This is a genomic window from Streptococcus oralis (assembly GCF_003943415.1).
GTDB lineage: Bacteria > Bacillota > Bacilli > Lactobacillales > Streptococcaceae > Streptococcus > Streptococcus oralis_BJ.
In genome coordinates, this window is record NZ_RJPK01000001.1 from 403,700 (window position 1) to 461,370 (window position 57,671).

Consider the following 57,671-nt stretch of genomic DNA (forward strand, 5'->3'; position numbering starts at 1 on the left):
ATAAAGCAATCCATAGTGCTAGTTTTGATCACCACTGGGGCTACCAAGGAGAGCTAGGTTATAGCCTTTCAGATTATCAGACAAGCTTTAAACTTTGGGCTCCTACAGCTACAGCTGTACAGGTGCTTGTCTATGAAAATACCAGCAACGACGCTCCGATTTGGAAAACCTTTAATCTAGAGCGTGGAAATAGCTATTCATACAGTCATAAGTATAATACCATTGGTGTGTGGAGTCTAGACTTAGATGAAAATCTTGCTGGTAAGGCTTATCAGTATCAAATTGAATTTCCTCACCACCAGACTTTGACAAGAGATCCTTATACAACTGCAACTAGTCCTGACGGAAAACGTTCTGTTATTCTCTCACACAAAGACAGACAAGTAGAAGGATTTGAGGTCAAACATGGAACAGATGCTCCTTGGCGTTTAGATAATCCATGTAAAGCGGTTATCTGTGAAATGCATATCCGAGATTTAACCAAATCTCCAACATCTGGAGTGGCAGAGCATCTCCGTGGAACCTTCCTTGGAGCTGCCCAGACTGGAACTGTAAACCAATTTGGCCAAGCAACCGCCTTTGACTATATCAAAGCACTTGGATGCAACTATGTTCAACTCCAGCCTATCTTTGATCGTCATAAGGAATACGACGAGGATGGAAATGTAACCTATAACTGGGGCTATGATCCTCAAAACTACAATGCACCAGAACCAAGTTTCTCTAGTAATCCAGATGATCCAGGACAAGTCGTTCGTGATCTGAAAACCATGATTCAGGCTTATCATGATGCAGGAATTGGTGTCATCATGGACGTGGTTTATAATCACACCTTCTCAACGGTTGATGCGCCTTTCCAGATAACTGTTCCAGATTATTACTACCGCATGAACCCAGATGGAACCTTCCAAAATGGTACAGGTGTAGGAAATGAAACAGCGAGTGAACATGAAATGTTCCGTAAGTACATGATTGACTCTCTCCTATACTGGGTGAAAGAGTACAATATTGATGGTTTCCGTTTTGACTTGATGGGTATTCATGATGTCAAAACCATGCAAGCGATTCGTTGGGCGCTAGATGAGGTTGATCCCCGTATTATCACCTATGGAGAAGGTTGGGATATGGGAACAGGTCTTGCACCTTATGATAAGGCCAAGAAGGACAATGCCTACCAAATGCCAAATATCGGATTCTTCAATGATGATCAGCGTGATGCGGTCAAAGGAGGAGAAGTTTATGGTGCAATCAAGTCAGGATTTGTAAGTGGCGCAGCCACTGAGCCAATCATTGCCAAGGCCATTCTTGGTAGCCGAGAATTGGGTTCTTATCTCAGTCCAAACCAGGTTCTCAACTATGTTGAAGCCCATGACAATTACAATCTACATGATTTGCTGGCAACTCTTCATCCTGATCAAAGTTCAGACCAGATTATGCGCAAGGTCGAGACAGCGACAGCAATGAATCTTCTCATGCAAGGAATGTCCTTTATGGAAATTGGGCAAGAATTTGGTCGAACCAAGTTAATTCCGACAGGCGAACACGGAGAACTTACTCCGGCAGACCGAGAACGTGCTATGAATAGTTACAACGCTCCTGACAGTGTCAACCAAATAAACTGGGATTTGATCAATGAAAGACAAGAAAGCATTGACTTTGTCCGTCAAATTATTCGACTGAAGACAAAAACTAGCGCCTTTTCTTATCCTACATACGAAGAAGTCTACCGTCATGTCTTTGTCCACACAGCTGCAGAAAATAGCGGATGGATTGTTTACGAGATTCACGGGGGACCCGAACATCTATTGGTAGTATTCAATGCCAAGGGAACTTCCTTATACTTTGAAAATGCAGGAAATCTAGAAATGCTTGTGACCAATAGTAGTTCGAAACAAGAAAATGTCATTGATGATACTAGTGTCGCAGTGCTAAAAGTACTCTCTTAAATGTATAAACTAAAAAGGGTTAGATTGTCTAATCCTTTTTATCATTTATAAGTTTTCAATGAAGAGTAGAATCAAGTGTCAAACTATTTGACGAATCAAGTTTGTGAAAATAATCTCAATTTTTTCACAAAAAGGGTTGTAATTTTCTGAAAATTTGATAAAATAAGTTTTAATCATTTTCAGGAGGAAGAAAATTGGTAAGATATCAGAATTTAGTAAATGGAAATTGGAAATCATCTGAAAAGGAAATTGCAATCTATTCACCCATTAATCAGGAAAAGCTGGGGACAGTACCAGCTATGAGTCAGGCAGAAGTTGATGAGGCTATGAAAGCTGCGCGTGCAGCTCTTCCTGCATGGCGTGATTTAGCACCCGTAGAACGGGCGGCCTATTTGCATAAGACGGCAGATATTTTAGAACGTGACAAGGAAGTAATTGGAACGATACTTGCCAAGGAGGTGGCAAAGGGAATTCAGGCAGCTATCGGAGAAGTAGTTCGTACAGCAGATTTGATCCGTTTTGCCGCTGAAGAAGGTCTCCGTATCACTGGACAAGCAATGGAAGGTGGCGGTTTTGAAGCTGCCAGTAAAAACAAACTAGCCGTTGTCCGTCGTGAGCCAGTTGGTGTCGTTTTAGCTATCGCGCCATTTAACTACCCAGTCAACCTTTCTGGATCTAAAATTGCTCCGGCTTTGATTGCAGGAAATGTCGTTATGTTTAAGCCACCAACGCAAGGATCTATTTCTGGTCTCTTGCTAGCTAAGGCTTTTGATGAGGCAGGTATTCCAGCAGGAGTATTTAATACGATAACTGGACGAGGTTCTGAAATTGGTGACTATATCATTGAGCACAAAGAAGTGAACTTTATCAACTTTACCGGCTCGACTCCAATTGGTGAGCGAATCGGTCGTTTAGCTGGAATGCGTCCTATCATGCTTGAACTTGGTGGGAAAGATGCAGCTATCGTTCTCGAAGATGCAGACTTGGAACACGCAGCTAAACAAATCGTCGGTGGAGCCTTTAGCTATTCAGGGCAACGTTGCACAGCTATCAAGCGTGTCTTGGTTGTGGAAAGTGTAGCGGATAAATTGGCTGAATTACTTCAGGCAGAAGTTGCTAAGCTAACAGTTGGTGACCCATTTGACAATGCTGATATCACACCTGTTATTGACAATGCTTCAGCTGATTTTATCTGGGGATTGATTCAGGATGCGCAAGATAAAGGTGCCAAAGCACTCAGTCCAACCAAACGTGAGGGCAATCTCATTTGGCCGGGACTTTTTGATTATGTCACAAGAGATATGAAATTAGCATGGGAAGAACCGTTTGGTCCTGTTCTGCCAATTATCCGTATTTCCGATTCAAATGAAGCGGTAGCAATTGCCAATGAATCTGAGTTCGGTCTTCAATCATCCGTGTTCACAAATGATTTTAAAAAAGCATTTGAAATCGCTGAAAAACTTGAAGTCGGTACTGTTCACATTAATAATAAAACACAACGTGGACCAGATAATTTCCCATTTCTTGGTGTAAAAGGTTCTGGTGCAGGAGTTCAAGGAATTAAATATAGTATCGAAGCGATGACAAATGTAAAATCCATTGTTTTTGATGTGAAATAATTTCTAAAATCAGGAAATAACATTCCTGATTTTTATTTTTACTAAAAAATCCAGTTAAAAATTGAAAAATAACGAATGTTTTGATATTATACTAAGAAAATATATGCAAATCGTTTATTTTTTTCAACAATTAAATGAAAAATTATATAATGTTAAGATATATTTTCTAAAATTTTCAAGATATTTTTTAAGAAATTCCGTAAACTGCTTGAAAGTTCTTTTAAAAGATAGTATAATAGACATATAGAAAACGCTTACATTGAGAAAGGGGATTGGATGAATAATCAAGAAGCATTGAGAACCTTTACTACTGGAGAAAATTTTCATCTTCAGCACTATCTAGGAGCACATAAAGAGGAAAAAGACGGAGAAATTGGTTTTACTTTCCGTGTTTGGGCACCTAACGCTCAGGCTGTGCACTTAGTTGGTGATTTTACAAACTGGACAGAGCACCAAATTCCTATGGTACGGAATGAGTCGGGTGTTTGGGAAGTCTTTACGAGCCAAGCTCAGGAAGGTCAGATTTATAAATATCATATCACGCGTGCAAATGGTCATCAGATTATGAAGATTGACCCATTGGCAGTCCGTTTTGAAGCCCGCCCAGAGACGGGAGCTATCCTGACTGACATACCAGACAAGAAATGGAAAGACGGGCTTTGGCTAGCGCGTCGCAAACGTCTGGGATTTTTTGAGAGACCAGTCAATATTTATGAAGCCCACGCTGGATCTTGGAAGAGAAATCCAGATGGTAGTCCATACAGCTTTGCACAACTTAAGGAAGAACTCATTCCATACCTTGTTGAGATGAACTACACTCACATCGAGTTTATGCCTTTAATGGCTCACCCACTTGGATTGAGTTGGGGCTACCAGCTTATGGGTTACTTTGCTATGGAGCACTCTTATGGGCGACCAGAGGAATTCCAAGATTTTGTTGAGGAATGTCATTTAAACAATATCGGTGTAATTGTGGATTGGGTTCCAGGTCATTTTACCATCAACGATGACGCTCTAGCTTATTATGATGGAACACCGACTTTTGAATACCAAGACCACAATAAGGCCCATAACTATGGTTGGGGAGCTCTTAACTTTGACCTTGGGAAGAATGAAGTCCAGTCCTTCTTGATTTCTAGCATTAAATTCTGGATTGACTTTTATCATTTAGACGGTATTCGAGTGGATGCAGTTAGCAATATGCTCTACCTAGACTATGATAATGCTCCTTGGACTCCAAACAAAGACGGTGGCAATCTCAACTACGAAGGCTACTATTTCCTTCAACGTTTGAACACTGTTATCAAGTTAGCTCATCCAGATGTGATGATGATTGCAGAAGAAAGCTCATCAGCAACAAAGATTACTGGTATGAAAGAAATGGGCGGTCTTGGCTTTGACTACAAGTGGAATATGGGCTGGATGAATGATATTCTCCGTTTCTACGAGGAGGACCCGATTTATCGTAAGTATGATTTTAACTTGGTAACCTTCAGCTTCATGTATGTTTTTAATGAAAACTACCTCTTACCTTTCTCACATGATGAAGTCGTGCATGGTAAGAAAAGCATGATGCACAAGATGTGGGGTGATCGCTACAATCAATTTGCAGGTTTGCGAAATCTCTACACTTATCAAATTTGTCATCCAGGTAAGAAACTCTTGTTCATGGGAAGCGAATATGGTCAGTTCTTAGAGTGGAAGTCTGAGGAACAGCTAGAATGGTCTAACTTGGAAGATCCAATGAATGCTAAGATGAAGTACTTCACTTCTCAACTCAATCAATTCTATAAAGAGCACCGTTGCCTTTGGGAAATTGACACCAGCTACGACGGCATCGAAATTATCGATGCGGATAATAGAGATCAGAGTGTCCTTTCCTTTATTCGTAAGAGTAAAAAGGGTGAAATGCTAGTCTGTGTCTTTAATATGGCGCCTGTTGAACGAAAAGACTTTACAATCGGACTTCCTGTCGCAGGAGTTTACGAAGAAGTTTGGAATACAGAATTGGAACAATGGGGTGGTGTCTGGAAAGAATACAACCAAACGGTTCAAACTCAAGAAGGATTATGGAAGGATTATGAGCAGACCTTGACCTTTACCTTGCCAGCTATGGGAGCAAGTATCTGGAAGATTAAACGTCGCTTGAAACCAACTAAAACTGTCACAAATAAAACCCAAAAAGGAGTAGAAAATGAAGAATGAAATGCTAGCTTTGATCCTTGCCGGTGGGCAAGGAACACGTCTCGGAAAACTCACTCAAAGCATTGCCAAGCCAGCAGTGCAATTCGGTGGGCGCTACCGTATCATTGACTTTGCGCTTTCAAACTGTGCTAACTCTGGGATTCACAACGTCGGTGTTATTACGCAGTATCAACCTCTTGCCTTAAACAACCATATTGGAAATGGTTCGAGCTGGGGTCTGGATGGAATTAACACAGGTGTTTCTATTCTTCAACCCTACTCTGCAAGCGAGGGAAATCGTTGGTTTGAAGGAACTAGCCACGCTATCTACCAAAATATTGACTACATCGACAGTGTCAATCCTGAATATGTTCTGATCCTTTCTGGTGACCATATTTACAAGATGGACTATGATGACATGCTCCAATCACATAAGGACAACAATGCCAGCTTGACAGTAGCTGTCCTAGACGTACCTCTCAAAGAAGCTAGTCGCTTTGGTATCATGAATACAGATGCCAATAATCGTATCGTTGAATTCGAAGAAAAACCTGCTCAACCTAAGTCTACAAAGGCTTCTATGGGGATTTATATTTTTGACTGGAAACGACTTCGCAATATGCTTGTTGCTGCTGAAAAGAGCAAGGTAGATATGTCAGACTTTGGTAAAAACGTTATTCCAAATTACCTTGAGTCTGGAGAAAGTGTCTATGCTTATGAATTCAAAGGCTACTGGAAAGACGTTGGTACTATCGAGTCTCTATGGGAAGCAAATATGGAATACATTGATCCAAACAACGCTTTGGATAGTCGTGATCGTCAGTGGAAAATCTACTCACGCAACTTGATTTCACCACCAAACTTTATTGGAAAACACGCTCATGTAGAAGATTCTTTAGTTGTGGATGGCTGTCTCGTGGATGGAACTGTTAAGCATTCCATTCTCTCAACAGAAGCGCAAGTACGTGAGGGTGCTGAAGTAGTAGACTCTGTAATCATGAGTGGTGCCATTATCGGAAAAGGTGCAAAAATTAAACGTGCTATCATTGGTGAAGGTGCTGTTATTTCTGAAGGTGTCGAAATTGATGGAACAGACGAAGTACAAGTAGTAGGATATGATGAAGTAGTGGGGGTAGCAACAGATGAAGATTGATAAATATTCAGCCATTTTAGGAAACACAGTTGGTTTTCATGATATGTCAACGTTAACAGAACACCGTCCGGTAGCTAGCTTGCCTTTCGGCGGGAAATACCGTTTGATTGACTTCCCCCTTTCCAGTCTTGCAAATGCAGGTGTTCGTAGTATCTTTGGTATTTTTCAACAAGATAATATCAGTTCAGTCTTTGACCACATTCGTTCAGGTCGTGAGTGGGGCTTATCTACCCTTCTCAGTCACTACTATCTAGGAATTTACAATACTCGTGTTGAAAGTAGCACAGTTGGGAAAGAATATTACCAACAGCTTCTCACTTATTTGAAACGTTCAGGATCAAATCAGACGGTTGCACTTAACTGTGATATCGTGGTGAATATTGACCTCAATCAAGTATTCCATTTACATACTACTGCTGGTCGTCCAATTACAGTTGTTTATAAGAAATTACCTAAAAAGGATATTTCAGATGTTAATGCCATCTTGGAAGTGGATGAAACAGACCGTGTTCTTTCTCATAAACTTTTTGATGCCAAATCAACAGATGAACTTTTCAACATGTCTACAGATATATTCGTCGTTGATACTCCGTGGTTGATTAAGCGTTTGGAAGAAGAAGTTCAAAAAGAATACCCAGAAAAATTACGCTATGTTTTACGTGAGTTGGCAGCTAAAGAAGGTGCTTTTGCTTATGAATACACTGGCTACCTAGCCAATATTCACTCTGTTCAATCCTATTATCAATCCAATATTGATATGCTGGAGTCTCAAAAATTCTACTCTCTCTTCTCACCTAACCAAAAGATTTATACCAAGGTTAAGAATGAAGAACCAACCTACTATGCGAATACTTCAAAAGTAAGTACTTCTCAGTTTGCTTCTGGTAGTATCATTGAGGGTGAAGTAGTTCAGTCAGTCCTATCTCGTAACATTTATGTTCACAAAGATAGTGTGGTGAAAGACAGCATTTTATTCCCTCGTGTTGTGATTGGCCAAGGTGCCCAAGTTGAGTATGCAATCTTGGACAAAGGGGTTGAAGTTGCTGACGGTGTCGTTATTCGCGGTACTGCAGAACACCCAGTTGTAGTCAAAAAAGGCGAAAAAGTTACAGAGGATATTCATTCATGAAAATTTTATTCGTAGCAGCAGAGGGTGCGCCCTTTTCAAAAACAGGTGGTTTGGGAGATGTCATTGGCGCTCTTCCCAAATCACTGGTAAAGGCAGGGCACGAAGTTGCGGTTGTCTTACCTTACTATGACATGGTAGAGGCTAAGTTCGGCGACCAGATTGAGGATCTTCTCCACTTTGAAGTGAGTGTAGGATGGCGTAGACAGTACTGTGGTATTAAGAAGACCGTCTTGAATGGTGTTACCTTCTACTTCGTAGACAATCAAACGTATTTCTTCCGAGGTCATGTTTACGGAGATTTCGATGATGGTGAACGTTTTGCCTTCTTCCAACTGGCTGTTCTTGAAGCCATGGAGCGAATTGATTTCATTCCAGATATTCTCCATGCCCATGATTATCACACCGCTATGATTCCTTTCCTCTTGAAGGAAAAATACAGATGGATTCAGGCATATCAAGGAATCAGAACCGTCTTAACTATTCATAATTTGGAATTCCAAGGTCAGTTTTCTGAAGGAATGTTGTGGGATTTGTTTGGAGTCGGTTTTGAACGTTACGCTGATGGGACCCTTCGTTGGAATGATTGCCTCAACTGGATGAAAGCAGGTATTCTCTACGCGGATCGTGTCTCAACCGTTTCCCCTAGCTATGCGCACGAGATTATGACCAGTCAGTTCGGCTGCGGTTTGGACCAGATTCTTCGGATGGAGTCAGGTAAGGTTTCAGGTATTGTCAATGGTATTGACGCAGATCTTTATAATCCTCAAACAGACCCACTTTTAGATTATCATTTTGATAAGGAAGATTTGTCTGGAAAATCACAAAATAAAGCAAAATTGCAAGAGAGAGTTGGTCTACCAGTACGAGCAGATGTTCCACTAGTTGGGATCGTCTCTCGATTGACCCGCCAAAAAGGTTTTGATGTTGTCGTAGAAAGCTTGCATCGTTTCTTGCAAGAAGACGTTCAAATCGTTCTTTTAGGAACAGGGGATCCTGCTTTTGAACATTCTTTCTCATGGTTTGCTCAAGTCTATCCTGACAAGCTATCAGCAAATATCACTTTTGACGTCAAACTTGCTCAAGAAATCTACGCAGCTTGTGACCTCTTCCTCATGCCGAGCCGTTTTGAACCATGTGGCTTGTCACAAATGATGGCCATGCGTTATGGAACACTACCATTGGTTCATGAAGTGGGTGGACTAAGAGATACAGTTCAATCCTTCAATCCGATTGAAGGAACTGGTACTGGATTTAGCTTCGACAATTTAACACCATACTGGCTTAACTGGAGTTTCCAAACAGCCTTGGATGTTTATAAGAACCAGCCAGACGTTTGGAGAAATCTACAAAAACAAGCTATGGAATGCGATTTCTCATGGGATACAGCCTGCAAGTCTTACCTGGACTTGTACCATAGTCTAGTCAACTAATAGATAAAATCGTATGATTCTTTCATACGATTTTTGGGCTGTTTAGAAAAGAGGAGAAGTGATGACTCAAGTAATGGGGCTCTGTGTTATGGATGTTGATGGCACCCTGATAGCAGAGGAAGTGATTGATCTTTTAGGAAGAGAAGCAGGTTGCGAAGAAGAAATATCGCAGCTTACAAGCCAGGCAATGCGAGGTGAATTGGACTTTGAAAGGAGTTTGCGAGAGAGAGTGGCTTTGTTAAAAGGTCTTCCGATTTCGGTCTTTGATACTGTCTTCAAATCCATTCATCTGTCCAAGAATGCTCAAGAATTTATCACCACACTTCAAAAGAATGGCATTCCAGTCGGTCTAGTGTCTGGTGGCTTTACACCAATAGTTGAGAGATTAGCAAAATCCCTTGGTATCTCCTATTTCTCTGCTAACCAGTTGGAAGTCAAAGACGGCTTTTTAACTGGAAAATTAGTTGGTGAAATTGTGACAGGTCAAGTAAAACAAGCTACTCTTGAGAATTGGAGAAAGGAACTAGGACTTTCCAAAGAAAGAACGATTGCCATCGGTGATGGAGCTAATGATCTCTTGATGTTAAAGTCAGCAGGTCACGGTATAGCCTTTTGTGCCAAGGAGGTCGTAAAAGCTGAGATAGCTTGTCATGTAGATACGAGGGATCTTTTAGAAGTTTTGCCTTTGATTGATTTCTTAGAATGAGAGGGAACTATGAAAATTGTAATTGCACCCGATTCTTTTAAAGAAAGTTTGACGGCAGAACAGGTCGCTCAAGCTATAAAAAAAGGCTTCGAACAGTCAATAGCGGATGTAGAATGTCTGCTCTATCCTGTTGGTGATGGCGGGGAAGGAACCGTAGATGCTATTCGACATTCTCTTGACCTCGAAGAAAAATGGCAAGAGGTTACGGGACCTTTTGGTCTAAATGAAGCAATGCGCTACTTTCAAAAAGGCCAAATAGCTCTCTTTGAAGTTGCTGACTTGGTTGGTCTTGGAAAGATTCCCCAAGAGAAACGAAACCCTCTTCACATCCAAACCAGAGGTATTGGAGAGTTGATTCACCATCTCATTAATCAAGGGATGAAAGAAATCTATATCGGAGTTGGTGGTACGGCTAGTAATGACGGTGGGATAGGCATTGCTGCTGGTTTAGGTTATCGTTTTTATGATAAGAAGGGAGAAGAATTGCCAGCTTGCGGTCAGACTTTGCTTGAGTTTGATTCAGTTTTCAAAGCTGAACTATGCAGGATTCCTGAAGATGTGAAAATCCGCATTTTAGCAGATGTCGTGAGCCCTTTATGTGGTCATCAAGGAGCAACCTACACATTTGGTAAACAAAAGGGATTGGCCCCTGCTTTGTTTGAAACAGTAGATCTGGCTATGCAGCGATTCTATGAAAAATTCTCACCTTCAACCCTATCTCTTAAAGGAGCAGGAGCTGGAGGTGGCATTGCTGCTGGACTCTGTGCCTTTGCTGAGGCCAGTATTGTATCTGGGATTGACACTTGCTTGGATTTGATAGACTTTGACAAGAAAGTTTCAGATGCCGACTTGGTTATCGTTGGAGAAGGTAGACTGGACAGTCAAAGCTTTGTTGGAAAAGCTCCTATCGGTGTAGCAAAAAGAACCCCTAACGGAGTCCCTGTTATTGCTATTTGTGGAAGTCTTGCTAACGATTTGCCTTCCCTACCATTCGAAAATATACAAGCTGCCTTTTCTATTTTAGAGAAAAGTGAACCTTTGGAAGACAGTCTGAAAAATGCAAGTCTCTATTTGGAGCACACAGCTACTAATATTGGCCGTTTATTAAACATGAGAAACCATTAACCAAACCATTTTTTCCAGATAGATTTTTTAGGAGCCTCTGCCTTTTTCTCTTCCCAGAGGTCTGAGAAAGCAAGTCTAAGGTCCTTCTCGTCCACTTGAACAGGTTCATTTGTGTGAATGACAAGACCAAAAGGAGAGGTGATATGATCGTCTGAAACAATAGTCGCCTGGCAGTTGCTTTCCTTTGCTTGTCTTAAGTAAAAAACCTGTTTGTCAAACTCGATATTTGGAGAAATCTTCACAAAAAGTTCCTCTACCTTTTCTTGAAAACTTTCTAAAATAGAGAAAAATCCATGTTCTAATTCAGAACTATTGGCCGTCTCAACATCCGCATATCCAAGAACTCTTTCCTCGAAAGTGCCGAGGTAGCGACGTTGTTCATCCGGGTTTAATTTCGGCCCACCATGAGCTTTTTCTAGTAGTTGTTTTGATAAATCTGTCATAAAAACAGTATATCACAAAAATCGCAAGAAAACAGACAAAAGAAAGCGATTACTTTATAAAGTTAAGGAAAATTTGCACAAAGATAACGTTTTTTCTTGAAAAACGCTTATTTTTAAGGTATCATAGAGGTGTAAAAAATTTAACTCAAAGGAGAGTAAAAAATGTCAATTATTACTGATGTTTACGCTCGCGAAGTCCTAGACTCACGCGGTAACCCAACACTTGAAGTAGAAGTTTATACTGAATCAGGTGCTTTCGGACGTGGTATGGTTCCATCAGGAGCTTCTACTGGTGAACACGAAGCAGTTGAACTTCGCGACGGTGACAAATCTCGTTACGGTGGTCTTGGTACACAAAAAGCTGTTGACAACGTAAACAACATCATCGCTGAAGCAATCATCGGCTACGATGTACGTGATCAACAAGCTATCGACCGTGCTATGATCGCTCTTGACGGTACTCCTAACAAAGGTAAATTGGGTGCAAACGCAATTCTTGGTGTGTCTATCGCTGTAGCTCGTGCTGCTGCTGACTACCTTGAAATCCCACTTTACAGCTACCTTGGTGGATTCAACACTAAAGTTCTTCCAACTCCAATGATGAACATCATCAACGGTGGTTCTCACTCTGACGCTCCAATCGCTTTCCAAGAATTCATGATCGTACCTGCTGGTGCACCATCATTCAAAGAAGCTCTTCGTTGGGGTGCTGAAATCTTCCATGCTCTTAAGAAAATCCTTAAATCTCGTGGTCTTGAAACAGCCGTAGGTGACGAAGGTGGATTCGCTCCTCGTTTCGAAGGAACTGAAGACGGAGTTGAAACTATCCTTGCTGCGATCGAAGCTGCTGGATATGTTCCTGGTAAAGACGTATTTATCGGATTTGACTGTGCATCATCAGAATTCTACGATAAAGAACGTAAAGTTTACGACTACACTAAATTCGAAGGTGAAGGAGCTGCTGTACGTACTGCTGCAGAACAAATCGACTACCTTGAAGAATTGGTAAACAAATACCCAATCATCACTATCGAAGATGGTATGGATGAAAACGACTGGGACGGTTGGAAAGCTCTTACTGAACGTCTTGGTGGTAAAGTTCAATTGGTTGGTGACGACTTCTTCGTAACAAACACTTCTTACCTTGCAAAAGGTATCGCTGAAGGCGCTGCTAACTCAATCCTTATCAAAGTTAACCAAATCGGTACTCTTACTGAAACTTTCGACGCTATCGAAATGGCGAAAGAAGCTGGTTACACTGCCGTTGTATCACACCGTTCAGGTGAAACTGAAGATTCAACAATCGCTGACATCGCAGTTGCAACTAACGCAGGACAAATCAAGACTGGTTCACTTTCACGTACAGACCGTATCGCTAAATACAACCAATTACTTCGTATTGAAGACCAACTTGGTGAAGTAGCTGAATACCGTGGATTGAAATCATTCTACAACCTTAAAAAATAATCTAGTTCAGTGAACTATTTTATCCCGAACCTTTAAATTCAACAGTTCGGCCGTTGATTTAACAACGTTATAAGCCCTTCGGATTTTATCCGAAGGGCTTTTTTCTGTTCAGGGGGAAAAAAGGGGGCAGAGTTTATGGTATAATAGACAAAAACACTTGTATTAGAAAGCAATTATGTCTAAAGAAATTGATATTGAGTATTACCACCAGCTAGCCTTGCAAAAGCAGAAAGAGCATCGTAAAGTGTTAGCCAATTTAAAGAAAAAGCCACCAAAAAATCTAGATAAGATAGCTCAGCAGATCCACCAAGAAGTCTTTTCTGAGATCGATTGCACTGCCTGCGCTAACTGTTGCAAGACATTGGGGCCCGACTTCAAAGAAGCAGATATTACCCGTATTGCTAAGTACTTTAAGATGAAATTACCAGCTTTTGAAGCGGAATTTCTGCAGGTGGATGAAGATGGCGATAAGGTTTTCAAATCCATGCCTTGCCCCTTTCTAGGTGGAGATAATCTCTGTTCCATCTATGACGTTCGTCCAAAGGCCTGCCGTGAATTTCCCCATACAGACCGTAAAAAGATCCATCAAATTAACCATCTGACGATTAAGAATACCTTGACCTGCCCAGCAGCCTATCTCTTTGTTGAGAAATTAAAAGATAAGTTATAAAGATTTGAACCTTTAAACCTTGTACAAATATTCTAGGGCGGAAGTATCTTGTATTTGTTAGAATATAGATAGAATTGAACACGGACTAAAAGCTATGCGAAAAAGAAAAAATTACCTAGAACCAGCGTTAATTTTCCTATTTTCACTTTGCTTTTAATGACCTTTGTATCTTATGGAGGTAAGAAGAAAAGAATATGATGCATCAATTCAATCGAACCATGGATTATTTGGAGCAGCAACTGACTGGAGCAGTGGATATGAAAAGATTTCAGCAACTATCAGGCTATTCTTATGCTCTCTTTAGCAGGCTCTTTTCCATCCTAGCAGATATGACTTTAGCAGAATACTTGCGCAATCGCAGGCTGTCAGAAGCTGTGACGGACTTGCGGGAAAGCTCTGAGAAAGTCATTGACATAGCGATGAAATACGGCTATGAGTCTGCGGATGCCTTCAGCGCAGCCTTTAAGAAATTCCATGGTGCAACCCCCTCAGAAGTTAGGAATGGAAAACCTTATCGGGTCTTTCCTAGACTTCAATTATCCTTAAAGATTACAGGAGGAAAGAATATGGATATCAAGATTCAAAAGAAACCTGCTTTTACTGTAGCAGGCGTCCTATTGGAAGCTATTGACAATAGCAAATGCCCGTCTGCTTGGGAGCAACTCTATGCCCATCACAGTTTTGAAAGCTTAGAAAGTATGGGCAGTGGCCAATCCTTTGGCGTCTGCTCGGATGTCAAAGAAGGTGAAATCATCAACTACATGGCTGCTTATGATGTGACGGATAAAACTAAAGCAGAAGAACTAGGTCTGTCAATCAAAGACATCCCAGCAGCTGAATATGCTATCGTCCCAGTCAAAGGTCCTATACCAGCTAGCATTCACAATGCTTGGAAGTATGTTTTGGAGGTTTTTTTCCCAGAAACAGGCTATCGCCACTCAGGCTCACCAGACTTTGAAGTCTATACCGAAGGAGATATGTCGTCACCAGACTACCAAATGGAACTCTGGATACCAGTCATCAGGGACTAGATCATTTTCTGATTTTTTATAAAGATGCAAATCCGACTCTGTAGAAAGAACCTCTACAGAGTCTTTTATTGTGAAAATTCATATTCGTAAAGCAAATATACCCTATTTTTTGTTTTGATTTTATGGGGTATGAGTAAAGTTATCTCGGTATAATAGTCCCATAGAAGATAAGGAGGTATGAATATGCAGATGTATTTTGGAGATGTGTCACTTTGCTATAGCTATTCATTGGCAATGGCGCTCGACGCCTATGGTTATGACTTTAAAGCAGAGTTTTTAGAGGCAATTATGGTGATGGGAAATGGCGCTAGTATCGTAAAGGAAGATGACCAGCACCCTCTAGTATTCTTTGATAATGGAATGCCAGACCTTTCCATCTCCCATTCCTTAAAAATACTAGGTTTTGACTATGAGGATTTCTATCTAAAAGATGGAACTGAAGTAGATTTGGAAGAGGTTAAAGGAAAATTGGAAATGTTTCTGTCCAATGGACCAGTCGTACTGGGACCTCTTGATATGGGTCATCTGACTTACAATCCCAATCACACAATCCTTTATGGTGTGGATCACTTTGTAACCGTGTATGCTCTTGATGGTCAGTATCTCTATTTGCATGATCCAGCTGGTTTTGCCTGTATGAAGGTTGCTTTTAATGACATTTTAGAAGCTTGGAAGGCGGAGGCTATTGACTATAAGCGTGGAGCTTACTCCATGTGGGGAAATTTTAAGAAGGTTAAGAGTCCTAGTCAGACTGAAATCTATCAAGAAACAGCAAGGATTATGAAGACCCGATATCTGAATGGTCAAAGTGGTGTGTTGGAATACTATGCAAAAGCAGTTGCTGAAAATGGCTTAAATACAGAGCAAAAACAATTGCATCAGTATTTCAGCTTCAAACTTGCGGATGTTCGAAATCTCTATCTCAGTAAATTCTTAAAAGACCATGATCCCGAAGGGGCAAGATTAAAAGAAGAATTGGCTACTCTATTTGGCCAAGCCCACCTTTCGTGTTTAAAAGAAGATTACCAAGAACTATCCCTCTTGCTCTATCAGATAGCTAAAGTGGATGGTCGCTTTAGAGATTTATATGTAAACTAGTGACTATATGCATAAAATAACTAGTCAGTAAAAGCAGTTTTTCGTAACATGAAGAACTGCTTTTTGATTATGGTTATGGTATAATGAAGTAAGAAAATAGCTTATTCTACTTAAAAATGAAGGGAGAACTCCTATGCCTAGACCAAGAACAAAAGAGGAGCTAGTGCTAGCCTCTAAGGAAAACTATGAAAAGCTCAATCACTTTATATCTAAATTAAGTGAAGAGGAACTACAGACTCCTTTTGATTTTTCAAAAGACCAAAAGAAAAAAGAAGCTCACTGGAAAAGAGATAAAAATCTACGGGATGTCCTGATCCATCTCTATGAATGGCATCAGTTACTTTTGACCTGGGTACATTCCAATCAAAAGGGTCATGAAAGACCTTTTCTCCCTGAACCTTATAATTGGAAAACTTATGGGGAAATGAATGTCGCTTTTTGGAAGAAGCACCAGAGAACGTCCTTAGAAGAAGCGACCAAACTCCTCAATCAATCACATAAAGAGGTTTTAGAGTTGATGGAAGACTTCAGCAATGATCAACTCTTTACCAAAGGTGTCTATAAGTGGACGGGTGGGACAAGCCTAGGCTCCTACTTTGTAAGTGCCACTTCCAGTCACTATGATTGGGCTATTAAAAAGCTTAAAGCTCATCAGAAAAATTGTAAGTGTCGCTAGTTGGAGTGCTATTGAAATTCACCAAAGGTTCTTCTAAGTTTCGAATAGCTTAGTGCTCGTGATTTTAGAGCTCTTCTAGCTTTAGAATCCTTCAAAAATTTAGATTTAAAGCAATCAATGGCTTAGAATAGTACGAAAACATTTATTTTATAGTAATTCTAAGTTTAGAATTGCATTGATATTAAAGGAATTAAGCTGTTCGATGCTTCGAATGGCTTTTTTCTGATATAGGATGATAGATAGATGGGTGAGATGATGAACATACAAAAAGAGAAAGTTAGAAAAGAGTTGATGTCCCTCTGTTTGGGAGAGTTTACAGCCGTCCTATCCTTTTGGTTTTCTTTTTTCCTTTTAAAAAATCGGCTTGCTGATTGGAATAGTCTAGTAACCATTCTCTATCCTCTGTCTTTACTGACATTTATATTGCTTCAAGGTTCAATCTATTGGGCGATTTTGATGAGAAGACTCTCGAAACCTCAGTTCGGAAGCGCTAGTGTCCCCAAACTATATGGTGGTTTCAGAATACTAGACCTTGTTTTACTTATTTCAGGCTTTCCTTTTATTGTCTGGAATACACAGAGTTTTCAAGTGGCTATTATAGCCACACTAATACAGCTTTTTGCACTAATCGAATGGATCAATTATTTCCTCCTACGCTTATCCTATAGTCTGAATCCTCTTGTTTTATGGAAACGAATTACCAAGGGAAAACTTGAAAAGAGTAGAATAGCCAAGGAGTTGGGGTAGGGGAGAATAAAGAGGTTACCCATTCGTTTTGTAATATGCTATAATTAATCTATCAAATTTTTTGAATAACTACTTGAAGTGAGATAGATATGCAAATAAACTACAATAGAAAACAGAAATCAGATATTGTTATTTTAAAACCTTCAGCCATTGAAGTTGAAAAATACTTAAAATCGTGGAAAAATCTTAAAAATTATAAGTTGCAAGAAGATGCTTTAGATAAATTGTTTTTTGAGCTATTACCAAGTAACGAAGAAATTTCTGATATTTTATTAAAGGTTGCTACATTAAATGATTTTTATAGCACAAATATTTTTTCAGTTTATCCAGTTGCAGAGCATATTCTGAGTCTTAAAATTGACGAGAGATTGAGACAAGGTGATGTAACTTTAGTCAATGAAATTCAGAATGTTACTATCAATGGAGTCACTAGAAAGTTCTATTCTTTTTCTACTAAATACTGTTCCCATCATAATCCTAAAGAATACCCTATTTATGATAGCTATGTAGAAAAAGTATTGAAATATTTTAGAAAAACAGATAAATTTTCCAACTTTAAGAATGCAGATCTAAAAGATTATCAAAAATTTAAAAATATAATTATTGCTTTTAGAGAATACTACGGATTAGAAGAATTTAATCTTAAAGAGATTGATCAGTATTTATGGCAGTTGGGAAAAGAATATTTCCCAAATAAATATTAGCGACTTTTTCTCACTCAGAAAGGAAATTTAATGTCCTACAAATTTTTACTCTTCGACCTCGACCACACCTTGCTTGATTTTGATGCTGCTGAGGATGTGGCTCTGACGCAACTTCTAAAAGAAGAAGGGGTTGCAGACATTCAAGCCTATAAAGACTATTACGTTCCTATGAACAAGGCTCTCTGGAAGGATTTGGAGCAAAAGAAAATCAGTAAACAAGAGCTGGTTAACACGCGCTTTTCACGTTTGTTTGCTCATTTTGGGCTAGAGAAAGATGGGACTTTACTGGCCCAGCGATACCAGTTTCTTCTAGCCCAGCAGGGACAAACTCTTTCGGGGGCTCATGAACTTTTGGACAGTCTCATTGAGCGTGATTATGAGCTGTACGCTGCGACAAATGGGATAACTGCTATTCAAACAGGGCGCTTGGCTCAATCAGGTCTGGCTCCCTATTTCAACCAAATCTTTATTTCCGAGCAGTTGCAAACGCAAAAGCCTGATGCACTATTCTATGAAAAAATCGGTCAGCAGATTGCTGGATTTGATAAAGAAAAGGCCCTGATGATTGGAGATTCCCTAACAGCTGATATTCAAGGTGGCAATAATGCTGGTATCGATACTATCTGGTATAATCCCCATCATCTGGAAATTAAGACGCAAGCCCAGCCGACTTACGAAGTCCATTCTTACCTAGCTCTACTAGAACTCTTAGATAAACTGTAAAAAGTGGTTTCAATAGCCACTTTTTGCTATAATAGAGGCAGGAAAAACGAAGGAGTTGGCTATGCAACACTCATCTTGGCATGCTTTGATTAAGGAGCAATTACCTGAGGGTTATTTCAGGAAAATCAATCAATTTATAGAGCAGGCATATGCACAGGGAACTGTTTATCCACCCAAGGAAAAGGTTTTTCAGGCTCTCTTGACTACTCCTCTGGAAGAGGTTAAGGTGGTGATTCTAGGGCAAGACCCCTATCACGGGCCAGGTCAAGCTCAGGGCTTGAGTTTTTCTGTACCGGATACCATTCCAGCTCCGCCATCCTTGCAAAATATTCTGAAAGAATTAGCAGATGATCTTGGCGTTAAGAAATCTCATGATTTGACATCTTGGGCTGAGCAAGGAGTTTTACTTCTCAATGCTTGCTTGACGGTTCCTGCTGGCCAGGCCAATGGTCATGCTGGGCTGATATGGGAGCCTTTTACAGATGCTGTGATTCGGGTTGTCAATAATCTAGACAGACCTGTAGTCTTTGTACTCTGGGGTGCTTATGCACGCAAGAAGAAAGTCTTGGTTACCAATCCTCATCACTTGATTATCGAATCAGCCCATCCCAGTCCTTTATCGGTTTATAGAGGATTTTGGGGTTCCAAGCCTTTTTCCAAGGTTAATGCATTCTTAAAAGAGACCGAACAAGAGCCAATCGATTGGCTTAGATAAGGAGAGAATATGCCTCAGTTAGCGACGATTTGCTACATTGATAACGGGAAAGAACTACTCATGCTCCATCGCAATAAGAAACCCAATGATGTCCATGCTGGTAAATGGATTGGCGTAGGTGGGAAGCTAGAGCGAGGGGAGACTCCACAGGAATGTGCAGCGCGTGAAATCCTCGAAGAAACAGGGCTCAAAGCCAAGCCAGTTCTAAAAGGCGTTATCACTTTTCCAGAATTCACACCTGATTTAGACTGGTACACCTATGTTTTTAAGGTGACGGAGTTTGAGGGTGACTTGATTGACTGCAATGAGGGGACCTTAGAATGGGTTCCCTATGATGAAGTTCTAAGCAAGCCAACCTGGGAAGGTGACCACACCTTTGTTGAGTGGCTTTTAGAGGACAAACCCTTCTTCTCAGCCAAGTTTGTTTATGATGGGGATAAATTGTTGGATACCCAAGTTGATTTTTATGAATAAAGGAGAGAGCAGATGCTACTAATCAAAAATGGTCGTGTAATGGATCCCAAGTCTGGTTTGGATCAAGTGTGTGATGTTTTGGTACAAGATGGGAAAATTGTCAAAATTGCTGCCGAAATCAAGGAAGAAGGAGCAGAGCTAATTGATGCTAATGGGCTTGTGGTTGCACCTGGCTTGGTTGATATCCATGTTCATTTCCGTGAACCTGGTCAGACCCACAAGGAAGACATCCATACTGGTGCCCTAGCGGCTGCTGCAGGTGGTTTTACCACTGTCGTCATGATGGCTAATACCAGTCCAACCATTTCAGACGTGGATACTTTGCAAGAAGTTCTCCAGTCAGCTGCTAAAGAAAAGATCAATGTCAAGACGGTTGCGACTATTACCAAGAACTTTAATGGCCAAGATCTAACTGACTTTAAGGCACTTTTAGAAGCTGGAGCCGTTGGATTTTCTGATGACGGTATTCCACTTGAAAGTAGCAAGGTTCTCAAAGAAGCCTTGGAGACTGCTAAGAAACTTGGCACCTTTGTTTGTCTACACGAGGAAGATCCAGGCTTGAATGGGATTCTTGGATTTAACGAAAACATCGCTAAAGACCACTTCAAGATCTGTGGTGCGACAGGGGTGGCAGAATACGCTATGATTGCGCGTGATGTCATGATTGCCTATGCAACTAAGGCCCATGTTCACATCCAGCATTTGTCTAAGGAAGAAAGTGTCAAGGTAGTGGAATTCGCTCAAGGTTTGGGAGCGCAAGTCACAGCAGAAGTGGCGCCACAGCATTTCTCTAAGACGGAAGCTCTCCTTTTGACACAAGGAAGCAATGCCAAAATGAATCCTCCTTTACGTCTAGAATCAGACCGTCGTGCCGTGATTGAAGGTCTCAAGTCGGGCGTCATCACTGTGATTGCGACAGACCACGCGCCTCACCATGCAGATGAGAAAAATGTAGAAGATATCACCAAAGCACCATCTGGTATGACTGGTTTGGAAACCTCTCTATCTCTCGGCTTGACTTATTTGGTGGAAGCTGGTGAGCTAAGCTTGATGGAATTGCTTGAAAAAATGACTGTCAATCCAGCCAAACTTTATAACTTTGAAGCGGGCTACTTGGCTGAAAATGGTCCAGCGGATATCACCATCTTTGATGACAAGGCTGATCGTACTGTTGGTCCAAACTTTGCTTCAAAATCAGCTAATTCTCCATTTATCGGCGAAACCTTAAAAGGGCAGGTCAAATATACCATCTGTAAGGGACAAATCGTCTATCAAAACTAGATGGGACTCTGCTCTATAAACTATAAGAATAGAGAGCATATATGTATCCAACCCATCAATTTAAAGATAAGTTTGTCTTATTTCTTAAGATATTTTTCCCTATCCTGATTTATCAGTTTGCCAATTATTCTGCCTCTTTTGTGGATACAACCATGACTGGGCAGTACAATACCATGGACTTGGCGGGTGTTTCAACTGCAACGAGTCTATGGAATCCTTTTTTCACCTTTTTAACAGGGATTGTTTCGGCCATGGTTCCCATCATCGGCCATCATCTAGGAAGAGGCAAAAAGGAAGAAGTAGCATCTGACTTTTACCAATTTATTTATTTGGCCTTGGGTCTATCTGTGGTCTTACTGGGACTGGTACTTTTCTTGGCACCTCCTGTCTTAAATCATATCGGACTAGAAGCTCAAGTAGCGGCAGTTGCAGTTTCTTATCTTTGGTACTTGTCTATCGGAATTATTCCCTTGTTGCTTTTCAGTGTTATCCGATCGCTACTTGATTCACTCGGTCTGACCAAGCTATCTATGTACCTCATGCTCTTATTGCTACCTTTAAATTGTGGATTTAACTATTTGTTAATTTACGGTGCCTTTGGGTTTCCAGAGTTAGGTGGAGCAGGAGCAGGCTTAGGAACTTCCCTAGCTTACTGGTGCCTCCTTGGAATCTCTGCCATCATCCTTTTAAAGCAAGAAAAGTTAAAAGAGTTTCATTTGGAAAAACCGCTTCCGCTTGACCTAGTAAAGATCAAAGAAGGGATTCGCTTGGGCTTACCAATCGGTGGTACTGTTTTTGCTGAGGTGATTATTTTTTCTGTCGTTGGTTTGATGATGGCTAAGTTTTCGTCTATGATTATTGCCAGCCACCAGTCAGCCATGAACTTCTCAACTCTCATGTATGCCTTTCCGGTGAGCATTTCTTCTGCCATGGCCATAGTTGTTTCTTATGAAGTTGGGGCTAAGCGTTTTGATGATGCCAAGACCTATATCAAAATTGGTCGTTGGATAGCGTTGATATTTGCAGGTTTTACCTTAAGCTTCCTCTATATCTTGAGAGATATTGTAGCCAGTTTATATGGAAATAATCCTGACTTCATTGAATTAACATCTACCTTCCTAACTTATAGTCTATTTTTCCAGTTAGCTGACACCGTTGCAGCTCCTTTACAAGGAATACTGAGAGGCTATAAGGATACGGTTGTTCCCTTCTATCTAGGAGTAATTGCTTACTGGGCTGTTTCCATTCCGTTAGGCTTATTCCTAGACCAAGTGACAACTTTGGGAGCCTATTCTTACTGGATTGGTCTAATAGCGAGTTTGGTCGTTAGTGCTATCCTCTATCAAGGGCGCTTGCAAACAATTATGAAAAGATTTGAAGTTTCCAATGTCAAATAAACTTTGTGAAAAAATGTTTTAATTTATAGAAAATCCCGATAAACTGGGGTTTTCTTTTTGTATTTTGTGAAAGAATCTAAGCATATATTTTGACAGTGCTTTCATAATGCGATAGAATGAGGATATAAAACTTTAAACCTAGAAAGGCGAGATTATGTCAACTTTAGATAGAAATCTCTTGCTAGAGATGTTCCGTAAGATGGAAGAAATCCGTCGAATGGACTTAAAAATTGCACAATTAGTAAAAAAAGGGAAAGTTCCTGGTATGACTCACTTTTCTGTTGGAGAGGAAGCCGCTAACGTCGGAGCTATGCTGGCTCTCAATCCAGATGATCTGATTACCTCAAACCACCGTGGTCATGGACAGGCTATCGCCAAAGGAATTGACCTCAACGGAATGATGGCTGAAATCCTTGGGAAATACACTGGAACCTGTAAAGGAAAAGGTGGTTCCATGCACATTGCAGACCTTGATGCAGGTAACCTTGGTGCCAATGGTATCGTAGGTGGTGGTATGGGAATCGCTGTCGGTGCAGCCCTCAGCCAGCAAATGAAAAAGACAGGCAAGATTGTTGTCTGCTTCTTTGGTGACGGTGCTACCAACGAAGGTGTTTTCCACGAAGCTGTTAACATGGCTTCCATCTGGAACCTTCCAGTCATTTTCTACTGCATTAACAACGGTTATGGGATCTCTGCGGATATCAAGAAAATGACCAATGTAGAGCATATTCATCAACGTAGCGCTGCTTATGGAATTCCTGGAATGTTTATTGAAGACGGAAACAATGTCATTGATGTTTATGAAGGATTTAAGAAAGCTGTAGACCATGTTCGTGGTGGCAATGGCCCAGTCTTGATTGAAAGTGTAACCTATCGTTGGCTTGGTCACTCATCATCTGACCCTGGTAAATATCGTACCCGTGAAGAAGTGGAATTGTGGAAACAAAAAGACCCAATCGAAAATCTTCGCAAATACCTCATTGAAAACAATATTGCAAGTGCAGAAGAATTGGAAGAAATTCAAGCACAAGTCAAGGAAGCAGTAGAAGCCTCTGTTAAATTTGCAGAAGAAAGCCCATTCCCACCGCTAGAATCGGCCTTTGAAGATATTTACGCAGACTAAGGAGAAAGAGATAAAATGGAAACAAAAACAATGTCGTTCCGTGACACCATTATCCTTGCTATGTCTGAGGAAATGCGTCGCGATGAAAATGTATTCTTGATGGGAGAAGACGTCGGTGTCTTCGGAGGAGACTTCGGAACTTCTGTTGGAATGCTTGAAGAATTTGGTCCAGAACGTGTCCGTGACTGTCCTATTTCTGAAGCTGCTATCTCTGGAGCAGCAGCGGGAGCAGCCATGACGGGACTTCGTCCAATCGTCGATATGACCTTTATGGACTTCTCAGTCATTGCCATGGACAATATCGTTAACCAAGCTGCTAAAACACGCTATATGTTTGGTGGTAAGGGACAGGTTCCAATGACTGTCCGTTGTGCAGCTGGTAACGGAGTTGGTTCTGCGGCCCAGCACTCGCAATCACTAGAGTCTTGGTTTACTCACATTCCAGGACTTAAGGTTGTAGCACCAGGTACGCCTGCGGACATGAAAGGACTGCTCAAGTCTTCTATCCGTGATAATAACCCTGTTATCATTCTTGAGTATAAGTCAGAATTTAACCAAAAAGGGGAAGTGCCAGTTGATCCAGACTACACAATCCCACTTGGAGTTGGCGAAATTAAACGCGAAGGAACGGATGTAACAGTTGTTACTTACGGTAAAATGCTTCGCCGCGTGGTTCAAGCAGCTGAAGAATTGACAGAAGAAGGAATTTCGGTTGAAATTGTGGACCCACGCACCCTTGTACCGCTTGATAAGGATATCATCATTAACTCAGTGAAGAAGACAGGTAAGGTCGTACTGGTCAACGATGCCCATAAAACAAGTGGCTATATCGGAGAGATTTCAGCAATTATTTCAGAATCAGAAGCATTTGACTATCTAGATGCACCAATCCGCCGTTGTGCAGGAGAAGATGTGCCAATGCCTTACGCACAAAACCTAGAAAATGCTATGATTCCAACCGTTGAAAGCATCAAAGATGCAATCCGTAAAACCTATAACAAAGAATAAGATTGCATAAGATAAATTATGTAAACTATTTGTAGGTTTTAACTTTAACAACTTGAGATATGTTTTGTATCCAAGTTGTTTGTAAAGTTGCGACAGGAACGAATCGAATTGTTATTATTCGATGAGTGACTTAGTAAGTCTACTAGGTTGACCGCCTAATAGCGGCAACCGTAGCAACTTGAGATGCGTGTTGTATCCAAGTTACTTGTAGAGTTGAACACGGGCTAAAAACTCGGAAAAAAGATAAATCTTCTTGGCTTCATCGAAGTCTGCGTTGATTTCCTATTTTTCAGTCGCTTTTTTACGCCCTTAGTATCATGTAATTGAATTCGGACGGAGGTCTGCGAAAAAAAGATAGATTTCCTTGTGTTCATCGAACACATCGTCAATCTCCTATTTTTTCATTGCCCTCTTCGTCCTTAATATCTTATATTCGAACACGGGCTAAAAGCTCGAAAAAAAGATAAATCTCCTTGGCTTCATCGAAGTCTGCGTTGATTTCCTATTTTTTGGTCGCTTTTAAACGCCCTTAGTATCATAATTAGAATTGGAGAGGTCATGGCTGATGACAAGCTAAGAGCGACTCCTGCGGCTAGAAAGTTAGCGGATGATTTAGGTATCAACCTCTACGACGTTTCTGGCTCAGGTGCAAACGGTCGTGTCCACAAAGAAGACGTGGAAACTTATAAAGACACAAACGTGGTTCGCATTTCGCCACTTGCAAAACGAATTGCCCTCGAACATAACATTGCTTGGCAGGAAATCCAAGGAACTGGTCATCGTGGTAAGATCATGAAGAAGGACGTTTTGGCCTTCCTTCCTGAAAATATCGAAAACGACACCATCAAGTCACCTGCTCAAATCGAAAAAGTGGAAGAAGTTCCAGACAATATCACTCCTTATGGTGAGATTGAGCGTATTCCAATGACACCAATGCGTAAGGTCATCGCCCAACGTATGGTTGAATCCTACCTAACTGCGCCAACCTTCACGCTCAACTACGATGTCGATATGTCTGAAATGCTAGCTCTTCGTAAGAAGGTTCTTGAACCAATCATGGAAGCAACTGGTAAGAAAATTACGGTTACTGACCTTCTTTCACTGGCTGTTGTTAAGACATTGATGAAACACCCTTACATCAACGCTTCGTTAACTGAAGATGGTAAAACCATTGTCACTCACAACTATGTCAACCTTGCTATGGCAGTTGGGATGGATAATGGATTGATGACACCCGTTGTCTATAATGCTGAAAAGATGAGTCTTTCAGAGTTGGTTGTTGCCTTCAAAGATGTCATTGGTCGTACCTTGGATGGTAAATTAGCTCCAAGTGAGTTGCAAAACTCAACCTTCACAATTAGTAACTTGGGAATGTTTGGCGTTCAGTCCTTTGGTCCGATCATCAACCAACCAAACTCAGCTATCCTCGGGGTTAGCTCAACAGTTGAGAAACCTGTAGTTGTAAATGGTGAGATTGTTATCCGACCAATCATGAGTCTAGGATTAACCATTGACCACCGTGTCGTAGATGGTATGGCTGGTGCTAAGTTTATGAAAGACTTAAAAGCTTTGATTGAGAATCCAATCTCAATGTTGGTTTAAGTCAGCTATTATTATTTTAGAGATTTAGATAAAGGAAGTAAGACATGGCCTTAGAAGTAATTATGCCAAAAGCCGGCGTGGATATGACAGAAGGACAAATCGTCCAATGGAATAAAAAAGTCGGTGAATTTGTAAAAGAAGGAGAAATCCTTTTGGAAATCATGACTGACAAAGTCAGCATGGAATTGGAAGCCGAAGAAGATGGATACTTGATTGCTATCCTCAAAGGAGATGGTGAAACTGTTCCAGTAACGGAAGTCATCGGTTACCTTGGAGAAGAAGGGGAAAATATCCCAACAGCTGGAGCGGCAGCGCCAGAATCAAAACCTGCACCTGCAGCTAGTGCCTCAAACGACGATGGTAAGAGCGATGATGCCTTTGATATCGTTGTAATTGGTGGAGGTCCTGCTGGTTATGTTGCAGCGATTAAAGCTGCCCAACTCGGTGGGAAGGTAGCCCTTGTTGAAAAATCTGAACTCGGTGGAACCTGCTTGAACCGTGGATGTATCCCAACTAAGACCTACCTTCACAATGCTGAAATCATCGAAAACATCGGTCATGCAGCAAACCGTGGTATCGTCATCGAAAATCCAAACTTCACTGTAGATATGGACAAACTCCTTGAAACCAAGTCTAAGGTTGTCAATACCTTAGTTGGCGGAGTTGCTGGTCTCCTTCGTAGCTACGGAGTTACTGTACATAAGGGAATTGGTACCATCACTAAAGACAAGAATGTCTTGGTAAATGGTTCTGAATTGCTTGAAACTAAGAAGATCATCCTTGCTGGTGGTTCAAAAGTCAGCAAGATTAACGTTCCTGGTATGGAATCTTCACTCGTGATGACCAGTGACGACATTCTTGAAATGAACGAAGTTCCAGAAAGCCTTGTTATTATCGGTGGTGGAGTTGTCGGTATCGAACTCGGTCAGGCCTTCATGACATTTGGTTCAAAAGTGACTGTTATCGAAATGATGGACCGTATTGTTCCAGCTATGGATGCTGAAGTTTCTAAGAACCTTCGCTTGATCCTTGAGCGTAAAGGAATGACCATCTTGACAGGTACAAAATTGCAAGAAATCATCGAAGAAAATGGTCAACTTCGTATCAAGGTTGAAGGAAAAGACGATATCATTGCAAATAAAGCTCTTCTTTCAATCGGTCGTGTACCAGATCTTGAAGGAATTGGCGATGTTGAGTTCGAGTTAGACCGTGGTCGTATCAAGGTTAATGAATATATGGAAACTTCTGTTCCAGGTATCTATGCACCAGGTGATATCAATGGTACTAAGATGTTGGCTCACGCAGCCTTCCGTATGGGTGAAGTAGCAGCTGAAAATGCCCTTAAAGGAAATCACGTTGTAGCGAAACTTAACTTGACTCCTGCAGCCATTTACACTCTTCCTGAAGTAGCAGCAGTAGGTTTGACAGAAGAGCAGGCTCGTGAGAAATACGATGTTGCCATCGGTAAATTCAACTTTGCTGCGAACGGACGTGCTATTGCATCGGATGCTGCTCAAGGTTTCGTAAAAGTCATTGCAGATAAGAAATACGGGGAAATCCTTGGTGTGCATATCATTGGTCCTGCAGCCGCAGAATTGATCAACGAAGCATCAAGCATCATCGAAATGGAAATCACTGTTGAAGAAATGCTGAAGACTATCCACGGACACCCAACATACTCTGAAGTTATGTACGAAGCATTTGCGGATGTACTAGGAATGGCCATCCATTCACCGAAGAAAAAATAAATCGAAGATAGAATAGACTGGAAAGGTATTTTTCAGTCTCTATCCTATAAAGGGATATCATGAAATACATTATCAATCATTCAAACGACACTGCATTTAATATCGCCTTGGAAGAATATGCCTTTAAACACTTACTAGATGAGGATCAAATCTTCCTTCTTTGGATTAACAAACCATCTATCATTGTTGGACGTCACCAGAACACTATCGAAGAAATCAACCGTGATTATGTTCGCGAAAATGGTATTGAGGTAGTCCGCCGTATCAGTGGTGGTGGAGCTGTTTATCACGATCTGAACAACCTCAACTACACGATTATCTCAAAAGAAGATGAAAACAAGGCCTTCGACTTCAAGAGCTTCTCAACCCCAGTTATCAATACCTTGGCTCAACTAGGTGTTAAGGCTGAATTCACAGGCCGCAATGACCTAGAGATTGACGGAAAGAAATTCTGTGGAAATGCCCAAGCCTATATCAACGGACGTATCATGCACCACGGTTGTTTGCTCTTTGACGTTGATTTGTCAGTCCTTGCTAACGCACTCAAGGTTTCAAAAGACAAATTTGAGTCAAAAGGTGTGAAATCCGTCCGTGCTCGTGTAACCAATATTATCAATGAATTACCAGAAAAAATCACAGTTGAAGAATTCCGTGATTTACTATTGGAATACATGAAAAAAGAGTACCCAGAGATGACTGAATACACTTTTTCTGAGCAAGAATTGGCCGAAATCAATCGCATCAAGGATACCAAGTTTGGAACTTGGGACTGGAACTACGGTAAATCACCTGAATTTAACGTCCGTCGTGGAACAAAATTTACCAGCGGTAAGGTTGAAGTTTTTGCCAACATCATTGAATCAAAAATCCAAGACATCAAGATTTATGGTGACTTCTTTGGTATCGAAGACGTTGCTGCAGTAGAAGATGTCCTTCGTGGAGTGAAATACGAACGCGAAGATGTCCTTAAGGCACTAGAAACTATTGATATCACACGCTACTTTGCTGGAATTAGCCGTGAAGAAATCGCTGAAGCGGTAGTGGGATAAAAGGAAAAGAAGCTGGTTGTATGACCAGCTTCTTTTTCAGTTATCTTATATATAATAATTTGTATTTTTTTAAAAAAGTGATATAATACAGATGTGAAGAGTTGCTCTGGAAAGGAGAAAAAACGGAAACTATATTTTGAGCAATTCATAATTTTATTGTTAAATAAAGCTTTTAATTTTAATTATGGAAGTTGAGTTGTAGCTTAGCGTGTCCTGTCTTTGCTGATTGGGTATCTGGTGGTAATTGGAGTTACGGAGGATATCATGATCCAAGCAATTGGGGAGCTTTCTCAAATTATTTCCACGCCTATCGTTGGAATTGGTCAAGTGTGACTCGGGCAAGTGACAGCAAATCTAATGTAGGTTATGCTTCTGCTCATTACATCATAAATAGAAATTTTGGTGAAGTTGTATACTTTAATTATGGATTTTAATTGCTAAAGTTTATCTTAGAGAGGAAAAATCTCTCTAGGATAAACTAGAAAGAGTAGAATTATGAAACGTTTATTTATACTTTTCTCGAACATTTTTATTCTAATCTTTCTGCTTTGGATTGCCTTTATTTCCCCAAATACGCTCATCTACCGAAGCCTCCCTGTGGTAGGAGTTCTTAAACAAGAAAGAGCTGTCACCTATGAGGAGCTTTCAGCCAACTTAGATCAGTTAGCAAGGGAAAGCAATAGTGTAATTGCTCGCCAGATTCAACAAACGGATTCGCAAGGTCAGGTCAAGTTCTCCTATGATATCTACGGAGAAGGAGAGCTTCCAAAGGGCATCAAAAAAGCAGATAAAGAAGTCGCTTCTAAGAAAAGCTTACTTACCAATTACTATATACTCTCAGGGAAGTTACCACTCGAAAAGTTGGATCAAAAACTACACGAACTTGGTTTCTCAAAGACTTTCATGAATAAGCCTAATCTCTTGCAGAATTTTATGGCATTTTTTGGTTCCGGTTCCCAATCCTTAGCCTTGGTTATTTTTATTCTTAGCTTTAGTGCATTGGCCATTATTCAAAAAACACTTGAATTGAGGAGTGCAGGGATTCGTTATATTGCAGGGATGAGACGGTACCAACTCTTTGGACGTTCTCTCATGGAAGACAGCAGAGAGCTGCTTTTAGGATGTATTGGAGCCAGTGCCTTAGGATCCATTTTGATTTATTGCTTACAATTAACCCCCTTTGCCTATTCCTTCATTATTTCAAGTAGTATCATTTATAATACGCTCTTACTCATCGTATCAGCTCTCCTGTCCTTTATCTTTGCTTTCAGCATCCAGACGGTGCACTTAGTTAGCCTTTTAAAAGGGAAAATTCCAGTAAAAAGGATTTTAGTTTTTCTCTTTACCTGTCAATTTCTCGCTGTTGCTCTCATTGGCCTTGCTATCCATCGGGTCAGTATCTATGGTTCTGTCTGGCAGACTTACCAAGAGGGGAAAGTGGCTTGGTCTAAAGAGACGAATTGGGTTCAAATTGGTGTAAATCGGGAGGATTTTTCACAGAATACAAACGAAGAGACGCAAATTGAGAACAGAGCAAAATGGTCTAAGCTCATCGAGTCTGGCATCGAAAAAGGTGGTCTCTTGGTCTATCATCAGCTCGCATCTTTTAATTCAAAAGGCTTCATGAATGATCCTAGAACAGGGAGAAATCTTTCGATCACAGATTACGATCCTCTTGCCAATACTCTATATGCGACTCCAAACTACCTCGATATACAAAAAGTAGCTGTTTCCCCCGAGGAAAAAGAGCGTTTGAATCACTTGCAAGCTGGAGAATTTGGACTTTTGCTCCCTGAAAAGTTGAAAGGGCAAGAAGAGGAGTTGAAAAAACGCTATGAAGATTATCTGACTCCTAATGATGAACAAGGAAAGAGTCAGTTGCCTATGAAAGCACGGGTGACCTATCTTCCTAACAACCAAAAACGCTTTATCTATAATAATACACCGATGAACTATCAGCAATTCTTGACCGATCCGATTTTGGTTGTTGTTCAACCTAAAAGCTTTGGTGGCTACGAAAATCCTTATTTCTCTCATCTTAATTCTTATCTCTACTTTGATGGTCTGGAAAAAAGCAAGAAGCTAATAGCTGAGCATGGGCTTGAAAAAAACGTGAGTCAATACGACTATGCAGCGGCTGTCTATCAGCAGATGACCCAATCCATTCAATTAGAGAACCTCATGGCCATTGCTGGCGGTATCTTCGGAATGGCGACTTCCATTCTACTCTTTAGCACCATGAATTTCCTCTATTTTGAAGAGTTTAGAAAACCGATATTCCTGAAGAAGATTGCGGGTATGGACTTTTTGAAAATTCACCAAAGCATGCTCGTATCGGAGATTGCCATGCTGTTATTAGGTAGTGTCCTGATTTTCTTTCTCACACAGGAATGGTGGATCGCTATCGTCACGCTTTTATTATTTACGATTAATGCTTGGCTGATTCTCCTTTACCGCTCGCACAAAGAAGAGCATTTCTTGCCCATTATTCTGAAAGGAGCCTAATATGATTAAAATAGAACATCTGGAAAAATCATTTGGAGAACGGACCGTCTTTCAGGATATCAATCTGCAATTTGCAGCAGGAAAGGTCTATGCGCTAATCGGAAATAGTGGTTGTGGCAAGACGACTTTGCTTAATATGATTGCAAAACTAGAATCTTATGATGAAGGAAAAATACTGTATAAAGAGAAGGATATAAAAACGATAAAATCTACAATATTTTTTAGAAATGAGCTAGGCTACCTTTTCCAAAATTTTGGATTGCTAGACAATGAAACTGTGTCTTCTAATTTAGATTTAGGCCTTATTAATCGACAGTGTAATCGTAAAGAAAAAGAGAATTACAAAAAAGAAGTATTAGCAAGAGTAGGATTATCTCACATTCATTTAGAACAAAAAGTGTATGAATTATCTGGTGGTGAAGCACAACGTGTCGCCCTGGCCAAGATTATTCTGAAAGATCCTCCGTTAATACTCGCAGATGAGTTGACCGCTGCACTTGATCCAATAACTTCACAAGAAATCATGAAGATATTATTAACAATGAAGAATCAAAATCGTCTAATCATCATTGCAACTCATAATCCTGATATTTGGAATCAAGCAGATGAGGTTATTAATCTAAATAGACTATAAATAATAAAACAGAAGCTCGGTGGAGGAGGAGTTTCTGTTTTACTTTATATTACAAAGTTGCATAATTTATTTTATGTATTTCACAAACTATCCAAAGCATTCTTTTGTTCATCATTGACGATATGGGTATAGAGGTCAGTGACTTGTGTACTAGCATGCCCTAGCTGGTGGCTGACCAAAACTTGCGATTTAGTCGCATCATAGAGCCTAGTTGCTAAGGTATGGCGTAGTTTGTGGGGGGTTACACGCACTTTGAAGTCCTCAGAGTACTTAGCAACCATTTTTTCAACACTGGAAGCATCGATACGATTGGGAACACCACGATATAAGGTCAGAAAGAGTGCTGTATCCGTCTTTTCCGTCTTATAGCGTTGATTTCGAATGGCTAGATAATTCTCTAGATAAGGCTTTGCAAAGGCAGCGACATTGACCGAGTCACGTTTGCCCCCTTTACGTGTGACATCAATGACCATCATTTTGAGATTGAGATCTCTTAGATCGAGATTAACTGCTTCAGACAAGCGAACACCAGACGCCAAGAGAAGAGCAATAATGGCTAAATCACGTTCCTTATTTTTATTAAATGACGAAAGAGCCCGATTCGAAAGCTGTTGTGGGTATTCTTGGTCGATATAAGTCAGAAAACCTTCTGTTTCATCGCCTAGAAAGAGTTTTTGCTTGATGTTTTCAGCTCTGGCAGCAAGTGTTTCTTTCTTTTTCTTAGTTGAAACTTTCTTCATTACATTACGATAGAAATAAGGCTCCCCTTGGTCGTTTTCAACTTCCTCAGTTAGATACTTATAAAGACTAGAAAGTGCCGATAAGGTTCGATTGATTGTTGTCTGAGAGACACCTTGTTTGGTTGTATTGGCATTCAGCAATGGGCGTTCACGTAGATATAGGATAAAGGATTCCATGTCTTTTTTTGTCATATGTTCTAAGACAGATAAGGGGATATCGGCCATTGTATCAACGTTTGAAATACCAGACTCCAAAACCCAGCTGAAAAATCGATCGTATTCCTTGAGATATTCGTACAAGGTTGTAAAACTGTAGGGCACAGCAAGCTTAGATTGGTAGTATTCCAGAACATACCAGGGCATGATTTGTTTTAGTTTGTCGATTCGTTGCAGTAAAATCTCACGTTTCATCTATTTTCTCCATAAATAAGTCTACTAGCAGTATAGCATAGACTTATTCATTTTTCAAGAAAATTATAGTTTTTCGGAAAGATGTTATAAGTGTTTGATGGATTCTAGAAAAAACAAAGACCTGGTTCCACAATCATAAGAAACAGGTCTTTTGTGTGTATGTAATCCGGCAATATGTTTATATTTCAATTTCTCTAAAATATTGCAATTGCCATTTTTGTGTTGCTCGAGCTGTTGTATTTAAATTTGTGCACCAAGGAGGATAAAATCTCATAGACATTTTTCCTTTGCAATTTGTTGTTGAGAGAATTTTTTTATGAATAGCCACCTCTTTTGGAATAATAAATAGTCCCACCTTATCTTTATCGATGACAACGATAATCAGCTCAGTCCCAAGATCTTCATTAGTATAAGGAACGTTCTTGTTATCTTGGTTTTTTTCCAGAAAACGGTAAAATATCCTTCTTTTTTTGGTGTTTTTTTTGCCAAGCGACATCTTTTATATTCTTGCTCTTCCTTTATCTTGATAAGAATACCTTCGTATTTTTCATTGTATTTTTCTTCAATGAAATCAAAATCGCCATAAAAATTATATAGAACATCGAGTATTTTCATTATGATGTTTGTCCTCCATAGCAAATAACTTTTCCAAAGAATAATACTGTTTCCAACAAAATTAGCTACCGACTATACTCATCTTTTTTATGTATTACCATATAGCAGGATATCAAAATGACGAAAATTTTAATCAGGTAGGTTTCGTATCGATCAGTATCTATGGTTAGCTGAGACAAGACGTTAATGATCGAATGTGTCATAACGCAAATCCAAAGATTCTTTGTTTTGATATAAAGAGCTGAGAGTATGAAAGAATTTGTCAGCAATCCAAATAAAAACGGTAGAGTTTGCAGAGTTGCTAGGGAACCATCCATGTAAAAGAACAATAGATGCCAAAGCGCCCAGCTAAAAAAAGTTAAGATTGTTGAGTAAAAATATGGCAGCTTCTCTTGTAAGATTGGTTGAAAGACATATCGCCATCCAATCTCTTCTATACCACCAAATACAATAAATTTGAAGAACATCAAAAATGGGAGATACCAGCTAAATTCTATTATTTTCCCACCCAACATTAGAAAAGAAAAATCAAGGATAATTAGGAAAAAAGATAATAAATAATGTTTATAACTAGTATGGATGTTAAAAAAATCTTTTACGATCTTCTTAAAATGAATATGAAAATAGTGATTTGCAACAATTATTCCCCAAAGAGCTGAAGAAATCCCACCAACAATGATTCCTAAAACAGTTAATAGATTGGAATGAACAGAAAAATGATTCAAGAAAAAGAAAAGGAGACAAACTGATACTATTTGGCTAAATGTGCCTAGCAAATATACCGCAATTGCCTTACTTCTTTTCATAGAGAATCCTTTCAAATTTAATTTACGTAAAATAAATTATGTAAAATAAATTACAACAACAAATCTTTGACTTTCCCAATTTCACTTTTTGGAATCACCAGGTGAATCATATCACCAAGATACATTCTAGTTGAGCCGTTAACTGTTTGGCTTTTGCCATTATGGACTTGGGTGGTGATGAGTACGTTATGTGGCAAGTTGAGCTCGTGAACCTGCTTTCCTGCTATTTTATCAGAAACAGGGATTTCAATTAGGGTAACTTCTCCTTCGTCTGTTGCTTCTTCTGGTAGCATTTTTTCAAGCATGGCCTCATAGACTGGAGCACCCTTGAGCAAATCCATGACGATGTAGGCAACTAAGGTCACTAAGCCAAGAGGCATGAGGTTGCGAATATCCCCGACCATCTCGGTTACGAGTATCATAGCAGTTAATGGAGCCTTGGAAATTGCTCCAAAGTAGCCACTCATTCCTAAAATGACAAATATAGGGAATTGTTCCTGACTGACAAGCCCAAGATTGACACAAATGACACCGACTAGGGCACCAAGTAAGGAACCGAGCGCCAGAATAGGAAGGAAAATTCCTCCTGGGAGCCCACTTCCATAACTAATCATGCTCCAAACAAAGCGAATCAAAAAGTAAGCTAATAGAACTTGGAAACTGAAATCTTGCTCAGTTAGGGAGAGGACCAGCTGATTTCCACCACCAAGAATCTGAGGTAAGAAAATTCCGACTGGTATGATAAGAATAAAAGCCAAGATTGGATAATAAGCTTTATCCAAATGGATTTTTTGACCAAGCCAGTCATAAATTTGACCAACATTGAGTACAGCTTTCTCATAGAGAAAACCAGATAGCCCGAGAAAAACTCCCATAAGGAGGTAAATCCAATACTGGTCTAGGGTCATGAGAGGAATGTTATCTGGCATATCCAGTACGGGGGTTAAGCCAAATATGAGTAGTGAGACAAAGTTTGCTACGAGACTGGCTGCTAGAGTTGAGACCCAGAAAAAGCGTGAAAAATGGTGGTAAACTTCTTCTACAACAAAGAGGAGACCTGCTATCGGTGCATTAAAGGCAGCGGCTAAGCCTGCAGCAGCCCCACTGGCAATCAGGGAGCGTTCTTCAACTGGGCTAGATTTGAGCCACTTGGCAATGCCTTTACCACCAACTGCTCCAAGTTGAATACTTGGCCCTTCTCGACCTAGCATGAGGCCACTTGCAATAGCAAGAATCCCTAGAATATATTTCTTCCAGAGGACACTCCACCAATTAAGTGACATGAGCCCTTTTAATTCGGCCTCAACTTGTGGGATTCCTGAGCCTTTAATATCCTTTTCCGATCTAGTTAATTTAGCGCTGAGCCAGCAAACTATTAAATAAAATAGACCAATGATAAAAAGATTGCGCACTAGGTGCGCTTGATCTTGATAGAGTCCTTGTATCAGATGGAAACCCTTTTCGATTAAGAAACGAAAGGATCCGACGATTAGACCGACGACGAGACCAACAATGACTCCTCGTCCAACTTGGGATAATATGGTGCTTGAGGCAAAGGCAAATTCTTTCTTGGACCGGAGTATTTCTGACTGTTCCTCCATAATCATTTCCTCCAACTTAACTTTCTATATTTGCTGCGACCAGTGATTTTATCGGTTCAAAACTGGTTCGATGAATTGGGGTGACACCTAGTTTTTCCAGCCCTTCTAGATGTTTAGCTGTTCCATAGCCTGCATTAGCCGTGAAATCATAGCCAGGATATTGCTGATCGTATTCCTTCATTAAATTATCCCGTGTCACTTTGGCAACTATGGATGCAGCTGCGATAGAGAGGGAGTTAGCATCTCCTTTGATAATGGAGGTTTGTGAAATTGGTAACTCCAGTTTCATGGCATCTATCAAGAGGTGCTTAGGTTGGGGACTGAGCTGGGAGATTGCTTCTTTCATGGCCAGTTTGGTCGCTTCATAGATATTGACTTGGTCAATGATGTGATTATCCATGATACCAATTCCGATTGCCAAGGCTTGATCTTGAACAGCATGATAAATTTCCAAATGTTTCTTTTTAGGGATCTTCTTGCTGTCGTTGAGGCCTCTAATCTTACAATTTTTCGGCAAGATAACGGCTGCAGAGACTACAGGTCCAGCCAGTGGACCACGGCCGACCTCATCAACACCTGCTATTAAGGTCACTCCTTGCTTATAAAGTTCTTTTTCATAGGAAAGCATGGATTCTAAACGAAGGTCTTCATCCAGTTCTGCCTGAATAGCTTTTTTTCGCTTGCTGATTTCCTTTTGAACTCCAGAACGAGGATCTCTTTCGAATTCCGGAAAAAGAGGATTGTCTAATTCTTTGACAGTAGCAAGAAGTTCTTTGATTTCTTTAATCGTTGTCATCGATGTCGTCCAATGTATCTAAGGTATAGTTACCGAGTTTTCCATCACGGACTTCCTTGACGAAGAGGCTGTAAAAGCGGTCGTAGTCGTCACGGAAACCGAGGGCACGGGTCATATCCATGATGATAACAGGCGCTTCTTCTTCTATCTTCATTTGTTTGAAGCGTTCAGCTAGCTTTTCTGGATAATGTTTTTTGAAATAATTGAGACCAAAAATGGTCACCTCATCCATAGGAAGCAACTGGTCTTTGATAGCTCCAGTTAGGGCTAGTTTGAGTGCGACAGTATCATCCTCAAACTTAGGCCAGAGAATCCCTGGTGTGTCTAAGATTTCAAGGTCTTTATTAGTTTTGAGCCATTGTTGCCCCTTGGTAACACCTGGTTTATTGCCGACAACCGCAATCTTTTTCCCAGCCAAACGATTCATCAGAGTTGACTTACCGGCATTTGGAATTCCGATAATCATGGTACGCAAGGTTTCGATTTTGATACCGCGTTCTTTCTGACGTGCAATCTTATCAGCCATGAGCTTTTTCGCTGCATCTGTCACAACTTTTACAGTAACTTGCTCTTTAGAATTTATAGCCAGAGTTTGAATTCCCTGTGATTCAAAGTACTGACGCCATTCTTTTGTCATTGCTGGATCAGCCAGATCTGTCTTGTTCAAAATCAAGAGTTTTGGTTTATCACCAACAATTTTATTTAACATAGGATTTTGACTAGATAAAGGTAGGCGAGCATCCACCAAAATCGTCACAAAATCAACAAATTTTAAATTCTCCTGAACCTGTCGCCGAGCCTTAGACATGTGGCCTGGAAACCATTGAATAGTAGCCATAATATTTTCCCCTTCCGACTAAAAAAACGTAATAAAACGTTTTCTTTCTCACCATCTATTCTATCATAAATTAGGTGTTTTTGCACAGGCTTTGACTAAAATAAAATCACACTATAGTACATAACTAAATTTATGTAATTCAATGTTCACTTGACTTAATGTGTAGTTTGGTATATACTTTGTATATACGGTTTCGTGGAGGTAGAGCGATGAATACAGTAAAGACTCGGAAGGTGGGAAATTCTCTCACAGTGACCATTCCTAAAAATTTGGGTATGACAGAAGGTCAAGAAATGGTTGTCTACAAAGGGATTGACGGAGTCATTGTCTTAGCTCCAAAACTGAAAGATCCTTTTGATGGGATTACTGATTTGAGAATGACAAACGATTTTGAAGGGGTAAGATCACTTGATAGCGAAATCTGAGTATATTCCTGAAAAGCAGGATATCATTTGGCTGGACTTTGATCCATCAGTTGGTCGAGAAATCCAGAAACGGCGACCTGCCTTGGTTGTTTCTAGGAGAGAATATGCCTTGCAAACTGGTTTTGTGGCTGTCTGTCCTATCACTCATGGCCAACATCGTTTGGCAGAAAAGGGCTTGCTTGTTCCTGTCTCATCAGATAAGGTAGATGGTGCTGTTAATCCATTTCAACTGTATACCTTCGATTTTCGGATGCGTAATGCTCAAAAAATAACAAGAATGGACACACAATGTTTTCAGAAAGTCGTCCAACTTTACCAGTACATCTTTGGAGATACTTAAATCCTACCATGCATAGACAAGGTAGGAATTTTTCTATATGAGTAACCTATCTAAAAACGGATGAAGACAATTGAGGAGAATCCCTCTAGTCCAACTTTCTTGTGCAGATGATAGATGTTCTGCCTGAAGGCATTCTTTTAGAAAATCGCGGACTTGTTCTGGTGAGATTTCAAACTCAAAGGCTTTCATCTTGTAGAAAAAGTCGATGAGATGCTCAGATAAGTATTCATCTGAAAAGCGTACTTCTCCACTTTTTCGATATTCTAATAGGAGCCGAGAAAATCTGGATTTTTCATCAGGCAAATCCCGAAAATAGGAATTAAGAAGCCAAGTCTGCTTCTGCTTTCGTTCAATAGGATCTTGACTTGCAATCCGCTGATCCTTTTCCAGCTCCTTCTGGTTTTGCTTAACCTTGATAGCCCGTTCATCTCTATTTTTTCCAAAGAGGATTTTCTCCCATTTTCGTTCTTCTTGAGTCAAGGTTTCTGTAAAACCAAAGTAATCTTGATAGGCTCGCTCTGCAGGTCCCATGGCAAGAATGAGGTTGTCAGCGTATTGCTTGGCGATTTTATCTCTTTTCTTACGTTCCTTCTCAGCCTGAATCCGTAAATGCTGCTCGTAGTCAATTTTCTCCTTGCCTAGTTTGACAAGGTAGAGTTGGTCATCGGTCTTACCAAGTAAAAAAGGTTTGATACACTTTTCCAACACTTCTTCCATACGAGCCTTCTTCTTTGGCTCTGCCTTGGTCCAACTTCCGCCTTGAAAGACCTCTAGGAAGAGCTGGTAATCTTTCTCAGGTGCAAATTGATTGCCACGATTGGCTTTGAAGACACCTTTTTCCAAAAACCATTTTAGAAGTCGTTCGTCAAAATCGCTTTTATTGACCTTGATATTTTCCTTTTTCTGAGCCTTTCTGGTTAGATTTTCAAACTTTCTGAGCAGTTTTTCTTCCTCTTCCAGTTGCTGGTCTAAACTCAGTCGATGAAAATGGCGAACACAGTCACTGCCGATAGGAAAGAGGCGTTGACCTGTAACTCCGTTAAAGAGTTCGTAGGCGTACTTGATGGCATTTCCACAGATACAGTTACTGTGCCCAATACCATTAAAAATCAAGGAAACTTCATTCCATTCCTTGGTAGCTTGATCCCAAGTATCAGCTTTTGAAGCTTGTAAAACCGCATCGTGCAGGGATTTTCTAACTGGAAGTGGCATGAGGTTTCCTTTCTAGGTTATACTTTTACAACTTGAACCTCGTCTTTACCGAGTAAAATCAGGTATTTCTCAATATTTTCAATCGAATAGGCTCGTGATAATGCCTCTCCGTATAAGGCTAACTGACCACGATAGCGGTCTATTAGTTTACTTGGTTCGTCGTAACGGTCTGTTTTGTAGTCGAAAAGGACAATACGATCCTCGAAAAGCAGATATCCGTCCAAGATTCCACGAACAACAAAGTCTTCCTGACTCTTTTGGTCTCGCTTGAGCATAGAAAAAGGTTGCTCGCGATAAAGATGGCTGGTATTAGCAAGAATCTCCTGACCAAGTGGCGTATCAAAGAAAGCTAGGATTTTAGAAAGATTGATCTTTTCCCTAACAGCTGGACCAGTTTGAACTTGTTTAAGAGTATCTTTCAGGCTAGCAAGTGTTGGTTGCTGACTAAGGTCAATTCTCTGCATGAGTTCGTGGGTTGCACTACCAATCTCGGCTCCTGTTACCTCTTCTTTGGTTGAAAAATCAGGTAAATTGAAGCTGAATTGCTTCTCTGATGATTTTGTTTGGTTAGTAATTTCTACCCCTTCCATATCCATAACGGGTTCGTAGAATTTCTTGATTTGGCTTGGAGTTTGAACACTTGGTAGTTCAATGGCTGCGCGGTGAAGAGTATTATAAACTTCCACCTCTTTCAGCATTTCAAGGGCTTCTTTAATGGTTTCTGCTTGCCGGTTACTTGCTTGAGAACTATCTTGTAGAGGACTCTTGTTTTCCAACTGACCAATAGCTTCTCTAGTCAACTGGTCTTCACCAACAAAACGATAGCTAAAGTTGAGATTGTCCTTGGCAAATACTTTACTAATCGCCCATATCCAATCTTGGAAATTCTTAGCTTGAAGTCTGGTATGTTTATCTAGTTTTCCGTTTTCAGCTGTTGGATATTCCTTGGCTTCCAGTTTTTCACGAGAGCCCTTACCGACAAGATAAAGCTTTCTCTCAGCCCGTGTCATGGCAACATACAGCAAACGCATCTGCTCTGAATAGCTAGCCAATTGCAGTTCTTCTTCATTCTGCGTATAAGTTAGACTGGGAATGGAGAGTTTGATGGTTTTAGGATAGTGTGCTTCCGCAGCTCCTGTTTCCACTTTGGCAATGTACTTGACACCAAGCCCATTTTGACGGCTGAGAATGACGTCTGACATCGAGTCTTGCTTGTTGAAGTCCTGATCCATATTGAGGATAAAGACATAAGGAAACTCCAGCCCTTTACTCTTGTGGATGGTCATGAGCTCTATTGCATCTTTGGGCGGCGCGACTGCAACGCTTGCGAGGTCATGCTGAGCCTCCAAAACTTGATCAATCATACGAATAAAACGAGACAAGCCTTTGAAATTGCTCTTTTCAAACTGGTCAGCTCGTAGAGCTAGGGCATAGAGATTAGCCTGTCTAGCAGGTCCATTTGGCAAGGCTCCAACATAGTCATAATAAAAACGGTCATTATAAATCTTCCAAATCAAGTCATAGAGAGAATTGGTTTTGGCATACAAGCGCCAAGAATCCAAGATATCCATGAACTGATTTAGTTTTTCAGCTAGAGCTGTGTGAATCAAGTTTTTCTGACTTGTTGCGAGTTTTTGAGCATTGACTAACTTCTCGTAAAGATTCTCTTGTACTTTATCTTCTGCTTTCTGAAGAGACAAACGTGCCAACTCGTCCTCATCAAAACTAAACATAGGAGACTTCATAAGGGCAACCAAGGCATAGTCTTGCAGGGGATTGTGGATGACACGAAGAGTGTCTAGCATGACTTGCACTTCTAGGGATTGGAGGTAATTATTTTGTTCTCCATCTGTTTTAACAGGAATCCCGTACTCTGACAGAGCGAGGAGGATCTGGTCATTACGACTGCGACTGGAAGTCAAAAGGGCAATTTCCTTAAAGGCTACACCATTCTCTTGATGGAGCTTCAGGATTTCCTTGACCACTAGGCGCATTTCCCCAGTGAGTTTCGTTTCTGCTTGGCTCTCTTCTTCCTCTTGCCCACTGTCGTCCTTATCGTAGAGGAGAAATTCTGCCTTGTTCTCAGGGTTGGGAGTTAGTTTGGTATTGGCAAAAACAAGATGGTGCATGCTGTCATAGTTGATTTCGCCGACTTCTTTGTCCATAAGGCGTGCAAAAACATCATTGGTTGCTGACAGCACTTCTGAACTACTGCGGAAATTTTCCTTGAGGAGAATCAACTTGCCCTCTTTAGGATTTTGCGCATAGCGTTGAAATTTTTCATTAAAAATCTGTGGATCTGCCTGACGGAAACGGTAGATGGACTGCTTGATATCCCCCACCATAAAGCGATTGTGGCCATTCGACAGCAATTCTAGCATCCGTTCTTGAATGTGGTTAGTATCCTGATACTCATCAACCATGACTTCATGGAATCGTTCCTGATAAGCCTCGCGGACTTGTGGGAAATTCTCTAAAATCTCAATGGTGTAATGACTGATATCAGCGAATTCAAAAGCATTTTCCTGGCGTTTACGTTCACGATAAGCCTCCACAAAATCACCCATGAAGGTTTGGAAAGTTTTAGCTAGCTCCCAGGTGTCTTCATGATAACGCTCTTGGTAGTCGAGAATCGTTATCTGGTCCGCCAGTTGTCCTAGTTTAGCAAACTGAGCCTTTCTCTCATCGTTATAGGCATCAGCCAGTGGCTTCAATTCAGCCTTACGACTGGAATTGGCTAGAGCACGACCATTTTTCTCCTTAGAGATGGCGACAACACGCGCAAGCACTACTTGATAAGCTTGGCTATCGGACTCTTGATTTAAGGAGCCAATTTCATCCAGAACCTGTTGAACAGCTTCTAAATAGGCAGCTTTGGGAAACTCCTTGGCATCGTTATCCAGATGATAACGGAAGAAACTTTCCAAGTCCCAAAGCGCCTGTTTGATTTGCTCAGTTAGTTTGTCTTTTTCATTTGCAAAGTCAGCTTTTTCAAACCCTTTGAGAAAAGACTCGTTCAGCCATTTTTGGGGGCTACTGGTGGATTGAAGAAAATCATAGATTTTGTAGACTTGCTGGCGCAAACCTCGTTCATCCTTGCCACGTCCAGCAAAGTTCTTCACCAAACGACTAAATTTCTCTTTATTCTCACCTTGGTAATGGTCTTCAAAGACTTGATGAAAAACTTCGTTCTTTAAGAGCAATTGTTCACTTTCGTTTTGTAAAATACGGAAATTCGGTGCGATATCAATCAGATAGCCATGCTTGCCAAGGAATTTTTGTGTGAAGGAATCCATGGTTCCGATGGCAGCGTTTGGTAGATCTGCCAATTGGCGTCCCAAGTGTTGTTTGAGATCGACATCATTGGTTTCTTGGATTTGTTGGCTGATTTTTTTCTCCAAGCGTTCTTTTAGTTCTGTAGCAGCCTTGACGGTAAAGGTCGAGATAAAGAGTTGACTGATTTCTACACCACGAGTTAATTGATCCAGAATACGCTCGGCCATGACAAAGGTTTTCCCTGAACCAGCAGACGCTGAGACTAGGATATTTTGCCCTGCCGTATAAATAGCTTCGATTTGCTCGGCAGTTTGCTTCTGTTCCTTGCTCGAATTCGCTTCTGCTTCTTGCAGTTTTTGAATCTCTTCCTCAGTTAAAAAGGAAATGGGCTTCATCGATTCAACTCCTCTCTCATTTTCTCAAACCAAGCTTGCTTGAGTTTTTCTCCGACCAGACGCTTGCCATCAGATAAGTCTAATTTCTCAAGGAAACGGGCTTGACCCAAGTGATAATTGGCTTCAAAACCTGTGATGGCTTGGTGTTGCTGTACGTATGGGGCAATACTTCTGCCATTCTCTGTGTAAGGATTGATAGCGAACTGGCCCTTTAAAATTTTCTCAGCTGCCTTCTTGTAAAGATGGGCATTGTAGTCCAATAAGAGCTGGAATTCCTCGTCTGTCAGCTGATTAGCCTTGTTTTTGTTGTAAAATTCACCCAAGTGACTGCTTTCTTTCTCTAAAAAGAGTCCCTGGTATTTCATAGATTTGCTGGCTTCTGCTACTGCTCCTGCCAGACTTTTAACGGTCAACAGAGATTGGACAGGTTCAGCCATTTCCAAGTACATAGCACCGAAAAAGTTCTGCTCCCCCTCTCTTTTTAGGGCAGCAAGATAGGTTGGCAGCTGGGAATTAAGGCCATTGAAGAAATGTGGAAACTGGAACTGAGTCAGACTAGACTTGTAGTCCACCACTCCTAGCGCTCCATCAGCTTTCAGGCGGTCAATGCGGTCAACCTTGCCTCGCACATGGACACTCCGACCATTATCCAATTGAATAAAGGCTTGATCTTTACCACCAAATGTTGCTTCCTCTTGGATGGTTTCAATGGCTGGATTATGACGAAGGATGTGGCCAGTAGTCCGAGCCACATCAAGTAAAACTTCCTTGGTAAATTGGGCTTCCAAACTTTCTTGATAAATAGCCTCAAATTCCCGTTCTTGGCTGGTTTCTTGAATAGCTTGTTCCAAACGTTGGTCAAACGGATTTTCAGCAGGTAGTTTCAAGGCACGTTCAAAAATACGATGCAAGAAATTTCCGTGACTGCGAGCATCCGGACGCAGGCGCACTTCTTCCTGCAAACCTAAGACATAACGGAGGAAATAACTGTATTCATTGCGGTAAAACTCCGTCAAACCAGACGTAGACAGGTAAAACTCCTTGTCAGCTGGATAGAGAGCCTGCAAGGTCTCTTTCTCTAATGGCTTGCTTCTTGGACTAGTTGGGAGTGCTGGATTTGTAAGACCTTTTTGATCAAGTTTTTTCCCCATGACACGCGCTAGAACCTTGACAAAGGTCACATCTTGCTCATTTTCACTAGAACCTGTCTGCTGATGGTAGGCAATCAGACTAGACAAAAGACTGTGATAAGACCCCATATCATCCTTAGTCAGACTTTTTTGATGAATCTTCTTCTCTATCCGGCTAAATCCAAAACCCACCAGTTCCTGAAGATAGGCCGATTCCTTTCTCTCATTTTCATTAAGAAGACTTGGTGCTGACAACACCAACTGCTTACGAGCGGCGTTGACTAAAGAAAGCATGGTATAGCGATTTTTCTTGAGATTTTCGCTACTTGCAATCAGTAATTGTGCTCCCTCCTCAGTCGCTTGGTTTAGACTTTGTCGTTCTTCATCTGTCAAAAGACTGGTATTTTGCGCGATTTTTGGTAAATGATCCTGAGTCAGCCCAATGGCGTAGACAAAGTCAGCAGTCAGAGGGGCAATCAGATCGTAACTCTGCACCAGAACGGTGTCCACTGTTGCTGGTATGGTGCGATACTGAGACAAACTCATCCCAGAATGAAGCAAGGCCAGGAAGTCCTCCAGACTAACTTGTGAACCAGCAAAAACGGTCGCAAATTGTTCTAAAACATGGCAGAAGGCTTTCCAAACTTCGGCTTGTCTTTCCTGTTCTAGAGTTTCCATAGTAGCTGTCAATTCTTGCATCTGCTTGCTTAAAGCAGCATTTTTTAGAAAAGTATTCCACTTTTGCAAGAGATTTTCAGCCTTTTGCTTCCGACTGGCAAATAAGGTTTCAAGTGGCGCCAAAACGCGCAGACGAAGGGCGTTCAAGTGTTCCAAATCAAATTTTCCATGGTGGGATTTTGTGAAGGTCTGCTGAAAAGCTGGCAAGCCATTGATGCCAAGATAGCGGAGATATTGCTCAAAAGCATCAATATCCGCCTGACTAAGGTCGGTATATAAACCTGTTCTAAGAAGATTGATTAAATCCTCCTGACAAAAACGGTAGCGTTTTAATCGTAAAATAGACTCCACATACTGGGTCAAGGGATGGTGAGCCATAGATTCACTTCTACCTAGATAGAAAGGAATTTGATATTGGTCAAAAATAGTTTTCAGTGATAGCTGGTAAGAAGCTACATCCCCCAGCAAAATACGGAAATGCTTGTAACTCAGGTCTGGATGGTCATGCAATTTTTGACGGATGCTACGGGCTACCAATTCCAGCTCTTCTTTTTGCGTCAAGCAAGACCAGATTTGCAGATTCTCACGGTCATTCTCATCAACATCCAAAGTGAGTTCTGAAAAGTCATAAGAAGACTCCAGCAAACGAGAGGCCTTGTCAAAGCTATCCATTTTCTCATGAGTCTGAGAACGGTCTTGAGCAGGCGTTTGGTATTTAGCACCTAAATGATGAAGAAATTCTACACTGGCTTGGTAGAGATTACCTTCAGCGAACGGACTGTTATAGGCTTTCTTGCTTGCATAGGCACCAATAACAATCTCGACCCCTTTACGATGGAGCAGATCCACCACATGTTCTTCCTCAGCAGAAAAACGGGTAAAACCGTCGATAACCAAGGCAAGCTGACTGAAATCACTACTTACCTTGTCATTCTCAATAGCCTCAATCAAATGGGATAACTGACTTCCCTGAGCCAACTGGCTTTGATTGAGATAGGTAGTCACTTTCTCAAAAATCAAGAGTAAATCTGCCCGCTTGTCCTCATCGGTCAAACTTTCCAAGTCTAAAAAGCTCATCTGAGCAGTCGTCATCTCGTGATAAAGTTCAATCAACTGCTGGATAAATTGAGGGTCTTGTTTAATAGCTCCATAAACTCGTAACTCTTTGGGATCAAGCCCAGCAAGGCATTTATAAAAGGCCATTCCAAGACCAATATCATCAAGACTGGTCTTTGTAGGCAAGTCATTTAAAACCAGGTAACGAGCCATTTGAGCAAAGCGCGTGACGGTAATCGCAAAAGAAGCCTGCTGGGACAAGCATTCCAGAACGGCACGTTCCTTTTCAAATGAAAGAGAGTTGGGGGCAATGTAGAAGACCCGCTTGCCTGCAGCAACCAGCTCTTCCGCCTCTCTGGTTAGGATTTCTGTCAAAGAAGTCCGAATATCAGTATAAAGTAATTTCATCTCAGCCTCGTTTGGTTTCTCAAAGTTTCTTAATCTATTATAGCAAAGTTCGCCTCACAGTCCAAATCCAAAATTCTTGTTGACAATCATTTAACTAGCGAATCAATCAAGCTTCATCATCCACTTTCATATGCTGAAAAATATGGAGGAAAAAGTCTTTGGAAACTTCAAAATGTCCATAACGAAGTCGAGAAGTATAGTCTCTCCATCCAGGATGTTGTCTGGCTATTTCTATGGAACAATCTCTGACTGGTAGATAATACTCGACATTTCGTCTAAAGGGAAAGAATCCTTCAAATTGCTCTACTTGATAGGCTTTGTCATCTATAATTTTACCTACGGCCACAAAAGCCTGTAACTTATCTTGACCATTCATATTGTATTTTGGACTATAGTATAAAAGATAGTCACCTTTTTTCATACGATTTAAGGGACCGCCCTTTCCATGACAGACCTGACAAAAATTTCCTTCAACTCCTCTTAAAACATGGTTCTTTGAAACAACTCCGACCCAATATCTAGGCATTTTTATCCTCCAACACTGCTAACATGCGATTAAAACTTTCTCTATCGTTAGACAGTTTTTCAAAAAATTTTTCATCAATCCCTTCTACTAAGGGTAAAGCTTGATTGACCTTCTCCGCGCCAGACTTCGTCACTGAGACCAGTTTTGCCCGACTATCCTTTGGATGTTGATCACGTCTAATGTAGTCTTTCTTCTCTAGTAACCGAACAATCTGAGAAACCGTCATGACATCCATACCAGTGAACCGAGTTATATCAACTTGCGTTACATATTCCTCTTTATTAGACAGAAACAAAAGCGAGGTTAAAACGATAAATTGAGGCAAAGTGAGGCCAACCGATTTCAAAACTCTTTTTAAATTACTTTCCCATTTGTTGTAAACTTTAATGAAAAGAAGACCTGTAGACTCTGTTTCATCATTTTTGTAAATTGAATTAAAGTGATACTTTGACATTATTTCTCCTTAAATATTAAGTATACATATTATATAAGAATTTATTTTGTTTTTCAAGAAAAGGAAAGTGAAATGTTACAATTCTGTCAGACATTTTATAGTCTATATGCTATAATAATACCAAAAGATAAAGAAGGAAGTCTTATGATTAAACTACTAGCCTTGGATATGGACGGAACCCTCCTTAATGAAGCCAAGGAAATACCGCAAGCCCACATTACTGCCATTCATCAAGCTATCGAAAAAGGGGTGAAATTGGTTCTCTGTACAGGTCGTCCTCTTTTTGGTGTCCTACCTTACTATGCAAAACTTGGTCTAGATCTAGAAAACGAATACCTCATTGCTAACAATGGTTGCTCAACCCACCAGACCAGTGATTTGAGTCTAGTTGACTGGCAAGAACTCAGTCCAGCTGACATTGAATACCTCTATGACCTGGCAGAAAAAAGCGACGTCCAGTTGACTCTTTTTGATGAAGAACATTATTTTGTCCTCGGTGGTAAGCCTAATCAAATCGTTCAAAATGATGCCAAACTTGTTTTTTCAGACCTGACTGAAATTTCCCTTGAGGAAGCCACCAGTGGTAAATATCGTATGTTCCAAGGAATGTTTTTAGGAACAAAAGAGCAAACAGATGATTTTGAGCAGCGGTTTGCTAAGGAGCTCTGCCAACGATTCAGTGGAGTTCGTTCGCAGCCTGTCATTTATGAAGCCATGCCGCTTGGAACAACAAAGGCTACTGCTCTTTCCCGACTAGCAGCGATTTTGAAGATCGAGCCCTCAGAGATTATGGCCATGGGTGATGCCAATAACGATATCGAAATGCTCCAGTTTGCAGGACTTGGCATTGCAATGGGAAATGCCAGCGATTATGTCAAATCCCTTGCCAATGACGTTACAGCTAGCAATGAAGAAGACGGCGTTGCGCGTGCGATTGAGAAGTATATTTTATAGAGAAAAGCCCAGTTCATGTCAACTGGGTTTTGTTTTTTAAAATCACAAAACTTTAGAAACTCTTTAGAAATACTTGATGTTTCTTTGATTTCTATACCTTATACTAAAGTTAGTAAAACAAATCAAAAGGAGAAAATCATGAAAACAGTACTCGAAATTCATGGACTGACCAAACAATTCGGCCAACAAGCTATTCTTCAAGATCTTAGTCTAACCATAAAAGAGGGAGATATTTATGGTCTAATTGGAAAAAACGGAGCAGGTAAAACTACTCTTATCAAAATCATTACACAATTATTGTTTGCGGATAAAGGAACTATTTCCCTCTTTTCTAGTCAATCGGAAAATGAGTGGACCAAGGCTCTATCTCGAGTAGGTTCTGTTATCGAATCACCTGTAGCCCATAATCACTTAACAGCTTATCAAAACCTTAAATATTATTGTATGATACGTCATATTCCAAATGCTGATAAGGTGATTCATGAAACCTTAGACTATGTTGGTTTGTCAGATACAGGAAAAAAAGTCTTTCGTGATTTCTCACTAGGAATGAAGCAAAGACTTGGCATTGCCATTGCCCTCCTATCAAAACCCGACTTCCTGATTCTTGATGAACCCATTAACGGTCTCGACCCAATTGGGATCAAAGAATTTCGCCTCATGATCCAGCGACTCAATCAAGAAAAAGGCATAACTATCCTCATTTCTAGCCATATCTTGTCAGAACTCTATCTCTTAGCTAATCGCTTTGGTATTCTGGATCAAGGTAAGATTATCCGTGAAATCAGTAAAGCTGAGTTTGAAACACTGAGTGAGGATTATATTGTGCTTAAAACAAGCGACAAAGAAAGAGCTTGTCAGGTATTGAAAGAACAAATCCAGCTTCAGTTTAAGGTAGTAAATCCTGAAAATGAAATTCATATCTTTGGTAATGAGCAAGATGTCAAACAGATTCTTAAGCAACTAACTTTGGCCGATGTTGCTATTGATGAGATTTACTTTGCCCGTCAAAACCTAGAAGAATACTTCACACAATTGGTAGAATAGGAGAAAAATCATGATACATACCATTCAAGCAGATTTTTACCGTCTTTTCCGCTCCAAAGGATTCTGGATTACAGAATTCATTCTCTTTGTACTTATGTTACTGGGTGCCACTATCGGGGCTACAGGACATTTAATGTCAGTTCAGCCAGCACCACCTGAGACTCCTACCCATGGTTGGAATGGGATAGAAGCTCTAATCAACGCGTCAAATAACGGCTCAAACCTCGTTTTCCTTTGTATTATTCTAGTATGTTTAGTTCTTGGGGTCGATCTAATCGGCAAGCTTTATAAAAATAGTTTGACAGTCGGCGTTTCTCGTACAGAATTTTTCCTTGCTAAATTCTTTGTACTAGCAAGTATCGCTCTCTTACAACTCATCACCAGTCTTGTGATTGCCTTTATTCCCGCGACTCTACTAAACGGACTTGGTACGATACCTGATGGTTTTGTTACAAACCTTCTCTTAACGATTTCCCTTCAATTTCTCTGCCTTCTCGCTTGGCTTTCGATTGTTTCCTTTATTCTCTACCTAACTCATTCTTATCTTGCCGTATTTATTGGTTATCTGATTAGCTCTATCGTCCTTTCTATTCCAATACTTGTTTTCCCAGACATTGAAATTCTTCGATATTTAATTCTAGATTTTGCCTATGCTATGACTACCAATAGTCAAGCTATTCTCTATACCATCACGGTTTGCGTAACAGTCATACTTTTCTTCTCTTTCAGTGGACTGACTATTTTCAAGAAGAAAAGCTTATAAAAAGGACCTCCTCTAGGATATAGAGGAGGTTTCTTCTGTTAAAGATAAATAAAGACTGAAAACCATTCTCCATCAGTGGCTAGCTTCATATCCGCTCCAAGAAGATGAACCAATTCCTCGGTAATATAGAGACCTAAACCAGAGGATTCTTCAGTATCCGACATATTTTCAGAATAAAAACGATTGCTGAGATTGTCTATATTCTTGATAGGTTTTTTGACTAGATTATCAATTTCCAAAACAAGCCTATTTTCTTCCTTTTTCAAAGAAAGTCGAGCCTTCTCCTTGCCGTGCTTGAGAACATTTCCAAGGAGGTTTTGTATAATTCGATCAAGCAAGTCCTCATCAGTCGTCGTTTTCAATCCTGGTTCAACGTTAAAATCAAGAACAATATGTGAAGTTTGAAAAACATCGTAATAGGCTAAAGTCTTTTTCGTTATAAAAGTTGATAAATCAAGCTCCTCTTGTTTCGGTTTGACTGCTCCTTCCATCAGATGACGGTATTCAAGGAGAGCTTCCAAACGTTTGGAAACCAAATCAAGATGATGGGCTATTTTATTTAAGGTTTCTGCACTATTATCGGGATGTTTTATTAGTTGCTGAGTATATCCTGAAGCGATTGTCAAAGGTGTCCGAATATCATGAGCGATGTTACTGACTGCCATATCTAGGGTGCGTTTTTCACGCTTCATGATTAGCTGATTCTCTTCCACTTCTTGAAATAGATTCTCAATTTGGTTATGTAGTCGCAAAATGGTTTTTGAAAAGAAATTTACACCGATCCTCTTCATGCTACCAGAGCGAATCTTTTCTTCGATTTGTCTGCTTAAATCTTTAATTGCTATATGATAGCGAATCAAAGAAATCGCCAAAATAATGTTAGTAAGGAGTAATATTGATATCAAAATGTAAATCATTACTTATCTCCTTTTAATCGAACACCAACTCCCCAAATGGTTTCGATGTACTCGTGATTTGGATCCAGTTGATGCAGTTTTTTACGGAGATTGCTTAGATGGGTGTTGAGCGTATTGTCTCCAGGCAGGTAACTTTCTTCCCAAATCAATTCATAGAGTTCTTCTTTGGTGAAGATCTTTTTAGGATACTGGAGCAACATTTGGAGAATCTGACACTCTTTCTTTGCAAGGCGAATGGTTTCAGTTGCGTTACTTATTTCAAAACTATCCGCATCGAACTGGATATTTTTAAAGCTTTGTGCGAGGTTATCAATTTCTCTTCGATCTCCTGACTGATGTTCACCACTTTGGCGTAATTGCACGGTGACTCTGGCAAAGACTTCGTCCAAATCAAAAGGTTTCACTACATAATCATTGGCACCGTCTAGTAGATATTGGCTGATGAACTTTTTATCACCCAAAGCAGTGAGCATGATGACCGGAGTCTGACTAGTTTGTCGAATGGCTTGCAAGACTTGGTCGCCATTTTTCCCAGGAAGCATGATATCTAGCAAAACGAGATCAATGCCTCCTTTGTCAAATTGCATGATACCTTCCGTACCAGAAAAGGCTTGTATCACCTCGTGTTCCTCTGCAAGAAGGGTTCTTAAGATTTCCTGGATTTCATTATTATCTTCAATTACAAGTATGCTTGCCATAAACCTCGTCCTTTCTAAAACTATTATAACATGTTTTATTAGGAATTCCAGATACAGAAAAGCTTCTCTCACATTTTAAGCAAGAAGGAGCTAATGAAAATTGAATCTACTTAACCAAATAAGCAATCAAAGCTATGATCCATAGATGAGCCGGGTAGAAAATATAAAAGAAATATTTACTCCAACTGGTTTCTTGTCCTCGCTGTCCATTATACAAGGCCATAAAAGGAAATACGGTGATAAAGAGCCAGTCAGAATTGTAAAGCATCATTTCCAAGGTTTGGTACCAAGTGTCATAGGTATGGATAGAAGTCACTAACAGGAAGGCCCAAAGTAGAGTATAGAGGAGATTTCGCAATCCCTTACGATTTCGACAAGAGTAACTAATCAAGAGAAATGGTAGCATGGTGATACCACCCTCAGTAAAAAGACAACCGAAAATCAAGAGACCAGCAAGCCCAATCCGACGCCACAACTTCTCTTTTTGATCCAACTCTTTTCGAGGAAAACCAATCCAAAGCATGGTGACACCGATGGCCAGAGTCAGAAAAATGTTATTAGTGACCATTACTCCTTTAGATGCAAATAGGGCATTGAGGAGGCTATTTCCAGCAAACATGATAAGCGCCCAAGACCAGAGGCGGATGAGGTAGTCTCTCAGGTTTCGAGTATGGATAAATCCTTCCATAGCCATATAGGCAAACCAAACTCCCACACAACGGGTCATAGCGTGGAAAATACCTTCCCACAGAGGAGAAACGATCCCTGTGATATGAGGGATATGGTCTAGAACCATTACTGCCGCCATCAGGTACTTCAACTGTGTCGCATTCCATTTTTTCATAATAAACCTCTTTCTTTTTTATCTACATAGAGTATAGCATACATTTCCGCGTATAATCGTACACCTATCTTACATTTAAAAAGCCTATCTTACATTTTTGTAAGACAGACGTGAATATTAAAAATTTATTATGAAAGTTACCTTCTAGTCGGTAATCCGTTGGTACATTTCTGGTCTTCTATCTCGAAATAGTCCCCAGTTGAGGCGTTCACTTGCTCCCTTGTCAAGGTCATAGGTCGCTAACAGAACAGCTTCACCTTGTCTTTCAGCTTTCTCTAGAATAGCTCCTGTTTCATCCGTCATAAAGGACGAACCGTAGAAGTCAAGACTGGAACTCTGTCCGCCATTTTCCTCACTAGGAGTGACTTCTTCCAAACCATAGCGATTGGCTGCAATGACTGGGACAATATTAGCTGCTGCGTGCCCTTGCATGGTACGTTGCCAGTGACCACAACTGTCTGTATCCAAAATTGGCTCTGAACCAATAGCTGTTGGGTAAAAGAGCAATTCTGCCCCATTCAACGCAAGACAGCGCGCCGTTTCAGGAAACCATTGATCCCAACAGATGCCAATCCCAATCTTAGCATAGCGAGTATCCCAGACCTTGAAACCAGTGTTACCAGGCGTAAAGTAAAATTTTTCTTGATAATAATGATCATCTGGTATGTGGGTCTTCCGATAGACGCCCAGCACTTCTCCATCAGCATCAATGACGGCGATTGAGTTATACAAGACATTGCCATCTTTTTCATAGAAACTGATCGGTAGAACAACCTGTAGTTCCTTAGCAATTACTTTAAAATGCTGAATGGCTGTATTTTCTGTCACCGACTGGGCATACTGGTAGTAGTCATACTGGCGTTCCTGACAGAAATAGGGACGTTCAAACAACTCGGGTAAGAGAATGATTTGTGCGCCTTGTTTTGTAGCTTGACGTACTAAGCGCTCCGCTGTTTGGATATTCGTTGCCACATCCTTGGCACATTGCATCTGGATCGCTGCAACTCTAACATTTCTCATCTTTTTCTCCTATTCTGGGATTTGTTGGGTGATACAGTGGATATTGCCACCACCTAATAGAATATCTCTGGCTGGTATTCCTACCACTTCACGGTCTGGGAAACACTTGCTGAGGATATCTAGGGCCACTTGGTCATTGACATCCTCAAACTGGGGAACAAGGACAGCCTTGTTGGCAATATAAAAATTGACATAGGAAGCTGCAAGACGTTCACCTGCATAACGCTCTTCTTCCCCTTCTTCATAGATGTAGCCTGGCAAATCTTCTTCGGTTACAACTTGATGAAGCGCTGGGATTGGCAATTTATGAATGGTGAAGTGACGACCTTTTGCATCTGTTTCTTTTTCTAAAAGCTCAAGGTCAGCTGCAGACATGGCATACTGAGGATCATTTTGATCATCTGTCCAAGCCAAGACAATCTCTGCAGGACCAACGAAAGCGGCAACATTGTCAACGTGTTCATTGGTTTCGTCCTGATAAATACCATAAGGTAGCCAGATAACTTTTTCAGCGCCAAGGCTCTCTAATAAGGTGTTTTCGATTTCCTCTTTAGACATGTGGGGATTGCGTCCAGGACTGAGTAAGCAACTTTCAGTCACAAGAATGGTTCCTTGACCATCGCTATGGATTGCGCCGCCTTCCAGTACAAAAGGTTTGGCATCGTAAACAGTCATTTCCAATGCCTCAGCAAAACGACTGGCTAATTGGTCATCATCTTCATAATCTTGATAAAGACCATCGATAGCACCACCCCAGGCATTAAAAGACCAATCTACTGCCAACTTTTCTTTTTTATCATTGATGAGAATGGTCGGACCTGTATCACGCGCCCAGGCATCATTGGTGGGAATGTCTAAATAAACGACCTTGTCTCCAAGATAGGATTGGGCTTCAGATAGATAGTCTTGCTCCACCAAAAGATAGACTCTTTCCCCTTCTGCTATAGTCTTGATAATCTGAGTAAATGCTCTTTTGGCAGCTTTCCCTTGAAAAGGCCATGATCCTGGTCGAGTCGGCCAGATCATGAGGGTACCATGGTGTGGTTCGTACTCTGCTGGCATACGATAGCCTGCTTTTTTCGGAGTTTCTATCATGATAATCTCCCTTTAAAGTCTTGATAGCCAAAAGCTTTGACTAAGCTGCAGTCACCCTGCTCGTCCATAAGATAGAGACTTGGCAATCCAATACCGTTAAAGGTATTATTTTTGACAAATGAGTAAATAGCCATATCTTCAAAATAAAGTCTATCACCGATTTGGACTGGATTTTCAAAACTATAATCACCAATCACATCACCCGTTAGACAGGTATTGGAAGAAAGTCTATAGGTATGGGCTTTTTCCTGAGCTTCAAAGCCATTTCTCAAAGGTGGACGATAGGGCATCTCAAGTACATCAGGCATATGGCAGGTCGCGGACGCATCTAAAACCAAGATTTCCATACCGTTTTCTACAATATCCAATACTTCAGTTGCTAGATAACCCGCATTGAGCGCAATAGCTTCACCCGGCTCGATGTAGACTTCAAGATTGTAAGTTTCTCGAATTCTTTTAATCTCAGAAATCAGCAAATCCACATCGTAGTCTTCTCTTGTGATGTGGTGGCCGCCACCCATATTGAGCCATTTGACCTCATGTAAATAAGGACCAAACTGAGCTTCTACAGCTTTCAAAGTTGTCTCTAAATCATCCGCCCCTTGCTCACAAAGGGTATGAAAATGAAGCCCATCCACTAAGTCCAGCAAATCACTCGGTACCTTGTCTAGGCTAACTCCAAAACGAGATCCAGGTGCACAAGGATCGTAGAGCGCGTGATCTCCTTGAGTTGAACACTGTGGGTTGAGACGCAAACCAACACTAATACCAGCCTCTCGGCAACGAGCCCCATGTTTCCGCAACTGTCTCTCCGAATTGAAGACGATATGGTCCGTTATCTCCAGCAATTCCTCCAAGTCTGCATCCTTGAAAGCAGGTGCAAATACATGGACTTCCCCTGGGAACTCTTCTCTAGCTAACTTAGCCTCATAGAGACCACTAGCCGTCGTACCTGACAGATACTGACTAATCAAGGGATAGGTTTTGTAGAGGGAATAAGCCTTCTGAGCAAGTAAAACCTTGCAGCCCGCTTCTTCCTGAACTTGCTGTAAAATCCGGCAATTTTCCTCTAGTTTGGCTAAGTCAATGACGTAGGCTGGTGTTGGTACTTGTTCTAACTTCATTAGTCCACCATTTGCGGATTTTCAACCACAACCCAAGGCAAGCCATACTCATTCAAAGCTTCCATAAATGGATCTGGATCCAATTCTTCAAGATTATAAACCCCAGGTTGTTTCCAAGTACCATTCATCACTAATTTTGTCCCAATCATGGCTGGAACACCAGTCGTGTAAGAAATGGCTTGTGAACCAACTTCTGCGTAACATTCCTGATGGTCGCAAACATTGTAGATATAGATGGTCTTTTCAACACCGTCTTTGACACCTGTAAAGATACAGCCGATATTGGTTTTTCCAACAGTGCGTGGGCCAAGGCTGGCAGGATCAGGAAGCAATGCTTTTAAGAATTGAATCGGAACGATTTCTTGGCCGTTAAAGTTAATAGCATCCGTACGAAGGAGCCCGACGTTTTCCAAGCATTTCATGTGAGTTAGATAAGATTGACCAAAAGTCATAAAGAAACGAATGCGTTTAACACCTGGAATGTTTTTCGCCAATGATTCAATTTCTTCATGGTGAAGGAGATACATATCTTTTTGTCCAACTTGAGGGAAATCATACTCACGCTTGATTGACATGGCTTCGACTTCGACCCATTTTCCATCTTCCCAGTAAGAACCTGGCGCAGAAACCTCGCGGAGATTGATTTCTGGGTTAAAGTTTGTCGCAAATGGATAACCGTGATCTCCACCATTACAGTCTAAAATGTCGATATAGTGGATTTCATCAAAGTAATGTTTGAGGGCGTATGCTGAAAAGACACTAGTCACACCTGGGTCAAATCCAGATCCAAGCAGGGCGGTTAATCCTGCTTCTTTGAATTTCTCCTGATAAGCCCACTGCCATGAGTAGTCAAAGTAGGCTGTAAATCCAAGTTCCTTACAACGTTTCTCATAAATAGCACGCCATTTAGGGTCTTCTGTATCCTCAGCCTCATAGTTGGCAGTATCAATATAATGCACACCTGTTTCCAAACAAGCATCCATAATGGTCAAGTCTTGGTATGGTAAAGCTACATTCAAAACAGCTTCTGGTTTGTAGCTTTCAATCAAAGCAATCACTTCTTCTACCTTATCAGCATCAAGAGCAGCTGTTTCAATCTTTGTACTTGTTTTGCC

At 40.7% G+C, this 57,671-nt stretch carries 51 protein-coding genes and 1 pseudogene (2 of these 52 running past the window's edge); 33 read left to right on the forward strand and 19 right to left on the reverse strand.

What is annotated here, in order from left to right; genetic code table 11:
- The 8 genes from pulA to D8801_RS01990 all read left to right on the forward strand — a co-directional run.
- Nucleotides 1-1,946: the 3' portion of a type I pullulanase gene (gene pulA / locus D8801_RS01955; protein ID WP_125847457.1), read on the forward strand. 340 nt of this gene lie to the left of the window's left edge; 1,946 of the gene's 2,286 nt are visible here — the last part of the coding sequence; its start codon lies off the left edge, out of view; it ends in the stop codon at nt 1,944-1,946.
- A gap of 194 nt (nt 1,947-2,140) precedes the next feature.
- Nucleotides 2,141-3,565, forward strand: a complete 1,425-nt coding sequence (locus D8801_RS01960) for an NADP-dependent glyceraldehyde-3-phosphate dehydrogenase (RefSeq protein WP_125847459.1) — start codon at nt 2,141-2,143, stop codon at nt 3,563-3,565.
- A gap of 276 nt (nt 3,566-3,841) precedes the next feature.
- Nucleotides 3,842-5,770 (forward strand): 1,4-alpha-glucan branching protein GlgB, encoded by a 1,929-nt coding sequence (gene glgB / locus D8801_RS01965; protein ID WP_125847461.1) that lies wholly within the window; start codon nt 3,842-3,844, stop codon nt 5,768-5,770.
- Nucleotides 5,760-6,902: a glucose-1-phosphate adenylyltransferase gene (locus D8801_RS01970; protein ID WP_000787260.1), complete on the forward strand. Its 1,143-nt coding sequence runs from the start codon at nt 5,760-5,762 to the stop codon at nt 6,900-6,902. Before glgB ends, D8801_RS01970 begins: the two co-directional genes overlap by 11 nt.
- Complete coding sequence (gene glgD / locus D8801_RS01975; RefSeq protein ID WP_125847463.1) at nt 6,892-8,031, forward strand: glucose-1-phosphate adenylyltransferase subunit GlgD; 1,140 nt, start codon at nt 6,892-6,894, stop codon at nt 8,029-8,031. Before D8801_RS01970 ends, glgD begins: the two co-directional genes overlap by 11 nt.
- Nucleotides 8,028-9,461 (forward strand): glycogen synthase GlgA, encoded by a 1,434-nt coding sequence (gene glgA / locus D8801_RS01980; protein WP_125847465.1) that lies wholly within the window; start codon nt 8,028-8,030, stop codon nt 9,459-9,461. The genes glgD and glgA overlap by 4 nt, the downstream gene beginning before the upstream one ends.
- A gap of 61 nt (nt 9,462-9,522) precedes the next feature.
- Nucleotides 9,523-10,167, forward strand: coding sequence for a phosphoserine phosphatase SerB (serB, locus tag D8801_RS01985; RefSeq protein WP_125847467.1), 645 nt, complete (start codon nt 9,523-9,525; stop codon nt 10,165-10,167).
- A gap of 9 nt (nt 10,168-10,176) precedes the next feature.
- The gene (locus D8801_RS01990; RefSeq protein WP_125847469.1) at nt 10,177-11,292 is read left to right on the forward strand and encodes a glycerate kinase; all 1,116 of its coding nucleotides are present in this window, start codon (nt 10,177-10,179) and stop codon (nt 11,290-11,292) included.
- Here the strand turns inward: D8801_RS01990 and D8801_RS01995 are convergent.
- Entirely contained in the window at nt 11,289-11,735 is a 447-nt protein-coding gene (locus D8801_RS01995) for a DUF1694 domain-containing protein (RefSeq protein ID WP_125844168.1), read from the reverse strand. The two genes, D8801_RS01990 and D8801_RS01995, sit on opposite strands and share 4 nt — an antisense overlap.
- Nucleotides 11,736-11,897: 162 nt before the next feature.
- Between D8801_RS01995 and eno the strand changes: the two genes are divergently transcribed.
- The 20 genes from eno to D8801_RS02095 all read left to right on the forward strand — a co-directional run bounded on the left by eno (nt 11,898) and on the right by D8801_RS02095 (nt 32,387).
- Nucleotides 11,898-13,202: a surface-displayed alpha-enolase gene (eno, locus tag D8801_RS02000; RefSeq protein WP_125847471.1), complete on the forward strand. Its 1,305-nt coding sequence runs from the start codon at nt 11,898-11,900 to the stop codon at nt 13,200-13,202.
- 175 nt (nt 13,203-13,377) lie between these two features.
- On the forward strand, nt 13,378-13,872 hold the full coding sequence (locus tag D8801_RS02005; RefSeq protein WP_000031484.1) for a YkgJ family cysteine cluster protein: 495 nt from the start codon (nt 13,378-13,380) through the stop codon (nt 13,870-13,872).
- 194 nt (nt 13,873-14,066) lie between these two features.
- Entirely contained in the window at nt 14,067-14,903 is an 837-nt protein-coding gene (locus tag D8801_RS02010; protein WP_125847473.1) for an AraC family transcriptional regulator, read from the forward strand.
- 183 nt (nt 14,904-15,086) lie between these two features.
- A complete protein-coding gene (locus tag D8801_RS02015) occupies nt 15,087-16,001 on the forward strand; it encodes a peptidase (protein ID WP_125847475.1) in 915 nt (304 codons plus the stop codon).
- Between the two features lie 133 nt (nt 16,002-16,134).
- Nucleotides 16,135-16,677, forward strand: a complete 543-nt coding sequence (locus tag D8801_RS02020) for a ClbS/DfsB family four-helix bundle protein (RefSeq protein ID WP_125847477.1) — start codon at nt 16,135-16,137, stop codon at nt 16,675-16,677.
- A 243-nt stretch (nt 16,678-16,920) separates the two neighbouring features.
- On the forward strand, nt 16,921-17,424 hold the full coding sequence (locus tag D8801_RS02025; RefSeq protein WP_125847479.1) for a hypothetical protein: 504 nt from the start codon (nt 16,921-16,923) through the stop codon (nt 17,422-17,424).
- A gap of 89 nt (nt 17,425-17,513) precedes the next feature.
- Nucleotides 17,514-18,128: a hypothetical protein gene (locus D8801_RS02030; RefSeq protein WP_125448366.1), complete on the forward strand. Its 615-nt coding sequence runs from the start codon at nt 17,514-17,516 to the stop codon at nt 18,126-18,128.
- Between the two features lie 30 nt (nt 18,129-18,158).
- Nucleotides 18,159-18,851 carry a pyrimidine 5'-nucleotidase PynA gene (gene pynA / locus D8801_RS02035; RefSeq protein WP_125448367.1) on the forward strand — a complete coding sequence of 231 codons (693 nt, stop codon included), beginning with the start codon at nt 18,159-18,161 and terminating at the stop codon, nt 18,849-18,851.
- Nucleotides 18,852-18,912: 61 nt separating this feature from the next.
- Entirely contained in the window at nt 18,913-19,566 is a 654-nt protein-coding gene (locus D8801_RS02040; protein WP_125847481.1) for a uracil-DNA glycosylase, read from the forward strand.
- Between the two features lie 9 nt (nt 19,567-19,575).
- The gene (locus D8801_RS02045) at nt 19,576-20,040 is read left to right on the forward strand and encodes an NUDIX hydrolase (protein WP_001135756.1); all 465 of its coding nucleotides are present in this window, start codon (nt 19,576-19,578) and stop codon (nt 20,038-20,040) included.
- A 12-nt stretch (nt 20,041-20,052) separates the two neighbouring features.
- Nucleotides 20,053-21,321, forward strand: a complete 1,269-nt coding sequence (locus D8801_RS02050) for a dihydroorotase (protein WP_125847482.1) — start codon at nt 20,053-20,055, stop codon at nt 21,319-21,321.
- Nucleotides 21,322-21,362: 41 nt separating this feature from the next.
- Entirely contained in the window at nt 21,363-22,718 is a 1,356-nt protein-coding gene (locus D8801_RS02055) for an MATE family efflux transporter (protein WP_125847485.1), read from the forward strand.
- 154 nt (nt 22,719-22,872) lie between these two features.
- Nucleotides 22,873-23,841, forward strand: coding sequence for a thiamine pyrophosphate-dependent dehydrogenase E1 component subunit alpha (locus tag D8801_RS02060; RefSeq protein WP_125399631.1), 969 nt, complete (start codon nt 22,873-22,875; stop codon nt 23,839-23,841).
- 15 nt (nt 23,842-23,856) lie between these two features.
- Nucleotides 23,857-24,849 (forward strand): alpha-ketoacid dehydrogenase subunit beta, encoded by a 993-nt coding sequence (locus D8801_RS02065; protein ID WP_125847487.1) that lies wholly within the window; start codon nt 23,857-23,859, stop codon nt 24,847-24,849.
- Between the two features lie 558 nt (nt 24,850-25,407).
- On the forward strand, nt 25,408-26,451 hold the full coding sequence (locus D8801_RS02070; RefSeq protein ID WP_125449094.1) for a dihydrolipoamide acetyltransferase: 1,044 nt from the start codon (nt 25,408-25,410) through the stop codon (nt 26,449-26,451).
- Between the two features lie 44 nt (nt 26,452-26,495).
- Nucleotides 26,496-28,199 carry a dihydrolipoyl dehydrogenase gene (lpdA, locus tag D8801_RS02075; RefSeq protein WP_125847489.1) on the forward strand — a complete coding sequence of 568 codons (1,704 nt, stop codon included), beginning with the start codon at nt 26,496-26,498 and terminating at the stop codon, nt 28,197-28,199.
- 59 nt (nt 28,200-28,258) lie between these two features.
- Entirely contained in the window at nt 28,259-29,248 is a 990-nt protein-coding gene (locus tag D8801_RS02080; protein WP_125847491.1) for a lipoate--protein ligase, read from the forward strand.
- A 191-nt stretch (nt 29,249-29,439) separates the two neighbouring features.
- Nucleotides 29,440-29,682 carry a lactococcin 972 family bacteriocin gene (locus tag D8801_RS10095; RefSeq protein WP_125847493.1) on the forward strand — a complete coding sequence of 81 codons (243 nt, stop codon included), beginning with the start codon at nt 29,440-29,442 and terminating at the stop codon, nt 29,680-29,682.
- 61 nt (nt 29,683-29,743) lie between these two features.
- A complete protein-coding gene (locus D8801_RS02090) occupies nt 29,744-31,753 on the forward strand; it encodes a DUF1430 domain-containing protein (RefSeq protein ID WP_125847495.1) in 2,010 nt (669 codons plus the stop codon).
- A gap of 1 nt (nt 31,754) precedes the next feature.
- The gene (locus D8801_RS02095) at nt 31,755-32,387 is read left to right on the forward strand and encodes an ABC transporter ATP-binding protein (protein WP_125847497.1); all 633 of its coding nucleotides are present in this window, start codon (nt 31,755-31,757) and stop codon (nt 32,385-32,387) included.
- Between the two features lie 80 nt (nt 32,388-32,467).
- Here D8801_RS02095 and xerS read toward each other — a convergent pair whose 3' ends face one another.
- From xerS to ylqF, 6 genes and pseudogenes are all read right to left on the reverse strand, one after another.
- The gene (xerS, locus tag D8801_RS02100) at nt 32,468-33,538 is read right to left on the reverse strand and encodes a tyrosine recombinase XerS (RefSeq protein ID WP_125847499.1); all 1,071 of its coding nucleotides are present in this window, start codon (nt 33,536-33,538) and stop codon (nt 32,468-32,470) included.
- Between the two features lie 178 nt (nt 33,539-33,716).
- Nucleotides 33,717-34,153: pseudogene (locus D8801_RS02105) on the reverse strand (MepB family protein).
- Between the two features lie 65 nt (nt 34,154-34,218).
- Nucleotides 34,219-34,959, reverse strand: coding sequence for a CPBP family intramembrane glutamic endopeptidase (locus D8801_RS02110; protein ID WP_125847501.1), 741 nt, complete (start codon nt 34,957-34,959; stop codon nt 34,219-34,221).
- Nucleotides 34,960-35,009: 50 nt separating this feature from the next.
- Entirely contained in the window at nt 35,010-36,560 is a 1,551-nt protein-coding gene (locus tag D8801_RS02115) for a ClC family H(+)/Cl(-) exchange transporter (protein WP_125847503.1), read from the reverse strand.
- Between the two features lie 16 nt (nt 36,561-36,576).
- Nucleotides 36,577-37,356 carry a ribonuclease HII gene (locus D8801_RS02120; protein ID WP_125847505.1) on the reverse strand — a complete coding sequence of 260 codons (780 nt, stop codon included), beginning with the start codon at nt 37,354-37,356 and terminating at the stop codon, nt 36,577-36,579.
- Entirely contained in the window at nt 37,343-38,194 is an 852-nt protein-coding gene (gene ylqF, locus D8801_RS02125; RefSeq protein ID WP_125847506.1) for a ribosome biogenesis GTPase YlqF, read from the reverse strand. Before ylqF ends, D8801_RS02120 begins: the two co-directional genes overlap by 14 nt.
- Before the next feature lie 209 nt (nt 38,195-38,403).
- Here ylqF and mazE point away from each other — a divergent pair, with 209 nt between their 5' ends.
- Together mazE and D8801_RS02135 are read left to right on the forward strand one after the other, a co-directional pair.
- Entirely contained in the window at nt 38,404-38,619 is a 216-nt protein-coding gene (gene mazE / locus D8801_RS02130; RefSeq protein WP_001098942.1) for a type II toxin-antitoxin system PemI/MazE family antitoxin, read from the forward strand.
- Entirely contained in the window at nt 38,603-38,959 is a 357-nt protein-coding gene (locus D8801_RS02135) for a type II toxin-antitoxin system PemK/MazF family toxin (protein ID WP_084851236.1), read from the forward strand. The genes mazE and D8801_RS02135 overlap by 17 nt, the downstream gene beginning before the upstream one ends.
- 33 nt (nt 38,960-38,992) lie before the next feature.
- Here the strand turns inward: D8801_RS02135 and D8801_RS02140 are convergent, their stop codons facing one another.
- From D8801_RS02140 to D8801_RS02160, 5 genes are all read right to left on the reverse strand, one after another.
- Nucleotides 38,993-40,171: a hypothetical protein gene (locus D8801_RS02140; RefSeq protein WP_125847508.1), complete on the reverse strand. Its 1,179-nt coding sequence runs from the start codon at nt 40,169-40,171 to the stop codon at nt 38,993-38,995.
- A gap of 17 nt (nt 40,172-40,188) precedes the next feature.
- Entirely contained in the window at nt 40,189-43,842 is a 3,654-nt protein-coding gene (addA, locus tag D8801_RS02145) for a helicase-exonuclease AddAB subunit AddA (protein WP_125847511.1), read from the reverse strand.
- Nucleotides 43,839-47,114: an ATP-dependent nuclease subunit B gene (rexB, locus tag D8801_RS02150; protein WP_125847513.1), complete on the reverse strand. Its 3,276-nt coding sequence runs from the start codon at nt 47,112-47,114 to the stop codon at nt 43,839-43,841. The genes addA and rexB overlap by 4 nt, the downstream gene beginning before the upstream one ends.
- 106 nt (nt 47,115-47,220) lie before the next feature.
- Nucleotides 47,221-47,640, reverse strand: coding sequence for an EVE domain-containing protein (locus D8801_RS02155; protein WP_125847515.1), 420 nt, complete (start codon nt 47,638-47,640; stop codon nt 47,221-47,223).
- A complete protein-coding gene (locus D8801_RS02160; RefSeq protein WP_125847517.1) occupies nt 47,633-48,094 on the reverse strand; it encodes a MarR family winged helix-turn-helix transcriptional regulator in 462 nt (153 codons plus the stop codon). Before D8801_RS02160 ends, D8801_RS02155 begins: the two co-directional genes overlap by 8 nt.
- A 144-nt stretch (nt 48,095-48,238) precedes the next feature.
- On the opposite strand from D8801_RS02160, the gene D8801_RS02165 reads away from it, so the two are divergent.
- From D8801_RS02165 to D8801_RS02175, 3 genes are all read left to right on the forward strand, one after another.
- A complete protein-coding gene (locus tag D8801_RS02165) occupies nt 48,239-49,048 on the forward strand; it encodes a Cof-type HAD-IIB family hydrolase (RefSeq protein WP_125847519.1) in 810 nt (269 codons plus the stop codon).
- A gap of 138 nt (nt 49,049-49,186) precedes the next feature.
- Nucleotides 49,187-50,095 (forward strand): ABC transporter ATP-binding protein, encoded by a 909-nt coding sequence (locus D8801_RS02170; RefSeq protein ID WP_125847521.1) that lies wholly within the window; start codon nt 49,187-49,189, stop codon nt 50,093-50,095.
- Nucleotides 50,096-50,105: 10 nt separating this feature from the next.
- Nucleotides 50,106-50,858, forward strand: a complete 753-nt coding sequence (locus D8801_RS02175; protein ID WP_125847523.1) for an ABC transporter permease — start codon at nt 50,106-50,108, stop codon at nt 50,856-50,858.
- A 38-nt stretch (nt 50,859-50,896) separates the two neighbouring features.
- Here the strand turns inward: D8801_RS02175 and D8801_RS02180 are convergent, their stop codons facing one another.
- From D8801_RS02180 to D8801_RS02210, 7 genes are all read right to left on the reverse strand, one after another.
- Complete coding sequence (locus tag D8801_RS02180; RefSeq protein WP_125847526.1) at nt 50,897-51,775, reverse strand: sensor histidine kinase; 879 nt, start codon at nt 51,773-51,775, stop codon at nt 50,897-50,899.
- Complete coding sequence (locus tag D8801_RS02185; protein ID WP_061416879.1) at nt 51,775-52,473, reverse strand: response regulator transcription factor; 699 nt, start codon at nt 52,471-52,473, stop codon at nt 51,775-51,777. Before D8801_RS02185 ends, D8801_RS02180 begins: the two co-directional genes overlap by 1 nt.
- A gap of 106 nt (nt 52,474-52,579) precedes the next feature.
- The gene (locus D8801_RS02190; protein ID WP_061416880.1) at nt 52,580-53,317 is read right to left on the reverse strand and encodes a TraX family protein; all 738 of its coding nucleotides are present in this window, start codon (nt 53,315-53,317) and stop codon (nt 52,580-52,582) included.
- A 144-nt stretch (nt 53,318-53,461) separates the two neighbouring features.
- Nucleotides 53,462-54,337: an N-carbamoylputrescine amidase gene (gene aguB / locus D8801_RS02195; RefSeq protein ID WP_125847528.1), complete on the reverse strand. Its 876-nt coding sequence runs from the start codon at nt 54,335-54,337 to the stop codon at nt 53,462-53,464.
- 9 nt (nt 54,338-54,346) lie between these two features.
- Complete coding sequence (aguA, locus tag D8801_RS02200; RefSeq protein WP_125847530.1) at nt 54,347-55,432, reverse strand: agmatine deiminase; 1,086 nt, start codon at nt 55,430-55,432, stop codon at nt 54,347-54,349.
- The gene (nspC, locus tag D8801_RS02205; RefSeq protein WP_125847532.1) at nt 55,429-56,556 is read right to left on the reverse strand and encodes a carboxynorspermidine decarboxylase; all 1,128 of its coding nucleotides are present in this window, start codon (nt 56,554-56,556) and stop codon (nt 55,429-55,431) included. Before nspC ends, aguA begins: the two co-directional genes overlap by 4 nt.
- Nucleotides 56,556-57,671 carry the 3' portion of a saccharopine dehydrogenase family protein gene (locus D8801_RS02210; RefSeq protein WP_125847534.1) on the reverse strand. 144 nt of this gene lie beyond the right edge of the window, so 1,116 of the gene's 1,260 nt are visible here — the last part of the coding sequence; the start codon falls outside the window, past its right edge — the gene reads right to left on this strand; its stop codon occupies nt 56,556-56,558. The genes nspC and D8801_RS02210 overlap by 1 nt, the downstream gene beginning before the upstream one ends.

Bases quoted from the DNA above. Each gene is read 5' to 3' on its own strand.
- glgB (WP_125847461.1), top strand. From the start codon at position 3,842: ATGAATAATCAAGAAGCATTGAGAACCTTTACTACTGGAGAAAATTTT.
- D8801_RS01970 (WP_000787260.1), top strand. From the start codon at position 5,760: ATGAAGAATGAAATGCTAGCTTTGATCCTTGCCGGTGGGCAAGGAACA.
- glgD (WP_125847463.1), top strand. From the start codon at position 6,892: ATGAAGATTGATAAATATTCAGCCATTTTAGGAAACACAGTTGGTTTT.
- glgA (WP_125847465.1), top strand. From the start codon at position 8,028: ATGAAAATTTTATTCGTAGCAGCAGAGGGTGCGCCCTTTTCAAAAACA.
- serB (WP_125847467.1), top strand. From the start codon at position 9,523: ATGACTCAAGTAATGGGGCTCTGTGTTATGGATGTTGATGGCACCCTG.
- D8801_RS01990 (WP_125847469.1), top strand. From the start codon at position 10,177: ATGAAAATTGTAATTGCACCCGATTCTTTTAAAGAAAGTTTGACGGCA.
- D8801_RS01995 (WP_125844168.1), bottom strand. From the start codon at position 11,735: ATGACAGATTTATCAAAACAACTACTAGAAAAAGCTCATGGTGGGCCG.
- eno (WP_125847471.1), top strand. From the start codon at position 11,898: ATGTCAATTATTACTGATGTTTACGCTCGCGAAGTCCTAGACTCACGC.
- D8801_RS02005 (WP_000031484.1), top strand. From the start codon at position 13,378: ATGTCTAAAGAAATTGATATTGAGTATTACCACCAGCTAGCCTTGCAA.
- D8801_RS02010 (WP_125847473.1), top strand. From the start codon at position 14,067: ATGATGCATCAATTCAATCGAACCATGGATTATTTGGAGCAGCAACTG.
- D8801_RS02015 (WP_125847475.1), top strand. From the start codon at position 15,087: ATGCAGATGTATTTTGGAGATGTGTCACTTTGCTATAGCTATTCATTG.
- D8801_RS02020 (WP_125847477.1), top strand. From the start codon at position 16,135: ATGCCTAGACCAAGAACAAAAGAGGAGCTAGTGCTAGCCTCTAAGGAA.
- D8801_RS02025 (WP_125847479.1), top strand. From the start codon at position 16,921: ATGGGTGAGATGATGAACATACAAAAAGAGAAAGTTAGAAAAGAGTTG.
- D8801_RS02030 (WP_125448366.1), top strand. From the start codon at position 17,514: ATGCAAATAAACTACAATAGAAAACAGAAATCAGATATTGTTATTTTA.
- pynA (WP_125448367.1), top strand. From the start codon at position 18,159: ATGTCCTACAAATTTTTACTCTTCGACCTCGACCACACCTTGCTTGAT.
- D8801_RS02040 (WP_125847481.1), top strand. From the start codon at position 18,913: ATGCAACACTCATCTTGGCATGCTTTGATTAAGGAGCAATTACCTGAG.
- D8801_RS02045 (WP_001135756.1), top strand. From the start codon at position 19,576: ATGCCTCAGTTAGCGACGATTTGCTACATTGATAACGGGAAAGAACTA.
- D8801_RS02050 (WP_125847482.1), top strand. From the start codon at position 20,053: ATGCTACTAATCAAAAATGGTCGTGTAATGGATCCCAAGTCTGGTTTG.
- D8801_RS02055 (WP_125847485.1), top strand. From the start codon at position 21,363: ATGTATCCAACCCATCAATTTAAAGATAAGTTTGTCTTATTTCTTAAG.
- D8801_RS02060 (WP_125399631.1), top strand. From the start codon at position 22,873: ATGTCAACTTTAGATAGAAATCTCTTGCTAGAGATGTTCCGTAAGATG.
- D8801_RS02065 (WP_125847487.1), top strand. From the start codon at position 23,857: ATGGAAACAAAAACAATGTCGTTCCGTGACACCATTATCCTTGCTATG.
- D8801_RS02070 (WP_125449094.1), top strand. From the start codon at position 25,408: ATGGCTGATGACAAGCTAAGAGCGACTCCTGCGGCTAGAAAGTTAGCG.
- lpdA (WP_125847489.1), top strand. From the start codon at position 26,496: ATGGCCTTAGAAGTAATTATGCCAAAAGCCGGCGTGGATATGACAGAA.
- D8801_RS02080 (WP_125847491.1), top strand. From the start codon at position 28,259: ATGAAATACATTATCAATCATTCAAACGACACTGCATTTAATATCGCC.
- D8801_RS02090 (WP_125847495.1), top strand. From the start codon at position 29,744: ATGAAACGTTTATTTATACTTTTCTCGAACATTTTTATTCTAATCTTT.
- D8801_RS02095 (WP_125847497.1), top strand. From the start codon at position 31,755: ATGATTAAAATAGAACATCTGGAAAAATCATTTGGAGAACGGACCGTC.
- xerS (WP_125847499.1), bottom strand. From the start codon at position 33,538: ATGAAACGTGAGATTTTACTGCAACGAATCGACAAACTAAAACAAATC.
- D8801_RS02110 (WP_125847501.1), bottom strand. From the start codon at position 34,959: ATGAAAAGAAGTAAGGCAATTGCGGTATATTTGCTAGGCACATTTAGC.
- D8801_RS02115 (WP_125847503.1), bottom strand. From the start codon at position 36,560: ATGGAGGAACAGTCAGAAATACTCCGGTCCAAGAAAGAATTTGCCTTT.
- D8801_RS02120 (WP_125847505.1), bottom strand. From the start codon at position 37,356: ATGACAACGATTAAAGAAATCAAAGAACTTCTTGCTACTGTCAAAGAA.
- ylqF (WP_125847506.1), bottom strand. From the start codon at position 38,194: ATGGCTACTATTCAATGGTTTCCAGGCCACATGTCTAAGGCTCGGCGA.
- mazE (WP_001098942.1), top strand. From the start codon at position 38,404: ATGAATACAGTAAAGACTCGGAAGGTGGGAAATTCTCTCACAGTGACC.
- D8801_RS02140 (WP_125847508.1), bottom strand. From the start codon at position 40,171: ATGCCACTTCCAGTTAGAAAATCCCTGCACGATGCGGTTTTACAAGCT.
- addA (WP_125847511.1), bottom strand. From the start codon at position 43,842: ATGAAGCCCATTTCCTTTTTAACTGAGGAAGAGATTCAAAAACTGCAA.
- rexB (WP_125847513.1), bottom strand. From the start codon at position 47,114: ATGAAATTACTTTATACTGATATTCGGACTTCTTTGACAGAAATCCTA.
- D8801_RS02155 (WP_125847515.1), bottom strand. From the start codon at position 47,640: ATGCCTAGATATTGGGTCGGAGTTGTTTCAAAGAACCATGTTTTAAGA.
- D8801_RS02160 (WP_125847517.1), bottom strand. From the start codon at position 48,094: ATGTCAAAGTATCACTTTAATTCAATTTACAAAAATGATGAAACAGAG.
- D8801_RS02165 (WP_125847519.1), top strand. From the start codon at position 48,239: ATGATTAAACTACTAGCCTTGGATATGGACGGAACCCTCCTTAATGAA.
- D8801_RS02170 (WP_125847521.1), top strand. From the start codon at position 49,187: ATGAAAACAGTACTCGAAATTCATGGACTGACCAAACAATTCGGCCAA.
- D8801_RS02175 (WP_125847523.1), top strand. From the start codon at position 50,106: ATGATACATACCATTCAAGCAGATTTTTACCGTCTTTTCCGCTCCAAA.
- D8801_RS02180 (WP_125847526.1), bottom strand. From the start codon at position 51,775: ATGATTTACATTTTGATATCAATATTACTCCTTACTAACATTATTTTG.
- D8801_RS02185 (WP_061416879.1), bottom strand. From the start codon at position 52,473: ATGGCAAGCATACTTGTAATTGAAGATAATAATGAAATCCAGGAAATC.
- D8801_RS02190 (WP_061416880.1), bottom strand. From the start codon at position 53,317: ATGAAAAAATGGAATGCGACACAGTTGAAGTACCTGATGGCGGCAGTA.
- aguB (WP_125847528.1), bottom strand. From the start codon at position 54,337: ATGAGAAATGTTAGAGTTGCAGCGATCCAGATGCAATGTGCCAAGGAT.
- aguA (WP_125847530.1), bottom strand. From the start codon at position 55,432: ATGATAGAAACTCCGAAAAAAGCAGGCTATCGTATGCCAGCAGAGTAC.
- nspC (WP_125847532.1), bottom strand. From the start codon at position 56,556: ATGAAGTTAGAACAAGTACCAACACCAGCCTACGTCATTGACTTAGCC.